At 43.3% G+C, this 57671-nt stretch carries 51 protein-coding genes (2 of these 51 only partly in view); 47 read left to right on the top strand and 4 right to left on the bottom strand.

Annotation, left to right across the window (positions count from 1 at the left end; all coding sequences use genetic code 11):
- The 19 genes from J7623_RS24250 to J7623_RS24160 all read left to right on the top strand — a co-directional run.
- Window positions 1-982 carry the 3' portion of a glycosyltransferase family 1 protein gene (locus tag J7623_RS24250; protein WP_291925273.1) on the top strand. The gene continues 134 nt to the left of window position 1, outside the view, so the window shows 982 of its 1116 coding nt (coding positions 135-1116); its start codon lies beyond the left edge, outside the window; its stop codon occupies window positions 980-982.
- Between the two features lie 61 nt (window positions 983-1043).
- A complete protein-coding gene (gene gldC / locus J7623_RS24245; RefSeq protein ID WP_291925272.1) occupies window positions 1044-1391 on the top strand; it encodes a gliding motility protein GldC in 348 nt (115 codons plus the stop codon).
- Between the two features lie 18 nt (window positions 1392-1409).
- A complete protein-coding gene (locus J7623_RS24240) occupies window positions 1410-1862 on the top strand; it encodes a GatB/YqeY domain-containing protein (RefSeq protein ID WP_291925271.1) in 453 nt (150 codons plus the stop codon).
- A 74-nt stretch (window positions 1863-1936) separates the two neighbouring features.
- Window positions 1937-2479: a CvpA family protein gene (locus J7623_RS24235; RefSeq protein WP_291925270.1), complete on the top strand. Its 543-nt coding sequence runs from the start codon at window positions 1937-1939 to the stop codon at window positions 2477-2479.
- Window positions 2480-2550: 71 nt separating this feature from the next.
- A complete protein-coding gene (locus J7623_RS24230) occupies window positions 2551-3327 on the top strand; it encodes an alpha/beta hydrolase (protein ID WP_291925268.1) in 777 nt (258 codons plus the stop codon).
- Between the two features lie 118 nt (window positions 3328-3445).
- Complete coding sequence (locus J7623_RS24225; protein WP_291925265.1) at window positions 3446-4105, top strand: CBS domain-containing protein; 660 nt, start codon at window positions 3446-3448, stop codon at window positions 4103-4105.
- A gap of 196 nt (window positions 4106-4301) precedes the next feature.
- Window positions 4302-5714, top strand: a complete 1413-nt coding sequence (locus J7623_RS24220) for a POTRA domain-containing protein (RefSeq protein ID WP_291925263.1) — start codon at window positions 4302-4304, stop codon at window positions 5712-5714.
- A 27-nt stretch (window positions 5715-5741) separates the two neighbouring features.
- On the top strand, window positions 5742-6632 hold the full coding sequence (locus tag J7623_RS24215) for an NAD kinase (protein ID WP_291925260.1): 891 nt from the start codon (window positions 5742-5744) through the stop codon (window positions 6630-6632).
- A 155-nt stretch (window positions 6633-6787) separates the two neighbouring features.
- On the top strand, window positions 6788-7651 hold the full coding sequence (locus J7623_RS24210) for a DUF6089 family protein (protein ID WP_291925259.1): 864 nt from the start codon (window positions 6788-6790) through the stop codon (window positions 7649-7651).
- A gap of 212 nt (window positions 7652-7863) precedes the next feature.
- A complete protein-coding gene (locus J7623_RS24205; RefSeq protein WP_291925258.1) occupies window positions 7864-8625 on the top strand; it encodes an isoprenyl transferase in 762 nt (253 codons plus the stop codon).
- Window positions 8606-11362, top strand: coding sequence for a POTRA domain-containing protein (locus J7623_RS24200; RefSeq protein WP_291925256.1), 2757 nt, complete (start codon window positions 8606-8608; stop codon window positions 11360-11362). Before J7623_RS24205 ends, J7623_RS24200 begins: the two co-directional genes overlap by 20 nt.
- 66 nt (window positions 11363-11428) lie before the next feature.
- On the top strand, window positions 11429-11944 hold the full coding sequence (locus J7623_RS24195; RefSeq protein ID WP_291925254.1) for an OmpH family outer membrane protein: 516 nt from the start codon (window positions 11429-11431) through the stop codon (window positions 11942-11944).
- A gap of 57 nt (window positions 11945-12001) precedes the next feature.
- Entirely contained in the window at window positions 12002-12511 is a 510-nt protein-coding gene (locus J7623_RS24190) for an OmpH family outer membrane protein (RefSeq protein WP_291925251.1), read from the top strand.
- Window positions 12512-12692: 181 nt separating this feature from the next.
- Complete coding sequence (gene rpmH / locus J7623_RS24185; protein WP_012788729.1) at window positions 12693-12848, top strand: 50S ribosomal protein L34; 156 nt, start codon at window positions 12693-12695, stop codon at window positions 12846-12848.
- A 13-nt stretch (window positions 12849-12861) separates the two neighbouring features.
- Window positions 12862-13257, top strand: coding sequence for a ribonuclease P protein component (locus J7623_RS24180; protein WP_366839765.1), 396 nt, complete (start codon window positions 12862-12864; stop codon window positions 13255-13257).
- 109 nt (window positions 13258-13366) lie between these two features.
- Window positions 13367-13597: a membrane protein insertion efficiency factor YidD gene (yidD, locus tag J7623_RS24175; protein ID WP_291925249.1), complete on the top strand. Its 231-nt coding sequence runs from the start codon at window positions 13367-13369 to the stop codon at window positions 13595-13597.
- A gap of 49 nt (window positions 13598-13646) precedes the next feature.
- Window positions 13647-15323: a S41 family peptidase gene (locus J7623_RS24170; RefSeq protein ID WP_291925247.1), complete on the top strand. Its 1677-nt coding sequence runs from the start codon at window positions 13647-13649 to the stop codon at window positions 15321-15323.
- Between the two features lie 251 nt (window positions 15324-15574).
- Window positions 15575-15976: a hypothetical protein gene (locus tag J7623_RS24165; RefSeq protein ID WP_291925245.1), complete on the top strand. Its 402-nt coding sequence runs from the start codon at window positions 15575-15577 to the stop codon at window positions 15974-15976.
- Between the two features lie 179 nt (window positions 15977-16155).
- Window positions 16156-17547: a Gfo/Idh/MocA family oxidoreductase gene (locus tag J7623_RS24160; protein ID WP_291925244.1), complete on the top strand. Its 1392-nt coding sequence runs from the start codon at window positions 16156-16158 to the stop codon at window positions 17545-17547.
- Between the two features lie 114 nt (window positions 17548-17661).
- Here the strand turns inward: J7623_RS24160 and J7623_RS24155 are convergent, their stop codons facing one another.
- Window positions 17662-18270: a superoxide dismutase gene (locus J7623_RS24155; RefSeq protein WP_291925241.1), complete on the bottom strand. Its 609-nt coding sequence runs from the start codon at window positions 18268-18270 to the stop codon at window positions 17662-17664.
- A 302-nt stretch (window positions 18271-18572) separates the two neighbouring features.
- On the opposite strand from J7623_RS24155, the gene J7623_RS24150 reads away from it, so the two are divergent.
- The 3 genes from J7623_RS24150 to J7623_RS24140 all read left to right on the top strand — a co-directional run bounded on the left by J7623_RS24150 (window position 18573) and on the right by J7623_RS24140 (window position 20882).
- A complete protein-coding gene (locus J7623_RS24150; protein WP_291925239.1) occupies window positions 18573-19277 on the top strand; it encodes a LuxR C-terminal-related transcriptional regulator in 705 nt (234 codons plus the stop codon).
- A 309-nt stretch (window positions 19278-19586) separates the two neighbouring features.
- Entirely contained in the window at window positions 19587-19802 is a 216-nt protein-coding gene (locus J7623_RS24145; protein ID WP_291925237.1) for a hypothetical protein, read from the top strand.
- Window positions 19803-19952: 150 nt separating this feature from the next.
- A complete protein-coding gene (locus J7623_RS24140) occupies window positions 19953-20882 on the top strand; it encodes an SPFH domain-containing protein (protein WP_291925236.1) in 930 nt (309 codons plus the stop codon).
- Here J7623_RS24140 and J7623_RS24135 read toward each other — a convergent pair whose 3' ends face one another.
- Window positions 20883-21320, bottom strand: a complete 438-nt coding sequence (locus J7623_RS24135; protein ID WP_291925234.1) for a nucleoside deaminase — start codon at window positions 21318-21320, stop codon at window positions 20883-20885. It lies immediately after the preceding gene.
- Between the two features lie 77 nt (window positions 21321-21397).
- Window positions 21398-23512: an NAD-dependent DNA ligase LigA gene (gene ligA, locus J7623_RS24130; protein ID WP_291925232.1), complete on the bottom strand. Its 2115-nt coding sequence runs from the start codon at window positions 23510-23512 to the stop codon at window positions 21398-21400.
- Window positions 23513-23677: 165 nt separating this feature from the next.
- Between ligA and J7623_RS24125 the strand changes: the two genes are divergently transcribed.
- From J7623_RS24125 to J7623_RS24065, 13 genes are all read left to right on the top strand, one after another.
- Window positions 23678-24397, top strand: coding sequence for an NUDIX domain-containing protein (locus J7623_RS24125; RefSeq protein ID WP_291925230.1), 720 nt, complete (start codon window positions 23678-23680; stop codon window positions 24395-24397).
- 696 nt (window positions 24398-25093) lie between these two features.
- Window positions 25094-28492, top strand: coding sequence for a methylmalonyl-CoA mutase family protein (locus J7623_RS24120; RefSeq protein ID WP_291925228.1), 3399 nt, complete (start codon window positions 25094-25096; stop codon window positions 28490-28492).
- 218 nt (window positions 28493-28710) lie between these two features.
- The gene (locus J7623_RS24115; RefSeq protein WP_291925226.1) at window positions 28711-31140 is read left to right on the top strand and encodes a bifunctional YncE family protein/alkaline phosphatase family protein; all 2430 of its coding nucleotides are present in this window, start codon (window positions 28711-28713) and stop codon (window positions 31138-31140) included.
- A 208-nt stretch (window positions 31141-31348) separates the two neighbouring features.
- A complete protein-coding gene (locus J7623_RS24110) occupies window positions 31349-32779 on the top strand; it encodes a glycoside hydrolase family 125 protein (protein ID WP_291925224.1) in 1431 nt (476 codons plus the stop codon).
- Between the two features lie 103 nt (window positions 32780-32882).
- Window positions 32883-34661, top strand: coding sequence for a hypothetical protein (locus tag J7623_RS24105; protein ID WP_291925222.1), 1779 nt, complete (start codon window positions 32883-32885; stop codon window positions 34659-34661).
- Between the two features lie 67 nt (window positions 34662-34728).
- Entirely contained in the window at window positions 34729-35811 is a 1083-nt protein-coding gene (locus J7623_RS24100; protein WP_291925220.1) for a PA0069 family radical SAM protein, read from the top strand.
- Window positions 35812-36391: 580 nt separating this feature from the next.
- Window positions 36392-36958 carry a DinB family protein gene (locus tag J7623_RS24095; protein ID WP_291925218.1) on the top strand — a complete coding sequence of 189 codons (567 nt, stop codon included), beginning with the start codon at window positions 36392-36394 and terminating at the stop codon, window positions 36956-36958.
- 158 nt (window positions 36959-37116) lie between these two features.
- A complete protein-coding gene (locus J7623_RS24090) occupies window positions 37117-37329 on the top strand; it encodes a hypothetical protein (RefSeq protein ID WP_291925216.1) in 213 nt (70 codons plus the stop codon).
- Window positions 37330-38257: 928 nt separating this feature from the next.
- Window positions 38258-39322 (top strand): AAA family ATPase, encoded by a 1065-nt coding sequence (locus J7623_RS24085; protein WP_291925214.1) that lies wholly within the window; start codon window positions 38258-38260, stop codon window positions 39320-39322.
- A gap of 86 nt (window positions 39323-39408) precedes the next feature.
- Window positions 39409-40197, top strand: coding sequence for a hypothetical protein (locus J7623_RS24080; protein WP_291925212.1), 789 nt, complete (start codon window positions 39409-39411; stop codon window positions 40195-40197).
- An 88-nt stretch (window positions 40198-40285) separates the two neighbouring features.
- Window positions 40286-41029: a hypothetical protein gene (locus J7623_RS24075; RefSeq protein WP_291925210.1), complete on the top strand. Its 744-nt coding sequence runs from the start codon at window positions 40286-40288 to the stop codon at window positions 41027-41029.
- 5 nt (window positions 41030-41034) lie between these two features.
- Window positions 41035-42447 carry an RtcB family protein gene (locus J7623_RS24070; RefSeq protein WP_291925208.1) on the top strand — a complete coding sequence of 471 codons (1413 nt, stop codon included), beginning with the start codon at window positions 41035-41037 and terminating at the stop codon, window positions 42445-42447.
- 233 nt (window positions 42448-42680) lie between these two features.
- Window positions 42681-43898, top strand: a complete 1218-nt coding sequence (locus J7623_RS24065) for a sterol desaturase family protein (RefSeq protein WP_291925206.1) — start codon at window positions 42681-42683, stop codon at window positions 43896-43898.
- 71 nt (window positions 43899-43969) lie between these two features.
- Here the strand turns inward: J7623_RS24065 and J7623_RS24060 are convergent, their stop codons facing one another.
- Entirely contained in the window at window positions 43970-44470 is a 501-nt protein-coding gene (locus J7623_RS24060) for an RNA polymerase sigma factor (protein ID WP_291925204.1), read from the bottom strand.
- A gap of 535 nt (window positions 44471-45005) precedes the next feature.
- Here J7623_RS24060 and J7623_RS24055 point away from each other — a divergent pair.
- The 12 genes from J7623_RS24055 to J7623_RS24000 form a co-directional block, all read left to right on the top strand.
- The gene (locus J7623_RS24055) at window positions 45006-47465 is read left to right on the top strand and encodes an SLBB domain-containing protein (RefSeq protein ID WP_291925202.1); all 2460 of its coding nucleotides are present in this window, start codon (window positions 45006-45008) and stop codon (window positions 47463-47465) included.
- Window positions 47466-47497: 32 nt separating this feature from the next.
- Window positions 47498-48583 carry a Wzz/FepE/Etk N-terminal domain-containing protein gene (locus J7623_RS24050; RefSeq protein ID WP_291925200.1) on the top strand — a complete coding sequence of 362 codons (1086 nt, stop codon included), beginning with the start codon at window positions 47498-47500 and terminating at the stop codon, window positions 48581-48583.
- A gap of 40 nt (window positions 48584-48623) precedes the next feature.
- Complete coding sequence (locus tag J7623_RS24045; protein ID WP_291925198.1) at window positions 48624-49622, top strand: NAD-dependent 4,6-dehydratase LegB; 999 nt, start codon at window positions 48624-48626, stop codon at window positions 49620-49622.
- Entirely contained in the window at window positions 49619-50776 is a 1158-nt protein-coding gene (locus tag J7623_RS24040; protein WP_291925196.1) for a LegC family aminotransferase, read from the top strand. Before J7623_RS24045 ends, J7623_RS24040 begins: the two co-directional genes overlap by 4 nt.
- A 55-nt stretch (window positions 50777-50831) precedes the next feature.
- Entirely contained in the window at window positions 50832-51494 is a 663-nt protein-coding gene (locus J7623_RS24035) for a class I SAM-dependent methyltransferase (RefSeq protein WP_291925194.1), read from the top strand.
- A 573-nt stretch (window positions 51495-52067) separates the two neighbouring features.
- Window positions 52068-53021, top strand: a complete 954-nt coding sequence (locus J7623_RS24030) for an ATP-grasp domain-containing protein (protein WP_291925192.1) — start codon at window positions 52068-52070, stop codon at window positions 53019-53021.
- A complete protein-coding gene (locus J7623_RS24025) occupies window positions 53005-53322 on the top strand; it encodes a hypothetical protein (RefSeq protein WP_291925190.1) in 318 nt (105 codons plus the stop codon). Before J7623_RS24030 ends, J7623_RS24025 begins: the two co-directional genes overlap by 17 nt.
- A gap of 19 nt (window positions 53323-53341) precedes the next feature.
- Window positions 53342-54346 carry an N-acetylneuraminate synthase gene (neuB, locus tag J7623_RS24020; protein ID WP_291925188.1) on the top strand — a complete coding sequence of 335 codons (1005 nt, stop codon included), beginning with the start codon at window positions 53342-53344 and terminating at the stop codon, window positions 54344-54346.
- Entirely contained in the window at window positions 54343-55500 is a 1158-nt protein-coding gene (neuC, locus tag J7623_RS24015; protein ID WP_291925186.1) for a UDP-N-acetylglucosamine 2-epimerase, read from the top strand. The genes neuB and neuC overlap by 4 nt, the downstream gene beginning before the upstream one ends.
- Complete coding sequence (locus J7623_RS24010; protein WP_291925183.1) at window positions 55501-56550, top strand: nucleotidyltransferase family protein; 1050 nt, start codon at window positions 55501-55503, stop codon at window positions 56548-56550.
- 2 nt (window positions 56551-56552) lie between these two features.
- Entirely contained in the window at window positions 56553-57242 is a 690-nt protein-coding gene (locus J7623_RS24005; protein WP_291925181.1) for an acylneuraminate cytidylyltransferase family protein, read from the top strand.
- Between the two features lie 297 nt (window positions 57243-57539).
- Window positions 57540-57671: the start of a hypothetical protein gene (locus tag J7623_RS24000; protein ID WP_291925179.1), read on the top strand. The gene runs 984 nt beyond the window's last position; the window shows 132 of its 1116 coding nt (coding positions 1-132); the start codon lies at window positions 57540-57542; its stop codon lies off the right edge, out of view.

The following is a 57671-nucleotide window of genomic DNA, read 5'->3' as shown; positions in this document are numbered from 1 at the left end:
GATACCCCCCGGATTGTGCTTCCCCGCTAATGTGACCAAGGTGGTGTTGCCGCTGAAAGGCAATAAGCCTTGGCATTTGTATTGGTGGCTGGAATGGCAGCTGGTGCGGGCCATGAAACCTTTTCGTCCGGATCTGTTCCTGGGGCTGGATGGTGCGTTGCCATTGCGCAGTAAAATTCCTGCAGGTTTGCTGGTAAGGGATCTGTCGTTTTTAAAAGATGCAGGATTACAGTCCGGTGCACAGCAACGGGCGCTGAAAAAGAATACCGCTAAATATTTCGCTGCCGCCAGGAGAATAGCCGTATTATCTGATACCACTAAGGAAGAAGTATTACGCTATGCGCCTGCTGTGAAAGAGAAGCTGACCACGTTGGAAACAGGGATAAGCCCGTTGTATAAAGCGTTGGAGTGGGAGCAGCGGGAAGCAGTAAAGAAAGCATTTACCAGTGGTGCGGAATATTTCCTGGTAACGGGCAGTTTGCATCCGCGCAACAATATTGTTCCGGTGCTGAAAGCTTTTTCAGCATTGAAGAAACGGCAGCGCAGCAATATCAAGCTGGTGCTGGCCGGTAGTATTACGGCGGCAGGCGCTGATATTGCGACGGCCTTACAAAGCTATAAGTTCCGGCAGGACGTGATAATGGTAGAAGCCCCGGATGAGGATACGCTGGCCCGGTTGACAGGCGCCGCTTATGCGCTCGTATATCCGTCGAGGTTTGAGGGGGTACCGCTCCCCATTTATGCCGCACATCGCTGTGAAGTGCCGGTGATAGCGCTGGACAGCATGGCTGCGCGTGAGGCTGGAGGCGATACCGTGTTGTATGTGGATCCTGCCAGCCTGGATGATCTGTCTGAGAAAATGAGTCTTTTATATAAAGATGAGCAACTACGGGCCAGGCTGTTGACAAAAGCTCCTCCCAGTGAACCATTTACCAGCTGGGAGCGTGCTGCGGAGCAGTTGTGGCAGCATTTGACTGCATAATTCCGGCCCGGCGTCTGAAAATCAGTAAATGATGGCTAAATTTGCGCTTTAATCGATAAACATGAGTACAACATCTACTATAAAGATCCAGGTTGGACTGGACGACCAGAAGGTGCCCGAATCAATAGAATGGAGCGCTACCGATAATAAAGATGGAAAAATGATCAAAGCCAAGGGGATGATCGTATCTTTCTGGGATCCGGCTGAAAGGGCGGCTCTCCGCATTGACTTGTGGACAAAGGATATGATGGTAGATGAAATGGCGGATTTCTTCTTTCAGACCATGATGACCATGGCAGATACCTATTCCAGGGCTACTCCTTATAAAGATCAGGCAGACGATATGCGGGCTTTTGCCAAAGACTTCTTCAAGAAGTTCCAGGATAAGCAGGCTGCTGAAGGACAATAATCCATTAAACCTTACCATATGTCATTAGAATTAAATATCAACGCAGAGATTAAAGCTGCGATGCTGGGTAAAAAAGAAGCTGATCTGCGTGCGCTGCGTGCTATCAAGGCTGCTATTTTAGTAGCTAAAACAGCGGAAGGAGCTAGTGGAGAACTGACTGCTGCTGACGAAGCAAAGCTTTTGCAGAAGCTGGCCAAGCAAAGAAAGGATTCCCTCGAAATTTTCCGTACCCAGAACCGTGAAGACCTTGCTGTAAAAGAAGAAGAGGAGTTGGTGGTAATTGAGCGCTTCCTGCCCAAACAAATGAGCGAAGGCGAATTACGTACAGCCATTACAGATATTATTGCTTCTACTGGCGCCAGTTCTGCCGCCGATATGGGGAAAGTAATGGGCGTTGCCACCAAACAACTGGCTGGTAAAGCCGATGGAAAGGCTATTTCCGCGCTCGTAAAAGAACTGCTTAGTAAGTAATCTGACAGGAGCCAGGCTATTTTTTGAGGGAGAAAGACTTTTCCTCAAAAAATACCGGCTCCTATAGCTCTATCATGCCTATAGACATTATTTTCGCTATCATCATGGTGTTTGCCCTTTACAGGGGGTATACCCGTGGATTGATAGTAGCCTTGTTTTCGTTGGTAGCGGCGATACTGGGATTGGCAGCTGCCCTGAAATTATCAGCAGTTACCGCCCTATATGTACAGCAGCATTGGGATATGCATTCCCGTTGGGTACCGGTGCTTTGCTTTATTTGCCTGTTCCTTGGAGTAATCCTGTTGGTAAGGCTGGGAGCAGGGATGTTACAGAAGCTGGTAGAAGCCGTGATGTTGGGCTGGCTGAATAAATTGGGTGGAATACTGTTGTATAGCGTTATATTTATAATAATTTATAGTGTAATGTTGTGGATGGCCAACCAGGTATACTGGCTGAGTCCTGAAACCAAGGCCCAATCTATTGTGTATCCGTATATAGAGAATATTGGCCCGTGGGTATTGGATCATATGGGAACAGTGATCCCGGTTTTTAAGAATATGTTTGCCCAACTGGAATCTTTTTTCGAGACAACGGCCCGGCATATTCAACCTGGATAACTCGTTTCAAAGATTATTTAGATTAATAAAAAGAATTATTTTAGCGTAAAATTGACTTTCAAGATTTGGCAATGGATTACGAAATCAAAACACAGGGTAAGTTTAATTTCATAGAAGAAGGAGAAGGAGAACCACTGGTATTATTGCATGGACTGTTTGGTGCTTTGAGCAATTTCTCGCACATGATCGAATTTTTCAAGCAGTATAACAAAGTGGTAATCCCGATGTTACCCCTGTACGATTTAAACATCCTGGAAACATCGGTAGGGGGATTAGCCAAATACGTGCATAAGTTTATTGAAGCCAGGGGATACAAAGATGTAAACCTGCTGGGCAATTCACTCGGAGGTCATGTGGCATTGGTATACCTGCTGAAACACCCTGAAGCGCCTATCAAATCGCTGACCCTGACCGGCAGTTCCGGCTTGTTCGAAAATGGAATGGGCGAAACCTATCCTAAACGCGGTGACTACGAGTACATCCGCAAAAAAGCAGAACTTACTTTTTACGATCCGAAAATCGCTACCAAAGAACTGGTAGACGAGATGTTTGAAATAGTGAACAATCGCCTGAAAGTGATTAAAATTATCACACTGGCTAAATCTGCTATCCGCCACAACCTGGGCGATGAGCTAAAAGATATCAAACAACCAACTTTGCTGATCTGGGGTATGAATGATACCGTAACACCACCCATGGTCGGAGAAGAATTTAAAAAGCTGATACCTAATTCTGAGCTGCAGTTTATTGACAAATGCGGCCACGCTCCTATGATGGAAGTACCCGACGAGTTCAACAAAATTCTGCATACTTTCCTGGAGAAGCTGAAGCATCAACCTGCCAGTTAAAACAGCCTTTACCCGGTTGTCGGATGACTGTACCAAAAGGTGCAGTGATTTTGCGTACATGTAATTTCTTTTTCTGTTGGCATATTCTTTCGTATTCTTGTGTAAGAATACGCGACACATGATTGCCAGAGAACTCATATCATCAGTACCTGTCCTGCATCCTTCGGATACAGGAGCAAAGGCGCTGCGTTTGATGAATGAATATCATCTGACGCAACTACCAATGGTAGTGGATAGCAAATACCTGGCCCTGGTGGAGGAAGACGAGATCATGGATCTCGAAGACCCTGATGTACCGCTGGAATCCACAGCGTACGGAAACTCCCGCCCGGCTGTCATGGAATATGCCCACCTGTTTGAAGCGCTGAAGCTTTTTTACGATTTTAAATTATCTGCCCTGCCGGTAGTCACTAAAGAAAATGAATACCTCGGTATCATTACGAAAGACAATCTCCTGGCAGCATTGGCACGATACAACGGCGTAAAGGAACCCGGCGGTATTATCTCATTTGAAGTAGATCCGCGCGACTATGCCCTCAGCGAAATTGCCCGCATTGCAGAATCAAATGATGTAACCCTGCTGAGCGTCCATACCATCACCAACCCCGCTACCGGAAAACTGGAAGTGGTACTGAAAACAAACAGACAGGAACTACATGGCCTGGTAGCCACCTTTGAAAGGTTTAACTACGTGATTAAATACATTTTCGCAGAAGAACCGGAAGAAGAATTACTTAAAAAGAACTACGACCTGCTCATGAATTATATCAGTATGTAGTTCTCCCACACCGATTTTATTTTGTTAGATTTATAATGATTAGCGAAGATAGATGCAGGTATAGCTGCATCTATCTTCGCTATTTTTTATTTTATGGTTAACAGGAAAACAGGAATTCCGGTAGGCACTGTTCCGCATACTGCTTTTTATTATATTTGGATATTGTCAACACTTTTTTAAATTTTACAAAACCTACATGCTGAGACGCTGTTACCTCCTGCTGGCGATGTGCTGCCTGTTGGGAATTGTGTTACCGGAAAATGCGGAAGGTCAAGCTGCGCCTGCAACAAATGGGGGCTATCTCGTTGTACGTAATATCATCGTTACCGGTAATAAACAAACCCGTACCTCCGTCATCCTGCGGGAAATCAGTACGGTGCCCGGTGATACCATTTATCTCCGCGATCTCTCCGCTACCCTGGAGGAAAGAAGAAAACAACTGCTCAATACCTCTCTTTTTCTGAATGTTACCGCCAATATCAAAAACTGGGATGGCGACAATGCTGACCTCGTATTTGAAGTATGGGAACGCTGGTACACCTTTGCCTTTCCCATCTTTAAACTGGCGGACCGAAACTTTAATCAATGGTGGGTGGAGAAAAAACACAGCCTCGACCGCGTTAATATAGGCGTTAGCGGTACCCAGGAGAACCTCACCGGTCGTAATGATGCACTCAGTGCCTCGTTACAGTTCGGTTATACCCAAAGATTTGCGTTGCAATACAACCTGCCTTATATCGACAAACATTTTCGTCATGGTATAGGTATCCTAGCTTCCTATAAGCGTAACCGTGAGGTGAATGATAGTACTAACTTCAATAAGCAACATTTTTTCCGAAAGGATGAGTTCCTGCGTCAGGTGTATGTGGTGGGACTTAACTATAGTTATCGCAAAGCCATCAATACCAGGCACCAGGTATTTGTAAATTACAACTATGAGAAAGTAGCAGATTCTGTGGCTATCCTGAATCCAAACTATCTGGGGAAAGGACGTACCCACATCAGTTTTCTGGATATTACCTATCGTTTAACCTATATCAAAGCCGATAGCTGGGTATATCCCCTCAAAGGATTTAACCTGGTGGCAGAAGTGGGTAAGAAAGGGCTGGGCCCCTGGAACGACGTTAATGATGTACATATCCGGCTGAATATGGCCAAATATTGGGAGCTACGGCCCAAAACGTTTGCAGCGCTTGGTGTGCGCAGCCAGGCACGGTTCTCCAATGATCAACCTTATATTAACCAGCAGGCGCTGGGCTACGGTGATGACTACCTCAGAGGCCTTGAATACTATGTGATAGATGGTACCAGCTTTGCGGTGCTGAAATCCACACTCCGCCAGGAATTGGTGTCTTTCAAGGTTAAATTGCCCATTGTGCCGAAAAAGTTCAATACCGTTCCGGTACGCATCTTCGCCAAAGCCTTTGGTGACGCGGGTTATGCCTATAGTAAATTTCCCGGGAATGGTACGCTTAACAACCGGATGCTATACACCAGTGGCATAGGAATAGATATCGTTTCTTTCTATGATACCTGTCTACGGATTGAGTACAGCTTTAACCAGTTAGGGCAAAAAGGCCTATTTTTACACACGAGCGTAGATATGTGAGGAAGAACCATTTAAAAGAAACACTGAATGCATGTAGCACTATATAGCCGGGGATTTATTACAGAAGATATTGCAAACATCCGCTTATTGCTGGAGGAATTGCAGCGGGCAGAAATTGAAGCCATTATTTACGAGCCTTTTTATCGCACGCTTCAGCAGCACATTCCTTTTGACAGTGTGCCGCCTTTATTCAGTTCTGCAGAAGATTTGCCGGGGAAAATTGACTTCCTGATGAGTTTAGGGGGAGATGGAACCTTGCTGGATACGGTTTGCTATGTACGTGATACCAACATACCAGTGATCGGGATTAATTTCGGACGGCTTGGTTTCCTGGCCAGTATAGGTAAGGAAGAAATTTATGCTTTAGTGCAGGCCCTGCTGAACCGCACTTATGTGGTAGATCAGCGGTCGCTGTTGCACCTGGATGCCAATATTCCTTTGTTCGGCGATGTACCTTATGCCCTGAATGAGTTTACAATCCATAAGAAAGATACTTCCGCCATGGTAAAGATTCATACTTACCTGAACGGCGAATTTCTGAATACCTATTGGGCAGATGGGTTGATTGTGGCTACCCCTACCGGTTCTACCGGATATTCTTTAAGTTGCGGGGGCCCTATTGTATTCCCGGATGCCGGCAATTTTGTGATTACCCCGGTGGCGCCGCATAACCTCAATGTTCGGCCTATCATTGTTCCCAATAACAATATCATTTCTTTTGAAGTAGAGGGCCGTAGTGATCAGTTCCTGTGTACGCTGGATAGTCGTATGGAAACCATCGATAATACCGTGCAGCTGGCTGTTAAAAAGGAAGAATTTAAACTAAGCTTATTGCGCCTGGACGACAGCAACTTCCTGCATACCCTGCGTAACAAATTGTTATGGGGGATAGATGCACGGAACACGATTAAAATATAGAAATGTAAAATATATTGTTACATTTACAAATATATTGCCTGCTGATTGTAACATCAATTATGCCTGTGGATGGAAAGAGGACTACGCAGTAAGCATAATCATCGGCTATACATTAAATAAATCCGGCATTTTAGCGTTTAAGTAGGACTGATTTTATGCTGAAACCTTTTCTATATCTAAAATACATCACTCTATTATTGCTGGCAACAGGTGGTCTGTTTGCTCAACGGGTAATGGCGCAGAATGAATTGTCGTATGTAGGGGAATTGGGTTTATCTGTTGGCGGGGCGCAATATTTTGGGGATCTGAACACCCGGGGGGCGTTGAATACGCTGAAGCCTGCTGTGGGGATATACTATAGAAAGTACCTGAATGATTATGTGGGAGCACGGGTACATGCCCGGTATATGCAGCTGGGTTATTCTGACGTGTACAATAAAAATGAGTTTCAGCGCCTTCGTAACCTCAGTTTCAATACAAATTTGTTTGAATTGGCATTGCAGGGCGATTTTAACTTCTTCCGGTTTGAACCGGGGAGTTTGCATGAGCGATTTTCACCATATTTGACCGGTGGCGCCAGTATTTTTTATTTTAATCCCTACACTTACCTGAACGGGCAAAAATATTTTTTACAGCCCATACGTACGGAAGGGCAGGGAACAGCGCTGTATCCGGCCCGTAAGCCTTATAGCCTGGTATCTTATGCCTGGTTAATAGGAGGGGGCTTTAAGTATAATATCTCCAAAAAAGTGAATGTGGGGCTGGAAGCGCTGTATCGCTTCACCCAAACAGATTATCTGGACGACGTAAGTAGTACTTATGCAGGTCCGGCGGCTTTTCCGGTGCTGGCCAATGGTCAGCCGTCTGTAGCCATGCAATTGCAGGACCGGTCGGGAGTATATGGCACGCCTATAGGTGTAACGGGCCGTCAGCGCGGCAATAGCCGGGATAAGGACCAATACGTAACTATCGAGCTCACGATCAGCATTCTTTTTACTTCTTACAACTGTAAATTTTGATTTAAGAAGAAAATACTTTCTGCCGGCAGGCTTTCCATGCCTGCGAACCGCCCGGAAAACTCTCCGAAATTGCTAAGATCCCCACTGGTATTGACTCCGCTGTTAAAACTACGTTAAAACAACTTCTTAGGCTTTGCCAAAAAAGTCATTACTCTATTTTTGTATCTTTGCACCCTTTTAGGAAATAATCTGTTATAATACGCCTGACACAAATGAGCTTGAAGGATAAATTGGACTTACAACGGTTACCGCGCCATATAGCCATTATCATGGACGGGAACGGCCGTTGGGCAAAAGAGCGGGGTCAAGACAGGCTGTATGGGCACCACGAGGGGGTAGAAAGCGTGCGAAATATAGTGGAGACCTGTGCAGAACTTGGAATAGGTTATCTGACCTTATACGCCTTTTCTACTGAAAACTGGGACCGCCCCGTATATGAAGTAAATGGCATCATGGAATTACTCGTAAACACTATCCGGATGGAAGTGAATACGTTATCAAAAAATAACATCCGTTTGAGTGTGATTGGCGACATGGATATGTTGCCGCCGCAGGCTCAGCGGGAAATGGAGGAGGCTATTGCGCTTACCAGCCCAAATACCGGTCTTAACCTCATTATGGCACTTAGCTATAGTGCCAGGTGGGAAATCGTGAATGCCGCCAGGAAAATAGCCCTGGACGCAAAAAATGGAGCCCTGGACCCTGCCGCGGTAACGCCTGAAGTATGGGACAAATATCTCTGTACTGCCGGCTTGCCAGACCCTGAGTTAATGATTCGTACCAGTGGAGAATGCAGGATCAGTAATTTTCTACTATATCAGCTGGCCTACGCAGAACTGTATTTTACAGATACCCGTTGGCCGGATTTCCGCAATGAACATCTTTACCAAGCCATCTTAAATTACCAAACCAGAGAACGGCGCTTTGGCAAAACAAGCGATCAAATTCAGCAGAATGAAGAAATTATTTCCTAAGGGCCTTCTGGCTATAGCATTATGTTGCAGTGCAGGCATTCGTGTATCCGCTCAGCAAAAAGATACCGTGCCCCCCACGCAGCCTCCTGCTAACCCGCCGGCCGTTTCTCCTATTAGCATGGGTAATCCGCAACAGTACGAAATTGCAGATATTACCGTTGCTGGGACCCAATACCTGGATAAATCATTGCTGCTGTCCCTCTCCGGCCTCAGCGTAGGGGATAAGGTAACTTACCCCGGGGGAGACCAGTTCACCAAAGCCATTCAAAGCCTTTGGTCACAAAGATTGTTTGCGGATGTTACCATCTATGTAACAAAAATTGAAGACAATAAAATCTGGCTGGAAATCGGATTAACCGAAATGCCCCGTATGTCGTCTTTCTCCTTCAAAGGCATCAAGAAAACAGAAGGCGACGATATTGCTACCAAAGCCACCCTGCGTAAAGGAAGTGTAATTACCCAGGCCATGAAACAAAACGTGATTGGCGTAGTACATAAATTCTATGCAGATAAAGGGTTTGGTAATGCTACCGTGAGAATAGAAGAAAGAGCAGATAGCGGCCAGGTAAACTCCCGGCACGTCATCTTCTATGTTACCAAAGGAAATAAAGTACGTATTGAGAATATCAATATCGTAGGTAACTACAATGTGCCAGATGCCAAAATCAAGAAGAGAATGAAGGGCACCAAAGAGCGTTCCCGCTTTACCCTGCATCCTGATAATGAACACGTATATGTAGACTCCCTGGCAGCACCAGATGATTTCTGGCAAACCTATGGTTTCCTGCAGCCTACACGCGCTCTTGATAAGCTGGATCCTTATTTCCGCTTTAAACTCTTCAGCTCTGCCAAGTTTAATGAAAACAAGTACCTGGAAGATAAAGCTAAAGTGGTAGGCCTCTATAACTCCAAAGGTTACAGGGATGCTGTTATTGTACGCGACACTACCTATAAATCCCGTGAGAAGAATCTGAATATTGATATGCAGATCTCCGAAGGGAAAAAATATTATTTCGGTGATATCACCTGGAAAGGAAATACCCGTTATAGCGACTCTGTATTGACCCGTATTCTCGGCATCAAAAAAGGTGATGTCTATAACCTGGAACTGCTGGAAAAAAGAATCGGTAAACAAATGTCTCAGGAAGGTGGCGATATCAGTGGCTACTACATGGACTATGGTTACCTGTTCTTCCAGATTGACCCGGTAGAAATCGGTATCCGTGGCGATACTATCGACTACGAAATCCGTTTGCGTGAAGGCCCGCAGGCTACCATCAAGGAAGTACGCATTGCCGGTAACGAAAAAACCAACGAACACGTGATCCGTCGTGAGCTGCGCACCATCCCTGGTGAAAAATTCAGCCGCCAGGATCTGATCCGTTCTAACCGTGAGATTGCCAACCTCGGCTTCTTCAACCCGGAAAAAATCGGGATGAACCCGGTGCCTAACGTTCAGGATGGTACCGTGGATATTGACTATACCGTAGAAGAAAAAGCCAATGACCAGCTGGAACTGTCGGCCGGTTGGGGTGGTTATATCGGTTTAACCGGTACCCTCGGTGTAACCTTCAATAACTTCTCTTTACGTAATATCTTCAGAAAGGAAACCTGGGATCCGTTACCAAGTGGCGATGGACAGAAACTCTCTGTTCGTGTGTCTTCCAATGGTAAAGCTTACCGTTCCTATAACTTCTCTTTCACTGAGCCATGGCTGGGTGGTAAAAAGAGGAACCAGTTTTCTGTAAGCTTCTATAGCAGCTACCAGAATCCATACGCTTACAATGATTATTACAAACTGCCTGGTGATACCAGCAGATCTACGGATGGTCACTTTAAAGTATTGGGTGCGTCTGTATCATTGGGTAAACAGTTGAAATGGCCGGATGACTATTTCACCCTGATTTACTCTTTGAACTATCAACAGTATAAACTGAAGAACTATAACTACTTTGGTATTCCTGGTTTTGAAAGTGGTACTTCCAATAACGTGAACGTAAAACTCACGCTGGCAAGGTCTTCTGTGGATCAGCAGATTTTCCCGCGTAGTGGTTCCAACTTCATGTTATCTGCGCAGTATACGCCACCCTACTCTTTATTCAATCCTGATAAGGACTACTCCAAAGAGTCTCCTTCCAAGCAGTTTAATTTTATCGAGTACCAGAAGTATCGCTTTAACGCAGAATGGTATGTGCCTTTAAGCAAACCAATGGGTAGCGATAACAAAACCTTTGTGTTGAAAGTAGCGGCTAAATTTGGTTATATTGGTCGTTATAACAGCCGCACTACTTTGTCGCCTTTTGGCCGGTTTGAAATGGGCGGTGATGGTTTGAGTAACTTTGCGATTTATGACCGTGATATCATTTCCCAGAGAGGTTATCCGGTGTATTATACTTCCGATCCAAGTATCAATCCTGAAAATGGCCAACCAGCCAACTATTCCGGATTCACGGTATTTAATAAGTTTGTGATGGAACTGCGGTATCCGTTCAGTCTGAATCCAAGTTCCACCATCTTTGGTTTGGCTTTCCTGGAAGCAGCGAATGGTTATAAGGATCTGAATGAGTACAATCCGTTCCGTTTACGTCGTTCTGCCGGTATAGGTATGCGTTTCTACCTGCCTATGTTCGGATTGCTTGGATTTGACTACGGTGTTGGGTTTGATCGTCTTACACCGGGTGGTGGTCTGAAGGATGCGGCTAAGTTTACCTTTATGCTCGGCTTTGAACCAGAATAATGTGAAAATAAATTATATATTGCAAGTTTAACCGTTGTCTTGGTTTTGCAAAAAATCTATTGTAGCATGAAAAAAATATTTATTACAGCTGCTATTGTATTGGCTATGGGCGGTGCAGCAAGTGCACAGCGCTATTGTGTGATAGATACAAAATATATACTGGAAAGTATTCCGGAGTACAAGGAATCGCAGAAGAAACTGGATGCTGTTGCTGAACAGTGGCAGAAGGAGATTGATGCGAAATTCCAGGAAGTGGATAAGATGTACAAGTCTTATCAGGCCGAACAGGTGATGTTAACAGAAGAGCTAAAGCGTAAAAGAGAGGATGAGATTGTAGCCAGAGAAAAAGAGGCAAAGGATTTGCAGAAGAAGCGTTTTGGTTATGAAGGCGATCTTTTCAAAAAAAGGGAAGAGCTGGTAAAACCAATCCAGGACAGGATCTACAATGCCGTGCAGAAACTGTCTGCCAGCAGGATGTTTGATTTTGTGCTGGACAAGGCCGCAGGTGCCACCGTTATTTTCTCTGATCCCAAGCTGGATAAGAGTGAAGAGATTCTGAAATCCCTTGGGGTAAAGAAGTAATCGTGTACCTATTTTTTAACTATAAGTATTTAAATTTTTTTAAACACAGACAACATCATGAAGAAGTACGTAATTATTGCTTTTGTGGCGGTTACCGGTTTGTTCAGCGTGAATGCAATGGCACAATCCAAAGTCGCTCATATCAATGCGCAGGCACTGGTAGCCAGCATGCCGGAAGCTAAAAAGGCAGAAACTGATCTGCAGACTTTTGCTCAAAGCCTGGAAGGTGAGGGTAAAACTATGGTGGATGAGTACACAAAGAAAATGAAGGAGTTCGACGACAAGGCTGCTACTATGACCGATAATATGAAAGAAATTAAAGGTCGTGAAATCCAGGACGCACAGAAACGTATCCAGGACTACCGCGAAGCTGCTGAACAAAAAGTACAGGCTAAACAACAGGAACTGCTGAAACCTATCTACGATAAAGCCCGCAAAGCCATCGAAGATGTAGCAAAAGAAAAAGGTTACGGTTATGTAATCGACAGCTCTGCTGGTATGCTGCTGGTTTCCCCTGCTGCTGACGATATCCTCGCTGCTGTTAAGACTAAACTGGGCGTTAAATAATTAACTTTTTTAATGTAAAGGTGGAATGCGGCTGGTACTGCATTCCACCTTTACATTTAAGAATTTGAGATTTTAATTTTACTTTCTAAATATTTTCTGCTACCTTTGCCTTCCGTTTTAAAAAACAGTATACTTTAATTCGGGAGTTCTAGTATAGTACAGGTAAAAACAAAAAAAAGAAATGAAACGTACTTTTCAACCGCATAACAGACGCAGAAAGAGCGTTCACGGCTTCAGAAAGAGAATGGAAACTGCTAATGGCCGTAAGGTATTGGCTTCCCGTAGAGCAAAAGGTCGTAAGAAGCTGACTGTTTCTGACGAGCGTAAGCTGAAATAATTATAGTAGCTAAATACTATTTGCCATAAAAACTTATTCTTTTAAAAAGGAAGAAAGGTTAAAAAGCAGAAAACTTATTGAAACGCTTTTTCGTGAAGGAAAAGCGTTTTCTGTTTTTCCGTACCGCGTGGTATACATGCCCCTCCCAGGGCCATGCAAATATCCCGTGCAGGTAGGATTTAGCGCTACTACCCGCCGCTTTCCCCATGCGGTAGACCGTAACCGCATCAAACGCCTGGGCCGTGAAGCCTGGCGCCTCCAAAAACAGGAATTATACGACCATCTCCGGTCGGAATCCCGGCAGCTCGCCGTTTTCCTCATCTACACCGACAAAAAAATAGCCCCCTTTTCTGTGGTGCAAGATAAAATTTCGGTAATTTTAAGGAAACTGCAGAAGGCAGAAAGCTGAAAGCACAAAGCTATTGTAGCAAGTGCCCCTCGCGAATATTAATACGCTATGTTCATTCGCTACAATAGCTTTGTGCTTTCTGCTTTTGGCTAATTTAAATATTCGATCTATGTCCCGTGTTGTGCGCTGGTTGGCTTATCCATTTATCTTTCTGATAAAAATCTATCAATGGTTTATATCTCCCTTATTGGGCAGTAAATGTCGTTATACCCCCACCTGCTCGCAATATGGCCTCGAAGCATTTAAAAAATATGGTCCACTCAAAGGTGGCTATCTCACCATAAAGCGTATATTGTCCTGTCATCCCTGGGGAGGACATGGATACGATCCGGTTCCCTGAACAGTGCTACCGGTTGCCAACTACTATCATTCATCTTATACATTCTTGCATGCGTGCGTTTTTTAATAAAAGAAAGAAACTGACAGCAGCACTGTTGTTACTCATTACAGCAGCAGGCATCTTTGCTTTCAATGAAAACGACAGATATTTCCAGATTGCCAAAAACCTGGACATATTCGCCGCTTTCTACCGGGAACTGAACACTTACTACGTAGATGACCTACCGCCCGAAAAAGTGATGCGCAAAGGCATTGAAGCCATGCTTGAAGAAACAGATCCATTTACCGACTTCGTTTCCGAAGAAAACCTGGACGACCTCAAATTTATGGCCACCGGTAAATACGGTGGTGTAGGCGCTTCCATCAACACCAACGGCGAATGGACAGCTATCACCGACGTTTATGAAGGCAGCCCCATGGATAAAGCCGGCGTAAAACCGGGTGATATTATTGTGAGTATGGATGGCAAATCCACTAAAAATGTACCACAGGAAGAAGTAAGCAGGCAACTGAAAGGCGCCGCAGGTACCCCGCTAAATATGGTATTCAGAAATCCCCTCACCGGAGTGGAAACGCCAAAGAAAATTATCCGCGAAGAAATTAATGTAAAAGCTGTTAGCTATTCCGGTATTGTGAAGAATGATATCGGGTACATAAAAATGACCCAGTTTACCGAAAACAGCGGTGCCATGGTACGTCGTGCTGTAGAGCAACTGCGGCAATCCAACCCGGCACTGAAAGGGATGATCCTTGACCTGCGCGGCAACCCCGGCGGCCTGCTGGATGAGGCTGTTGTAGTAGCCAATATTTTTGTAGACAAGAACAGGTTGATCGTCAGCACCCGCGGAAAGGTGAAAAACTGGGACCGTAGCTATGAAACGTCTGAGCAACCGGTAGATGTCCGCCTCCCTTTGGCGGTACTAACCAACCACTCTTCTGCATCAGCTTCAGAAATTGTGGCAGGCAGCATCCAGGACCTGGATCGCGGCCTCGTAATAGGTCAGCGCTCCTATGGAAAGGGACTGGTGCAAACTACCCGCCAGTTGCCTTATAATACCAAGTTGAAAGTAACCACCGCAAAATATTATACGCCAAGTGGCCGCTGTATACAAGCGATCGATTACTCGCACCGAAATGAAGATGGCGGTGTGGACTATGTGCCGGATTCTCTCCGGAAATCATTTACCACTATTGGTGGCAGATCCGTAAAAGATGGCGGCGGGATAGAACCAGATGCTAAAGTAGATCCTACCTATATCAGCCAGGTAGCCATTACCCTTATCCGCAAGCAATTTATCTTCGACTATGCAACCAACTATTATTACAGTCACCCGAAAATAGCGGCTGCTGGTAGCTTCCGGCTTACTGATGCTGAGTTTGAAGATTTTGAACGCTACCTCGATAACAAAGACTACAGCTATAAAACCCGTAGTGAAGATGCGTTAGACGCTTTCAAAACCACCGCAAAAAAAGAAAAATATTACGATGCTATTGCGCAGGAACTGGAAACGCTGGAAACCAAAATGAAGCATGATAAGAAACAGGACCTGCTGAAGAATAAAGAAGAGATCAAACGCTTGCTGGAAGAAGAGATCGTGAATCGCTATTATTTGCAGAAAGGCCGTATTATCAAGTCACTGGACTGGGACAATGAGGTGAATACCGCCATAGATCTCCTGCGTAACCCGGCGAAGTATAAGCAGCTGTTATCCGTTGCAAAACAATAACGGATCACTTTTTTATCAAAAGTTTTAGTACACCTGGTATGATAAATTATACCTGCTGGCCGTACCACAAACCCACACAGATCCCGATCTTAAGCTATTACCTGACAACGAAGAATATTGATATCAACAAGGAAGTCCTCTCATGTGGGACTTCCTTTTATCCTCACAAGTGCCCCTGCTATCCGACCCGGTGAATATTGTTTGTAGGGAGATGACAACTCAGATTCATTTTAAACCCAAAAACAGATACAATGAAAACAATGATTTTATTATTTGGCAGCCTCTTATGCTTTACCGGTATCTATGCACAGGAAAAGCAGGTAGCCCCGTTGGCCGAAGAAGTACAGGCCCGTACCATTCCTGCACAGGTAAATGTGAGTATTATTCCTGCTCCAGCCGTATCACAGGGCTTTTTAATACTGGATGCCGCAGAGCCCTATTATAATTTTTATGCAGACAATGTGCCCGGATGTACCTACCAGTGGGTATTTCAGCCGGTGAACTCCAGCCCGGCCATGTTTATCTCTGATCTCACCAGCCCTGCGATGTGGATTGAAGATTACACCTCGGGCACATCTTACGTTGCCAGCCTGGTATTGAGTGATGGTGTTACCAGCCAAACTGTTTGGCGCCAGAAAGTAAAAGTACAGTAAGCGAAATTTTGCATTCACTGATCAGCCACGTCAGCATTGTTAAAAGCATCGGCGCTTTAATGATGTTGGTGTGGCTGTGTTTTATACATAAATTATGAATTCCGGTTTATTGTTTTTATTTTGAGAATCTCAGTGAATAAGAAACAGTTATCATTTACAACCTAAAAAAAGGTTAAATCATGCCAGTAAATTCCAATGAAGACTCTCGCCGGGCCTTTCTCAGCAAGTTTGCCAAAGGTGTAGTAGGCGCATCGCTGCTACCGAGCATTCTGACTGCTGCTGACAGACAAAGAAATATTCAGTCGCTTTCCCGGTTGAGGGAAAAGTACAGTGCAAACGACCAGATTCAGATTGCGCTGATAGGTGCAGGTAACATGGGTACCGCAGATGCCAATACTGCGATCACTGTGCCTGGTGTAAAACTGATTGCCGCCTGTGATTTGTATGATGGCCGGTTAGCAGACGCAAAGAAGAAATGGGGTAACGACATATATACTACCCGTAGTTACCAGGATATCCTGGATCGTAAAGATATTGATGCTGTTATCATTGCCGTACCGGACTTCTGGCATAAGGAAATTTCGGTAGCCGCTATGAACAAAGGAAAATCGGTGTATTGCGAAAAGCCGATGGTACATGATATCAGTGAAGGGCCTGCAGTAGTGGAAGCGCAGGCGCGCAACGGGAAAGTAGTTTACCAGGTAGGCAGCCAGGGGATGAGTTCTCTGGGAAATGAAAAAGCCAGGCAACTCCTGAAAGATGGGGCTATTGGTAAGCTGAACTATGCAGAAGGATTCTGGGCGCGTATGTCGCCCACCGGTGCATGGCAATATCCTATTCCTGCCGATGCGTCCACTAAAACAGTGGATTGGGATACTTACCTCAAAAACGCACCGAAGCGCGCTTTTGACCCATTACGTTTCTTCCGCTGGCGTAATTACAAAGATTATGGCACCGGTGTTTCCGGCGATTTATTCGTTCACCTGTTTTCCAGTTTGCACCTGGTAACGGGCTCCCTTGGTCCCAATAAGATCATGGCTACTGGTGGCTTACGTTACTGGAAAGATGGCAGGGAAGTACCTGATGTAATGCTGGGTATGTTTGATTATCCTGAAACTGCGATACACCCTGCATTTAACTTGTCGCTTCGTGTGAACTTCGTAGATGGTACGGGTGGTACCAACTACCTCCGTATGGTGGGTAGCGAAGGCTCCATGACTGTAGAGTGGGATAGAGTAACGGTATATCGCAATAGCGAACATGTGGATGAGAATGATCCATTAGCAGCAGCCAATGCAGCTGCAAATAATGCTGGTGGTAAAACGTATGTATATAATCGTGCAGAGATTCTGCCACAGGAGAAAATGGTGTACGAAGCAGAGAAAGGCTACAAAGGTGCTCACTTTGATCACTTCTATAACCTGTTTAACGCGATGCGTACCGGTGGTAAAGTAGCAGAGAACCCAACCTTTGGTTTCCGGGCTGCGGCGCCAGCATTGCTGTGTAATGAAAGTTATTTTGAAAATAAGATCATTCACTGGGATCCGGAAACACTGAAAGTGAAAGCCTAGATGAGCTGAAAGCATAAAACGAAAAGCAAAAAGCCATTGTGTAGTAGAGTAAAGCGTTTATCCGCTTATATCTGTTACACAATGGCTTTTTGCTTTTCGCTTTATGCTTTCAGCTTATTTAGCTGCTGCTTCGTAGCGTTTGCTAATGGCGTTCCAGTCAACAACGTTCCAGAATGCTTTCAGGTATTCCGGGCGACGGTTCTGGTATTTCAGGTAGTAAGCATGTTCCCATACATCTACGCCGAGGATTGGAGTACCTTTTACTTCAGCAACATCCATCAGGGGATTATCCTGGTTAGGAGTGGAAGAAACTTCCAGTTTGCCGTCTTTAATCAGCAACCATGCCCAGCCAGAACCGAAGCGGGTAGCGCCGGCAGTGCTGAATTTTTCCTGGAAGGCTTCAAAAGAACCGAATGCGCTGTTGATAGCATCTGCCAGTTTACCGGTTGGAGCGCCGCCTGCATTAGGAGCAAGGCTGGTCCAGAAGAAACTGTGATTCCAGTGGCCACCGCCATTGTTTCTTACTGCAGGGCTGATTTTGCCGGCATTAGCTACCAGCTCTTCCAGTGATTTGTTCTCGTTTTCAGTACCTGCAATTGCTTTGTTCAGATTATCTACATAAGCCTGGTGGTGCTTACCGTGGTGAATTTCCATTGTCAATTTATCGAAATTCGGCTCTAACGCGTCAGTGGCGTATGGTAAGCTCGGAAGTGTAAATGCCATAACTCAATTTTTTACGGGTTTTAAAATATGATTTCTTGACAGTCGCCAAATTTACTGCCAATCCGTTAAAATTTAGCCATTTAATTATTTAGTTATTTAGATATTTAGTTCGCTTAAGGCATTTAAACCCGCAAAACCCAATAAGCAAAGAGCAAAATCATGAAATCGGCCATTACCAGGACTTGATCATATGGAAAATTATTTTATATTTACGGGTACTCGGTTTAACAGGACGTAACATATAGGCATATTTCGTGTGTGCTTGATCGTTGTTTACCTATTGTTTGTTTAAAACGTATAGTATGCAGACAGGCTCGGACTCAGGGCAAAATTTTTCCCTCAATGCCTTACAAAAGGAAAATGAGTTGCTAAGAAATCGTATTCATTGGCTGGAAAGCGTTCTCCATCATGTTCCCGCAATGATTTACAGCTATGATAATAACAATAAATCTGTTACCTGGTGTAATGATCGCCTGGCAGCAACCGTAGGTTTTTCTTCGGAAGAAATGGCGGGAATGGGCATGGAGTTTTTCCGGCACATTATGCACCCGGAAGATTTTAAACTGGCGGCCATAGCCCAGCAATCGTTTATTAATAACAAGGCGCAGTTTGGCGGCCTGGCGCGGATACGTAAGAAAGGTGAAATAGATTACAGTTGGCTGATTGGCCTGGAAGTGCCTTTTACGCACGATAATAATGGGAGAGTGGTAGAAATACTCTGTGCTTTTCTCGACCTCACAGATGCTATTGATACCAATGTACAATTGTCGGAAGCCCTCAGTGCTATTCTGCGCCGGCAGAATGAAAACCTGTTTAATAAGCTCACTCCCCGGGAAAAAGATGTACTGGCTATGGCAGTAAAAGGGCTTAACAACAAAGAGATCGCACATTCGTTGAACCTTAGCCGTTATACCGTAGAAACACACCGTAAAAATATCCGCCTGAAACTGAAAGTACGCAACACCTCGGAGTTGGTTACCATTGCACGCAAGATAGGATTTGAATAAGTAGAAAGGAGAAGATAGTATTAGTTATTGACCTTGTCTCGACCTGGAAATATGCCACTTGTTTTCGTTTAACTGCGATCATTAGCAGTCGTAATTACAAATAATGCTTTCCTGTTAAACCTACGACTAGCTTAAAGATTTGTTAAAAAGATTTTTGCTAAAATTTGCTAAATTTTTCAAAAATACCCAAGCTTGGGTATTTGCCCGTCTTTCAAAGTCCACTAATTTTGTGAATTAAATATTGCGAAATAAATATTACGAGTGTTTTTGACAACATTCCGGTATGAAATAACTAGCCGAAATCCCCCTATGACTATGATAACCGAGGAAAGAGCATTTAATATTTTGCAACTGGCGGAAACTGCCTCTGCTGAAGAAATTGTAGCTCGTTATGAAATCCTGAAAGACCAGTACAGGAAAATAAAAGATGAAACAGAAGACCTTAGAACAAGGCTCGCCTATCAGTTAAAGCAAATAGAACTGGATGATGTTTTTATCTACTTCAGAAGAAAACAAAGAATATAAAGGATCACTGACTAAGCTTTTTTAATATTCATTCGTTGTGTTTTTAAGCTCAGCTTTCATCCATTGTTCTTTTCTGCAGCTTCCCCAACCTTAGCTCCATTTTATTTTCAGTATATTTACTAGCTCAAATCCTATCTAAACAGATATACTATGAATGTGTACTTGCTTATTGTTTTGATACTGCTGTTTGCAGTTGTCATGTCGTGCTTTGTGACCGTACAACAGGGAAACATTGCTGTAACCACCATCTTCGGAAAATACAACCGGGTCTTATATCCTGGTCTTAACTTTAAAATACCTGTGATTGAAAAGGTATTTAAAAGAGTATCTGTTCAGAACAGGTCCGTAGAGCTGGAGTTTCAGGCCATTACAATTGATCAGGCCAACGTGTATTTCAAAGCAATGTTGTTATACGCGGTGTGGAATCAACAGGAAGAAACACTTAAAAATGTGGCCTTTAAATTTATGGATGAAAGAAGCTTCATGCAGGCGTTGGTACGCACTATTGAAGGATCTATCCGCGGATTTGTAGCCACAAAAAGACAGGCAGAAGTACTGGGCCTGCGTAAAGATATTACCGAACACGTAAAAGAGCAGATCGATAAAACCCTGGAGGAATGGGGTTTCCACCTGCTGGATCTGCAAATGAATGATATCACTTTTGATGAAGTTATCATGAAGTCTATGGCGCAGGTGGTAGCATCCAATAACCTGAAGGCTGCTGCTGAAAACGAAGGACAGGCCTTGCTGATCACCAAAACCAAAGCAGCAGAAGCAGATGGTAATGCCATCAAAATTGCCGCGGAAGCAGAGCGCCAGGCCGCTCAGTTGCGTGGTATGGGTGTGGCTTTATTCCGGGAAGAAGTAGCCAAAGGTATGAGCATGGCTGCTAAAGAAATGCAGCAAGCCAATCTTGATACCTCTGTGATTCTCTTTTCCATGTGGACAGAGGCGATCAAGCACTTCGCTGAAAACTCAAAAGGAAATGTCATCTTCCTGGATGGCTCTTCAGAAGGAATGGATCATACCATGAAACAAATGATGGGTATGAACAAAATCATGGACGCCAACAAGAAATAACTATCTTCTTTGTTCAAAGAAAGTTTTCATTAACTGTAAACTTTCTTCGCTGCATGGACCGGCTTCCAGTTTCGTTTTAGGATGAAACGGAGACCGGTCACCGGTAGCTCTGCGATAGCTGTTCTTATCATCTGCCGCCGCATATACAATCCTTCCAATCTTGCTCCAGTAAAGGGCGCCCGCACACATCAAACAAGGTTCTACAGTTACATACAATGTTGCCTCCATCAAATATTTACTACCCAGTGTATTGAATGCCGCGGTAAGGGCAATCATCTCTGCATGGGCGGTACAGTCGTTTAATCTTTCTACATGATTATATCCACGGCCAATGATGCGGTTGTTCAATACCACTACTGCACCAATAGGTACTTCTCCGTCTTCAAAGGCTTTGCGTGCTTCCTGCAACGCCTGCCGCATAAAATGTTCATCGGTCATATATAGCTGTTAGCTTTTAGCCATTAGCTTTTAGCTGATCGGAACAGCTAAAAGCTAACGGGAATGGTAGTACTGAGTTAGATGTTAATATTCAGCAGTTGAATAAATTCTTCTTCTGTGAGTATTTTAATGGTGTTGATCTTTTTGGCTTTTTCGAGTTTGCTGCCAGCTTCTTCTCCTACTACCAGGTAGTTGAGTTTGCTGCTTACGCCGCTGACTATTTTGCCTCCTTCTTTTTCTACCAGCTCCTCTGCATCACTACGTTTTAGCTTGTGCAAGGTGCCGGTAAACAGGAAGGTTTGTCCGCTGAGATTCCCCGATTCGTTAGATGATTTTTTGGTGTTCTCCATGTTGATACCCAATGCCGCCAGCTTGTTCAGCATCGCGATATTATCGGCATTGGCAAAAAACGACCGGATAGAACCAGCTACTTTAGGACCTATATCTTCCAAAGCCAGGATTTGTTCTTCTGTCCAGTTTTGCAAATCCATGATATGTGTCACTGCATTGGCCAGTGTTTTAGCGGTGGTTTCACCTACGTAGCGAATGCCTAACCCGAAAATCAAACGGTGCAGTGGTTGCGTTTTAGACTGTGCGATGGCGGTTTCCAGGTTAGTCAGTGATTTCTTTCCAAATCCTTCCAGTTGCCCTATTTTTTCAAAGTCCAGTTCATAGATACCTGGAATTTCTTTTAGCAGTCCTAATGAAAAGAATTTCCGCACATTGCTTTCACCAAAGCTTTTGATGTCCATGGCATCTTTGCTCACAAAGTGAATCATTCTTTCCACTACCTGTGCTTCACAGTTAATGTTGGTACAACGCCAAACACTTTCTTCTGCCGGTTTTACGAGCTTGTCGTGGCATACCGGGCAGTGCGTGGGGAACACGATATCCTGTTCAGTACCATCTCTTAAATCGGCAACAGACTTAACGATATAAGGAATTACATCTCCTGCTCTTTCAACCAGCACCATATCTCCCAGTTTCAGGTCTTTTTCCTTAATCACTTCTTCATTAAAGAGGGAAATGGAACCTACGGTAACACCACCAATAGGTACGGGATCAATTTTGGCAACCGGTGTAATAGAGCCGGTGCGGCCTACCTGGAACTCAACGGCGCGTAGCTTACTGGTAGCCTGCCTGGCTTTGAACTTATAAGCAATGGCCCAGCGTGGGTGGTGCGTGGTCATACCCAGTTTATCCTGCAGCTGGTAGTCATTCACTTTTACTACCATGCCATCTATTTCATACGGAAGGTTGTCGCGTTCATTTTCAAACCAAAGACAGTGATCGATGACAGCCTGTATTCCTTTTACTACTTTCTTTTCTTTGGCAGGGCTTCTGAAGCCGAGTGTGGACAATAGTTCCAGGGTACCGCTATGCGTGGTCAGTGCAGCGGGTTCTGTTTGTCCGGGATTCATGGTGTGGAAGCTCATGTGATATAAAAAAGCTTCGAGTCCGCGTTTTGCCACTTCATTTGGATCTACCATCCGGAGGGAGCCGGATGCGGCATTGCGTGGATTCGCCAGTGGTGGAAGGTTATCGGCAATACGTTTTTCGTTGAAGGCAGCAAAGGTATTTTTATTGATCAGCACTTCTCCGCGGATTTCTATCTGGTGAATGCCGTATTTGGAGAACCTGGCAGACAGGGGGATAGAGCGGATTTGCTTAATGTTAACAGTAATATCTTCTCCTGCTACGCCATCGCCACGGGTGGCGCCACGTGTGAGTTGGTCGTTTTCGTAGATAAGAGAAATACTGGCGCCGTCAAACTTGGGCTCAATGCAGTATTCTATCTCCGCCAGGCCGGAAGCTTCACGGGCTTTGCGGTCCCAGTCCAGCAGGTCATCGGCATTGTAGGAGTTTTCGAGGCTGAGCATCGGTACCAGGTGAGGTACGGTCACAAATTCCTTGGTGAGGCCTTTAGCAACGCGTTGGGTGGGAGAGTCGGCGGTGATCAGCTCCGGGTGTTCCTGTTCCAGCTTTTTAAGCCAGGCAAATAGCTGGTCATATTCATAATCGCTGATTACAGGTTCGCTTTGTACGTAGTAACGCCAGTCGTTGTAACTGATTACCCGGCGAAGTGCGTCCAGGGTTTCATCAATGGATTGCAACAGCTGTTGCTGTTGTAAGCGGCTGAGCAGATCTTTGGCCAGCTGCGCCAGGGTTATTTCTATCTCCTTTGTGTACATAATATGTGAAACTGAACCGTAAATTTAAACTTATCTTTCAGGTTAGGAATGTGTCTCTAAAAAATTCAGGGTTTTTTGTTTTAAATGTGATATTTTTTTCTTTCATTTGATGATAATTCTACGTGAACAACATTAACCGCGTTTTACTGTAATTCCACGTTCCTTATGATGTCTATGTACACCAAGAACATCAATACGCATCTTGTAGAGATACAGGATTACTTCAAAGTAGCCATATCTGTAGACTGCGTGATCTTTGGCTTTAACAACGATGAGCTGAAAGTATTATTGATTGAGTCGGATCTCAAAGAGTTCAAAGGTAAGTGGTCGCTGCTGGGCGATATTGTACGGCCGGACGAAGAGCTGGACGAAGCCGCTTACCGGGTATTGAAAGCCCGTACCGGCCTTGACGACGTGTATATGGAACAGGTGCAAACCTTTGGTGCTATTCAGCGGCATCCTGCGGGACGCGTGATCACTGTGGCTTACTACTCGCTCGTTAATATAGAGCATGTGGAGCTGAAGCTGCATAACAATGAACTGCATTGGCATAGCGTAAAAGATCTGCAGGAGATGGCTTTTGACCATAAGCAGATACTGGATACCTGCCATGAACGCCTGAAGCAGCAGGTGCTGGTACAGCCAATCGGCTTTAACCTGTTACCCCGCAAGTTTTCCCTGCGCGAATTGCAAAATCTCTATGAAGCTATATTGGATATGGAACTGGATCGGCGCAACTTCCGTAAGAAGTTTTTATCCATGGATTTACTGATGGATTTGAATGAAGAAGAGGAAGATGTACCGCATCGTCCTGCCAAGCTCTACAAATTTAATTTCGATAAATACGAACAACGTAAGAAGCGTTACCTGGGTATCGGCTTCTGATAGCACCCGGGTGGTACTTTTTTAGCCTACACATTCTCACATTACTTTATTTCTGATCATTTACGTGAGAAGGAAATCCTTTTCCAATAAGGGTTTGCCTATCTGTGCCCTGCTATAAAATTGCAAGGTTAATTTTCTACCGAAAGGAAAAAAAAGTTTGTTTTTAACAAAATTTTAATTAAGATTGTGTAAGATATACACATCCTAGAAAACAACTTATTTTCAGGATAGAAAACCAAAATAAAGACGAGTCGCACGAAGATTTTTTTCACAGTATTTTATTGTATATAGAAATTCCACTAAATGAGATTTATTGACTACAAAATCATTCATCAATAGTTGATTTTATAGTTCCACGTTATGAATCATAAGACTGCTAAGCATTACTGCCTTGTGTCTTACTTTACGCTTTCCCTTGTACAGGCATTGTACAGGGGAAAGTTGTTTTAGGGAAATACTAAGCGATTTCGGAATCGGTTAAAAAATTTGCAACAAAAAAAGGAACTCGTTTAATCAATTCTATTTCTGGGGAAACCCGCGCTATGCCGGCAGTTCAGCTGGTTTTTCCGTAACTTGCGTTTTCACGCAAAGGAGCAAAGGAGTTAAGCGCACAAAGCGCGCTGCCTGATCATACAAGAAGTTTTCTTTACGTCTTTGCCTCTTTGCTCCGTTGCGTGAATAAAACCGGTTATTTATATGTCTTATACACCACAACATAAGGTTCGTATTGTAACGGCAGCTGCTTTATTTGATGGTCATGATGCGGCCATCAATATTATGCGCCGCATTATGCAGGCCAAGGGCGCCGAGGTGATTCACCTGGGGCATAACCGCTCCGCTGCTGAAATTGTAGACTGTGCTATACAGGAAGATGCACAAGGCATCGCGGTCACTTCCTACCAGGGAGGACACGTAGAGTTCTTCAAGTATATGTATGATTTGCTGCAGCAGAAAGGTTGTGGTCATATTAAAATCTTTGGAGGAGGTGGCGGCACCATCCTGCCGGTAGAAATTGAAGAACTGCATGCATACGGCATTGCCCGGCTCTATTCCCCGGACGATGGCCGCCAAATGGGCCTGGAAGGCATGATCGAAGACCTGATCCGCCAATGTGATATTGCGGTAACACCACTCACTGCCGGCGGCAATGTGGAAGACATCCCGCAACTGCAAAAAGAGAAAAACCCTAAAATCATTGCACGATCTATCAGCCTCGCTGAAAATGATCTGCCGGTAGCACTGCTCAAAGGACAGAAGGCCAGAACGGCCGTTACCGTGAATGAGGGCGAAGCACATATCACCCACACAGCAGATAACCCGGAGAAATCACCCGTACTGGGTATTACCGGCACCGGCGGCGCTGGTAAAAGTAGCGTTACCGATGAACTGGTACGCCGCTACCTGAATCACAGCACGGATAAAACGGTGGCGGTGATTTCGGTAGATCCTTCTAAAAAGAAGACAGGCGGCGCTTTGCTCGGTGATCGTATCCGCATGAACTCCATTCATCACCCACGCGCCTACATGCGCTCCCTGGCTACCCGCGAAAGCGATAAAGCCATCAGCGAACATATACAGGAAGCTATCGACATCTGCAAACTGGCAGCTTTCGACTTTATTATCCTGGAAACATCCGGTATTGGTCAAAGCGATACCGCTATCACCGACTATTGCGATGTATCCCTCTATGTGATGACGCCGGAGTATGGCGCTGCATCCCAGTTGGAGAAAATCAACATGTTGGACTACGCTGATGTGATTGCCATCAATAAATTCGACAAAGCCGGCGCCCTCGATGCCCTGCACGATGTACGTAAACAATATAAACGTAACCACGGTCTCTGGGATGCCAAAGAAGAATCCCTGCCGGTAGTAGGTTCCATTGCTTCACAATTCAATGACCCAGGTATCAACCTGCTGTTTGAAAGAGTGATGGAAAAAGTAGAAGAGAAGACAGGCGCCAGTTTTGGCCCGATGGCACATGAAAGCGTGAAGTCTACTTCTACCAAATCACAGATCATTCCGCCGGCACGGGTACGCTACCTCGCTGAAATAGCAGAAGCCATTGGCGACTACAGCAAGTTCACCGACGAGCAATGTAAAATTGCCAGTCAACTGTACCAGATCGCGGGTGTAATCGCTTTACAGCCTCAACTGGCAGACTCGCTCGCAGATGTGAAAGCACACCTGGAGAAATCCCTGCATCCGGAATGCAAAAAGCTGCTGGACGAATGGCCTGCCCTGCAACAAAAATATACCGCTGATTTTTACGAATTCCAGGTAAGGGATAAGGTGATTAAATTACCACTCTTCTCTGAAAGCCTCAGCCATAGCAGAATTCCAAAGGTGAGTTTACCGAAGTATAAAGATTGGGGTGATATCCTGCGTTGGCAGCTCACCGAAAATCTGCCTGGCGAATTCCCTTATGCTGCCGGTGTATTCCCGCTGAAAAGAGAAGGAGAAGATCCTACCCGCATGTTCGCAGGAGAGGGTGGTCCGGAAAGAACCAATAAACGTTTCCACTACGTATCCCTGGATCAGCCGGCAAAGCGGTTGTCTACTGCATTCGACAGCGTAACACTCTACGGCGAAGATCCTGCAGTAAGACCAGACATCTACGGTAAAGTAGGTAATTCCGGTGTGAGCATCGCTACCGTAGATGATGCTAAAAAATTATACAGCGGCTTTGATCTCTGCGATCCCAAGACCTCCGTGTCGATGACGATCAATGGCCCGGCGCCCATCTTGCTGGCATTTTTTATGAATGCCGCTATTGATCAGCAGTGCGAAAAATACATCAAAGAAAATGGCCTCACGGAAAAAGTACAGGCCCTGATAAAAACAAAGTTCAAAGATCATCCGTTGCCACATTACAATGGCGACCTGCCAGCAGGCAATGATGGTCTGGGACTCAACCTGCTTGGCATCTCCGGAGAAGAAGTACTGGAGCGTGATGTTTACGAAAAAATAAAAGCCCATGCGCTGAGTACCGTGCGCGGTACGGTACAAGCCGATATCCTGAAAGAAGACCAGGCACAAAATACCTGCATCTTCTCTACCGAGTTCGCCCTGAAATTAATGGGTGATGTGCAGGAATATTTCATCAGGGAGAAGGTGCGTAACTTCTACTCAGTAAGTATCTCCGGTTACCACATTGCGGAAGCAGGAGCTAATCCCATTACACAGTTGGCCTTTACACTGGCCAATGGATTTACTTATGTAGAGTACTACCTGAGCCGTGGCATGAATATCGATGATTTCGCACCTAACCTGTCGTTCTTCTTCAGCAATGGTATGGATCCTGAATATGCGGTAATAGGCCGTGTAGCCCGTCGCATCTGGGCCAAAGCCATCAAGTATAAGTACAAAGGAAACGACCGCTCACAGAAGCTGAAATATCATATCCAGACATCCGGCCGCAGTTTGCACGCGCAGGAAATTGATTTCAACGATATCCGCACCACGCTGCAAGCCTTGTATGCCATCTACGATAACTGTAACTCCCTGCATACCAATGCCTACGATGAAGCGATTACCACGCCTACAGAAGAAAGTGTAAGACGTGCAATGGCCATCCAGTTAATCATCAACCGCGAATTAGGGACTGCTAAGAACGAAAACCCAATACAGGGCGCCTTCTTCATTGAAGAGCTGACAGACCTGGTGGAAGAAGCCGTACTCAGTGAGTTTAACCGCATCACCGAACGTGGTGGCGTGTTAGGCGCTATGGAAAGAATGTATCAGCGGAATAAAATACAGGAAGAAAGCCTGTATTATGAATCCCTCAAACATACCGGCGAATTCCCGATTGTAGGCGTAAATACCTTCCTGAATAAAAATGGTTCTCCAACCATTATTCCGGCAGAAGTAATCCGCTCTACCACTGAGGAAAAAGAATTCCAGATACATACCCTGGAAGCCTTCCAGCACAGGCATCAGCAGAAGAGTGCTGCGGCACTAAAGCAGTTGCAACAGGTAGCTGTTACCAATGGTAACCTGTTTGCAGAACTGATGGAAACCGTGAAACACTGTTCTCTCGGACAAATCACACATGCACTCTATGAAGTAGGCGGACAATACCGCAGAAATATGTAATTAAGAGCATAAAGCTGAAGGCAGAAAGGATAAAGCTATTGTAGCGAATGACCAAAGCGGAAATTTAATTCTACGCTTCTATCATTCGCTACAATAGCTTTATGCTTTATGCTTTTAGCTTTCAGCTCTTTAAGTTATATTAGTATTACCTTTTAGCGTCTCTCTATCTTACACGCTATGAGCATCCTATTTTTACAGCTTCACTTATCGTAATCGCTATGAAAAGAATTCTTTTTGCTTTGATGGTGTTGGCGGGCTGGCAGGTAACAGCACAAGTAAAAGACACGGTAGCCAAACGCATTACATTGCCTAATGGATGGGCGTTGACGCCGGTAGGGCGATCTTTGCCACTGGGTGATTTGCCGTTGAATATGATACTATCGCCTTCAGGTAAATACCTGGCGGTGACGAACAACGGGCAAAGTCGTCAAACTATTCAGTTGATAGATGTAGCCAAAGAACGGTTACTGGATGAAGTAACCATTCCGAAATCCTGGTTGGGATTGGCTTTTAGCAAAGATGAAAAGAAACTCTATGCTTCGGGCGGAAATGATAATGTGATATGGCAATACGGCATCAACAATAATAAATTAGCCGTAACAGATTCCATACGCTTAGGAGCTGGTTGGCCGAAAGAAAAAATTTGTCCTACCGGTATCGCGATAGATCCATCACGTAACCGGCTATACGTAGCTACCAAGGAAAACAACAGCTTATATGTAATTGATCTGCAGCAAAACAAAGTCATCTCGCATATTCCCTTAGCGGCGGAAGCTTATACAGTACTGCTGTCTAAAGAAAAAGACCGCCTGTATATTTCACTCTGGGGCGGTGATGCAGTAGCCGTATTTGATATTGCTGCAGGGAAAATAAGCAGCACTATTCCGGTGGGTAGTCACCCGAACGAGATGATATTATCCGCGAACGGAAAGTACCTGTACGTGGCTAATGCCAATGATAATTCAGTAGCGGTTATCAATACGGGCAACCAGCAGGTAATGGAGTTACTGCAAACGGCATTGTATCCGGATGCACTGACCGGCTCTACTACCAATGGGTTGGCGCTGTCTGCCAACAATAAGCAATTGTATATTGCCAATGCGGATAACAACTGCCTGGCAGTGTTTGATGTTAGTACACCGGGTAAAAGTAAATCCAAAGGATTTATTCCGGTAGGTTGGTATCCTACCTGTGTAAGAGTTGCCGGTAAAAAGATATTGGTAGCTAATGGTAAAGGATTTACTTCGTTGGCAAATCCTGATGGCCCTAATCCAATCAATAAAAAAGAAGAGAGTGGATCGCATCAGGCCAATACGCGGAAAGACAGGCCTGTACAGTATATTGGCGGTTTGTTTAAAGGCACGTTATCGATATTCAATGAACCGGGGGAGGCGATGCTGAATCGTTGGTCGGGATTGGTATATGAAAACACACCGTATACAAAAGCCAAAGAGAATATGGCAGCTGGTGAAGCGGGCAATCCCATTCCACGGGGCGCCGGACAAACCTCTCCGATTAAATATATTTTCTACATTATCAAAGAGAACCGCACCTACGACCAGGTATTGGGAGATATGCCCGGCGGTAATGGTGATAGCAGCTTATGTATTTTTCCGGAACGCATTACCCCTAATCTACATCGTATAGCCCGTGATTTTGTGCTGTTGGATAATTTTTATGTAGATGCAGAAGTCAGCGCTGATGGTCATAACTGGAGTACTGCGGCCTATGCCACTGACTATGTAGAGAAGACCTGGCCTACCAGTTATGGTGGCCGTGGTGGCACTTATGACTATGAAGGAAGCCGTAAAATAGCTTATCCCAAGAAAGGCTTTATCTGGGATTATTGCCAGCGCGCTGGGGTGACCTATCGTACCTATGGCGAATTTGCCGGTACGCTCAAAGCCGCGTTGCCATCTCTCGAAAATAATTACTGCAGGGTATATCCTTATTTTGATCTAAGTATCCAGGACGTGTTCCGGCAGCAACTGTGGCAGCATGATTTCGATTCGTTGCTGGCCATAGATGCTGTGCCCCGTTTCAATAGTATCCGCCTGGGTAATGACCATACCAGCGGTATGAGGAAAGGCGCTTATTCACCTTATGCAGCCGTGGCAGATAACGATCTGGCGGTGGGCCGTTTGGTGGATTACATCTCCCATAGTAAGATATGGAAGGAAAGCGCCATTTTTATCCTGGAAGATGATGCCCAGAATGGCCCTGACCACGTGGATGCACACCGTTCCCCGGCGTATGTAATAAGTCCCTACATCAAAAGAAACAGTGTTAATCATACCATGTACTCCACTTCAGGAATGCTGCGTACCATAGAGCTGATATTGGGCCTGCCGCCCATGAGTCAGTATGACGCGGCGGCTACGCCGATGTGGGAACTATTCGGAGCTACACCTGATGTAACACCTTATACCGTATTGCCTGCACAAGTGGATATCAACGAAAGAAATGTAGCCTGGAATGAAAGTGCGCGTAGGTCTGCTAATTTTGATCTGGCGCATGAAGACCGGGTTCCTGACCTGGAATTGAATGAAGTAGTGTGGAAGGCTATTCATGGTGAACATGCGGTAATGCCCGCCCCTCGCAGAAGTGCTTTTGTAAAGCTGCAGGCAACAGCTGATGAAGATGATTGATAGTGAAGCAGAAAGCAAAAAGCGGAAAGCATAAAGCATAAAGCTATTGTTGGGGATGACCAACACCTGATATTTGATCTCACAGTTTTATCATCCGCTACAATAGCTTTCTGCTTTCCGCTTTCTGCTTTCTGCTCTTTTTGATAAATCGATTAAGCAAATACCAGAAACTTTTCTATTTTAGGGGTTCCTAAATTCAAAAAACGTTATGGTTGCAAGGAGAGATTTTCTAAAAAGCGGTGCCCTGGTAGCAGGCGCTGTTGGGCTGGGACTGCCCAAAACAGTATTTGGCTGGAACGGATATACCTCCCAGCGCCCACCACTGGCCAAGCGGAAATTTACCAGCGAAGCCGTGGAAAAGACCATCGTCAAAGTGAAAGCGCAGATTGCAGATACCAAATTGGGCTGGCTGTTTGAAAACTGTTTCCCTAATACACTTGATACAACCGTTAGTTTCAAAACTGAAAACGGTAAACCGGATACTTTCGTTATCACCGGCGATATCAACGCTATGTGGCTGCGTGATTCTTCTGCCCAGGTATGGCCTTATCTGCCACTGGTAAAAGAGGATGCCAAACTGAAAGACATGGTAGTGGGCGTTATTAACCGCCAAACAAAATGTATCCTCATCGACCCATATGCCAACGCCTTTAACGAAGGTCCCACTGGCAGCGAATGGGAGAAAGACCTTACGCAAATGAAACCGGAACTGCACGAGCGCAAATGGGAAATAGACTCCCTGTGCTATCCAGTGCGGTTGTCTTATCACTACTGGAAAATCAGCGGCGACAACACGCCTTTTGATGCGAAATATAAACAGGCCGCACAACTGATCGTGAAAACGTTCAAAGAACAACAACGTAAAGATGGTCCCGGCCCTTACAAATTCCAGCGTGTGTCTGCTGTACAGTCAGATACTGTAGCCAATGGCGGTTGGGGTAACCCCATATCACCGGTAGGCCTGATTGTGTCTATTTTCCGTCCTTCCGACGATGCTACTGTATTCCCATTCCTGATTCCTTCCAATATGTTTGCCGTAGTATCCCTGCGTCAACTGGCGGAAATCAGCGAAACCATTTATAAAGACACTGCTTTTGCCAAAGAATGTACGGCACTGGCAGATGAAGTAGACCGAGCAATTAAAGCCTACGCTATTGTTGATCATCCCAAACTGGGCATGATGTATGGCTTTGAAGTAGATGGCTTCGGTAATCGTTTATTCCTGGACGATACCAACGTACCGAGCCTGCTGTCTATTCCTTACCTGGGCTATACCGGCATCGATGATCCGCTGTACCAGGCTTCCCGTCACTTTGTGTGGAGCAACTTCCAGCCATGGTTCTACAGAGGTAAATATGGCGATGGAGTAGGTAGTCCACACACCGGCACCGACTACATCTGGCCAATGAGTATTATCATGAGAGCATTAACCAGTCATGATAAGGAAGAAATTGCCGGCTGCATTAAAACCCTGCGCAACACCGACGGTAATACCGGATTTATCCATGAATCTTATCATAAAGATGATCCTACCAAATATACCCGTGCCTGGTTCGCCTGGGTGAATACCTTGTTTGGTGAGCTGATTCTGAAAGTAAGTGAGGAATATCCTGATCTGCTGAAAAGACAATACGCATAATTTATCCGGATAACTTTAATCAGGGATTTTGTGAGGTATGTTCAATAAATTGTGAACATAAATCATGAAATCCCTGATTTTTTTTCAATAAACCTAAGTAGCAATGATTGCAGCAAGTATTTACCAGCAAAGGATAGCACAGTTTGATGAAGCGATGAAGAAGGAAAAAAATTTAACCTCCCTGTTATCCTGGGCGCGGTTAATCAGCTTTTTAGTGATAGCCACCAGTATGGTACAGCTGTTCCGTAACGGGTGGACAGCCACCTGGATCGTGCTGGGAATTGCTGGCATCATCGCCTTTGCGCGGTTATTGATCCTTTACACAAAAGCGTTGCAAAAACTACAATTGTTTGAAACCCTGCTGGCATTGAACAGGAAAGAGTTACAGCTGGTCACTACCTGGCAGTCGGACTTCGAAGACGGGAATGAATTTGCAGACGACAAACATGATTTTACCAGCGACCTGGATGTATTTGGACCGGCTTCTATCTTTCAGCATCTCAACAGAACAGGTACCTTATCCGGCAAACGAATGCTAGCGGCGGCGTTGCGTAATCCATTGAAAGATATTGCTACTATACTGGATACACAGGAAGCTTTGAAAGTATTGGCGCCTGAACTGGAGTTCCGGCAACAGTTGACTGCTAATGCGATATTGGCTAAAGAAGAAGAAAGTGATCGTAAAGAGATTGTAGCATGGCTGGATATGCCTTTCCGCTTTATCAATAATAAGCTGGTGAAAGTGGCGATATGGGCAAGCCCGGCGCTGGTAGTGGCTGCGCTGGTATATGGTATTTACAGTGGGAAGTATTACCTGCTCACCACCATGATCATACTTAACTGGATCCTGTTGGGCGTAAATCAGAAGGAGATCATGGCGCAGTATGTACTTATTTCTCACAAAGAACGCATACTGGATAAGTTCTCCATTTTGTTGCATCTCATCAAGGGCGGTGATTTTAGGCAATCCCGGTTGTTACGGGAGCAACAGGAAATTGCGAAAGAGGCGGATATGGCATTGAAAGGGCTGGCTAAAGTAAGCGGCGCCTTTGACCAGCGTTTGAACCTGCTGGTAGGAATCGTGCTTAACTCCCTGATGTTGTACGATTTCCATTGTATACTTCGCCTGGAACGCTGGAAGCAACAGCACACGGGGCATATCACCAACTGGTTTGATGTGATTACCCGGTTTGAAATGTGGAATAGCCTGGCTACCTATGCGTATAATCATCCGCAGTTTACCTGGCCGGAGCCGCAGGAAGCACGGGTGCTGGAAGCTACTGCGCTGGGGCATCCGCTGATACCTGCCGATGAATGCGTGAAGAATGATGGCGGTACCGGTAGAAAAGACAGCTTCCTGATCATTACCGGATCCAATATGTCCGGAAAAAGTACCTTCCTGCGTAGCGTGGGTGCTAACCTGTTGCTGGCCATGTGTGGTGCGCCGGTATGCGCAGACCGCCTGCAGTTTAGCCCTATGCATATCATGACTTCCATGCGTATCAAGGATTCTATTGCCAGTCATACTTCATATTTCCAGGCGGAGCTGTTGCGCCTGCAGCATATTATCCGTCAACTGAAAACAGGGGAGCGGGTATTTATTTTGTTAGATGAAATACTCAAAGGCACCAACTCGGAAGATAAGTTGTCCGGCTCCCGTAGCCTGATTGAGCATTTCCTGCAATATAACTGCCTGGGCATGATTGCTACGCATGACCTGGAGCTGGGACAACTGGAGGCCGCTTACCCCAACCAGATCCGCAATTATTGCTTTGAAAGCACCATACAGGAGCATCACCTCTACTTTGATTATCGCATCCGGGAAGGGGTAGCGCGCAATAAAAACGCCACCTTCCTGATGAAACAGATGGAGATCATCTAGTTGCGTGAACAAAACAAATTTTACGTCATAACTAAATATTTTAGTAGTTTTACTAAAATATTTAGTTATGACGTTGCCGTTCCAGGAAGGAGAGCCAGCGCCTCAATATTATAAAGGCCGCGGGGCACAGATCAATCCAAAGAATAAATATCTGACGGACGAATATGCGCAGGAACATGCAGAGGGTATTGACGAATGGTGGCAGGCGGATGTTCCGACCCAGATATTTGAGGAACATGCCAAAACCCTTGTCAACAAAGTGGATAGTCCGGATGTGGGGATGTGGTTTTCCATGAACCCCTACCAGGGCTGCGAGCATGGCTGTATTTACTGTTATGCCCGTAACTCCCACCAGTTCTGGGGGTTGAGCGCCGGTCTTGATTTTGAGCGCAAAATCATTGTGAAGCATAATGCGCCCGCCCTGCTTCGCAAGTTCCTGGACAACAAGAACTGGGTACCCAAGCCTATTTCCCTGTCAGGCAATACTGACTGTTATCAGCCCATAGAACGTAAGATGTGGCTGACCCGTCAACTGCTGGAAGTGGCGGTGGAGTATAAGCAGCCGGTAGGTATCATCACTAAAAACTCATTGGTATTGCGGGATCGTTACCTGTTGCAGCAGCTGGCCCAGGAAAACCTGGTATGCGTATACGTTTCCATTACCACGCTGCAGGAAGACCTGCGGCAAAAAATGGAGCCCCGTACAGCTACTGCTGCTCAACGGCTCAAAGTAGTGAAAGAGCTGAGTGATCTTGGTATACCCGTTGGCGTTATGACAGCTCCTATTATCCCCGGACTGAACGACCAGGAAATTCCCCGCTTGCTGGAAGCCGCAGCGGCCAATGGTGCTAAATATGCCGGCTATACCGTGGTACGCCTCAACGATGCGGTGAAGATCATCTTTAATGACTGGCTGTATAAAAACTTCCCGGACCGGGCAGATAAGGTATGGCACATGATTCAGGGACTGCACGGCGGACAGGTGAACGACAGCGAGTTTGGACGGAGAATGAGGGGAGATGGAAATGTGGCAGATATCATCAGGCAGCAATTTAAATTACATACAAAGAAGAACGGCATGAACCAGGAACGCTTCGAATTCAATACAGACGCGTTTCGCAGGCCAAATGCACAATTAACTTTGTTCTGATTTTCCCGGCAAATTAGTTACACTTTAAACTAATTGTTAAGTCTGGGAAAAAAGTAGGGTGTTTTATTGTGTAATAAAAAAAATAAAAATTACCTTTGTTCCAAGAACAAAAAAGAACTGTGCAACTTATATCAACATACGAGATTTCAGCGATGGCCTGCAAGCAAAAGCAGGTCAAGGCCAGATTGCGGGCGTGTTGCACCGATTGTTAACGATAGAAAAAGTTATCAAACGATATAAACAAAAGTCCCGCACTAGAACAAGTGTGGGACTTTTTGCTTTTGAAGCAGTACTGAAATGACGACATTGACAGAATTTCAAAAGATAACTGTAATACAAAAAAATGCACCTCACGGTGCAAACGGGATGGCTTTGCCTTTAATAAAGCCATACGGACATGGTATGCGGTAGTGTGAGCTAAACCTCTACATTATTTAGTCCCGGTCCGTAAATACGGCCGGGTTTTTTTGTGGCGAAAATCTGGCATAAAGATGGCAAACAATGTATTTTTTAAATGAAGTTATGCGCTAACCCATTTTACAAGTAAACAGCAAGTGCATAATCCCAAAAACGTTAGATGATGAGAAACGTTATTCAAGTTGTAAGAGAGGCCTTACTCACCAATTTCAGGGAGTTGGATCAATGGTTTGAAAAAGACCAGGCATTACTGCACTTCAAACCAGACCGCGATCAGTGGAACATCAGAGAAGTATTGGAGCATATTACGCTCACCAACTACTTCCTGCTCCTGATCATTAACAAAAGTACCCGCCGCGCGTTGGAACGTAAAAAGTCCGGCCATACCGTTATCATTCCGGCGGATTACCAGGATAAGTTTGACCAGATAGACGTAATCGGCAGCAAATCCTTTGGCTGGGTAAGACCCGAACATATGGAACCTACCGGTTTTAAAAATATACAAGAGGTAAAAGCCCTCCTGAAACAGCAATATGCGCAATGCATGTACAACCTGTCTCTCCTGAAAAACGGAGAAGGAGTACTCGTATTCACCAATATGTCTGTTAACCAGTTGGGAAAACTCGATATATACCAATACATCTACTTCCTCACCAAACACATCGAACGGCATATCCGTCAGATGCAACGACTGGAAAGGGAATACGAAGAGAATGCGGTATTGATTTAATTTTAAGGTCGACCACCATCATCTGTATTTGTTAGTCCCGATTGGTATTTAAGCCGGAAGCAGGTACGCTTCCGGCTTTTTGCTGCGGCGTATAAGGCACAAAAGGATTATTTTACAGAGGAAATTAAAAAGGGCAATTTGATATAACTCCCAAAGAAGTGATTTCTTTTGGTGTTGATAAAATGGGATTACAGCATAATGATCCAGACTTTGTTTACCATACCAATTTCATACTGGATGGCCCGCTGAAACATGCAGGTAACAACAATATCCTGGAAACGGGCAAGTTAATAGGTGGCCAACTTGAAATCAAGCTGGAGCAACGTGATCGCAAGGTAGATATCTACATGCCTTATGCGCGCAGTTTTTAAAATATCATTGAAGTAACTATCTCTAAAGGCTATACGCTGAAAGGAGTAGATAAGTTAAATCGCAGTATAGATAACGCCTGTGGTTCATTTACTGTAAAAGCTACAGTGGAAGCAGATAAACTGAAGCTACCTATCAGGAAAGTCTACAAGAATAGTTTCGAATTGGTAGCAAATTGAGGAAACCTGCTACAGGTAATAGATGCAGCGGCAGATTTTACAACGCAAAAAGTATTGCTTAAGAGAGCATAGAAAAAATATTTGAAAATATTTTGTTAAAAATTTGCAATATCGAAATATATGCTGTTATCTTTGCATCGTTAAAATTGATAATAAAACAAAAAGTAAACTGATAAAAATGAAACGCTTGAATTTATATATGGACAACGCACTTCCTTGCGGCACGCAAGGCGATAGCGGGTTCCGGGCGTTTTATGTTTACAGGTAGCTAATAGATATTTGTAAAAATAACAGAAGCCCGGGTCCATGGATCCGGGCTTTTTTGTTGTCGTTTTATAGTGATAATGAATTCGCCGGCAATTACAAAACGGGTTCAGATCCGCCACAGTAAATGGTTCCAGGATAGCATTCCAGCATTGGATGCTACATGGCCGAGGTATGCCTTAACGTGATAGATACGTTAACGTTAGTAGCCCGGTCCGTGTAAAACAGGCCGGGTTTTTTTATTGGCAATAAAGAGATTATTTGAGGAGGTACATATAAAAACAGGCAGGCGGAGTAATCCTGCTCCGCTTTCATCTCCTTTTAAAAATATTTTTTTTCGTCTCTGTTTGCAATTAATCCCCAACAATCAGGTTATCAAAAGGATAACTTGTAATTTACCCCCATGATAACAAAGATTTACCCGGGGCCGCAGCGCCCTGGTAAATCTTTATCAATCGGGAGCATTTATAAAAAGAGAAAACGTAACATGAAATATACTGTTAACAATAATATCGATATCACGGATGGAGAGCAGTTTGATCCGAGAGGTGTGTACACCATGTATTTCAACGCCATCCCGGATATTAATAATATCTATGAAGTAGATACCGAAAAAGCAGCGGCAGCTTTCGCTAAAAAGTACGAAAGCATGATAACGCACACACACCGGTACACGGATTATGATAACAAGAAGAAAAAGTACAAGCATAATCAAACACTGATGGTGTTGAATAATAACTGCATCGTAGTGTTTTGGCTTTCCTGGTGTGAAATATTGCATAATGGATCCATACCTGCATTTGTAACGGAGATAACGGAAATGGTTACACGTTATAAAGAAAAGCAGCGCAGGGAGCCACATGAAATAAACCTGATCACCAGTGGCCGCAAAGGACTGGAACTGAAAAGCCTGGAAATAAAACGTACCCGCCTGGACATAGGTATGTTTTATGAAGATGATTTTAAGGAGATAGATAAGGTAATACAGCAGCGGTTAAAGAAGGATAAAGATAAGGGTATTGTATTGCTGCATGGCTTACCGGGAACAGGAAAAACCACTTATCTGCGTTACCTGATTGGCCGGATCAAAAAGCGGGTATTATTCGTTTCGCCGGATCTGGCTACGAATATCATGAATCCTGAATTCATGGAATTGCTGATTGATAATCCTAATTGCGTAGTGGTGATAGAAGATGCAGAGAACGTGATTATGGATCGTAAATTCTCAGGTAATTCATCTGTATCCAATTTGCTCAACCTGTCTGATGGACTGCTGGCGGATTGTTTGAATATACAATTGGTATGTTCTTTCAACAGTGATTTATCGGCGATAGACAGCGCATTGTTGCGTAAGGGTCGCTTAATTGCCAAGTATGAATTTAAGCGGTTGCCGGTGGAGAAAGCGCAGGCGTTATCTAAGCACATGGGATTTGATACTGTTATTAATAAACCCATGACCGTAGCAGAGATAGCCAATCAACATGAGCCTTCGTTTGAAAGAAAGCAACACGTGATTGGATTTAGAAGAGATGTTTTAGAAGAAACCGCATAAATAAAAATATGACTGACAAAAGAAACTGGTTATTCATCTACATCAGCATGTTAAGGGAGTTCCGATCGGATACCTAAACATGTATTATGAAGAAAGAAAATTCAGCAGTATCTGACATACTGTTAATGTCACGCATCAGAACTGGGAGGCAAAGAAAGCGTGCTGCCATAAAGGCACAGGATAAGGCATTGCTACGCCTGAAACGGGAACAAGACGCTTTATCTAAAGCTTATCGGAATCGTGGTTGTGTGCCACTGGAGCCGCCCGTTATGAAAGGCTATAATCGCTTCTTTGTATTACGAGACGATGTAGCCAGAAGTAGAGATGCCACTTTTTTTCAGGGAATCCTGGATAAAATTAATACCACGAACTGGTGTGCAGAGAAGGGTTTTAGGGTAAGTAAGCGCTACAAAAGGAGGCACAGGTATGCTGACTTCCTGCAGCAACTATATGAGCCAACAGAAGCGGAGTTTAAGAAAATGGATTTTAGCCCGCGTGCGCTTCAATATTTTGAGGAGTGGATAAAAATTGATAAGCGAAGTGGAAAGCCTGTAAGGAAGTATGTTTTTACAGACCCTTGGCGCTTTATATTAAGAGTAAGACCCAATTGGATTACACAGCAGTGGATCCATGCCCCTGAGTTGGAATCCAGGATGGATGAAATAGATGATTTCCTGGATAGAAATAACCTCAGACCACGCTTTGGTAAATTGGTGTATGGAAAATATATCAGCCGTCGCAAGGAATGGAGGTATGATCCCGAGGGTCGTTTTCTGGTAGATAGACATGTGCTGCCTTACAGGTTCATGAAACAGGATCTGGAAGAAGGCATTGGCGGAAAAATATTTGTTAACCTTAAAAGATATTCATCATGAAAAAAAATCAAACGTCCATATACAACAGCTTGAGTAATCGCTTCCACCACCTGGTGAAAGTTATTAAGTGGGAAATGAATCATTGGTTATGGACAATCCGGTACAAACGGAAATTGAAAACTATATTGCAGCATCACGAATAAGAACTACCAGGAGAAGAATACGTGATGCACGTACACAGTTTGAAAAGCAACTGTTAAGTTTACATAGAAAAGAAAAAGCGTTATGGGATACCTGGAGCAAGCGTGGATATGTTCCGCTGGAACCTCCGGTAATGAAAGGTTACAAGCGCTTCTTTGTATTAAGGGATGATGTAGCAAAGGGCAGAAATGCTACTTTCTATGAGGAGTTATTGAAGAAAATAAACACTTATGAATATAGTCATCGGAAAGATTTCAAAGTAAAGAAGCGGTCTCATGGCCGGAAGAAGTTAGTTGTAAGAGAACAGCAACTGCTGCAGCCAGATGTAGACCACTTTGCAAAGTTGAAGTTAACAGAGAAGGAGGCCGCCTGTTTTGAGGAGCGTTATTTTTTTTACAAGAACGGCCTTGTGCCGCAAAAGAGGATGGTATTTAGGGAATCATGGCGTTTTGTATTACGTGTAAGACCGAATATGATCACGAAAACGAGGGCGATGATGCCGGAGTTACTCTCTCAGATTGATCAGTTACGCAACTATCTGCAGGCACATTTCCTGGAGAAGAAGATAAGGAAGCTAACTGACGGAAAAGTGTACCGATGGTACGGCTGGCTGACCGCCGAAAAAGGGAAGTATATTAAAAAAAGAACCCTGCAACAAATGTTGCAGGAAGAATGGTACGATAAAATTTAATCCATATGTCAAATTTCAAAGTAGGTGGTAAAACCTTACTGGAAATAGGTTACCCAAAAAGTCCTGTATTTCGTTTAGCCATGAAGGTGATGGACGAACATTTCAGTCACCTGACCCGTGATGAAGCCATAGATCTCCTGAAGGAAGTATTGGCGGATCCTGACGCATATGTAAATGATGCGTTGCTGGGACCGGTAGCAGAACAGTTGTTGATGCCAGTGGCGCCAAAAGAAATTCCGTTGCGTGAAACGCCGGTGCCTTATGCTGTTTTTGGTGCGGACAATATTGCAGATGGTGTGATACAGCAACTGAATAATGCCGTTCGTTTGCCCGTTGCCGTTGCAGGTTCGTTGATGCCGGATGCTCACCAGGGATACGGGTTGCCTATTGGCGGGGTATTAGCCGCAGATAATGCGGTGATCCCTTATGGTGTGGGTGTGGATATTGGATGTCGTATGTGTTTGAGTATACTGGATTTGCCGGAGCAGTCGCTATTGACGAATGATGCTGCTTACAAGAAGCAGCTGGTAAACTGGACGAAGTTTGGTGCCGGTGTGGAATGGAAGCAGAGAGAGCCGGACCCGGTATTGGAAAGAAGTGAATTTAAGGAAATCCGTTTTGTAAAGAATCTGTTGGACAAGGCTGCTGGTCAGCTGGGTACTTCTGGTTCCGGTAATCACTTTGTAGAATGGGGGATTGCTACTATTTCGGATGTAAATAATGAATGGGGGTTAGTGCCTGGTAACTATGTGGCTTTGCTATCGCATTCGGGGTCAAGAGGACTTGGGGCGCAGATAGCGGGCCATTATACCCAGGTGGCGAAAGATGTATGTCCGTTGCCGCAGCATGCAGGACACCTGGCGTACCTGGATCTGAATACGGAAGCGGGTCAGGAATACTGGTTGGCAATGAACCTGGCGGGCGACTATGCATCTGCCTGTCACCATTTGATTCATAAACGGCTGATAACTGCCATGGGGGCTACTTTGCTGGCAAGAGTAGAGAACCATCATAATTTTGCGTGGAAGGAGATGTATGAGGGTAAAGAAGTTATTGTGCATCGTAAAGGGGCTACACCGGCAGGAAAAGGTGTGCTGGGCGTGATTCCCGGTTCTATGACGGCGCCAGGATTTATTGTGCGTGGAAAGGGTGAGGTCACCAGCTTGCAATCTGCTTCGCATGGAGCAGGGCGGATGATGTCGCGCACGCAGGCACAAAAAAACATTACTGATCAGCAAATGAAAGACGTATTGAAAGAACACGGTGTAACCCTGATAGGCGGTGGACTGGACGAAGCGCCGGGTGCTTATAAAGATATTAATACAGTGATGGCAGCTCAATCAGCGTTGGTGGAGGTGATAGGTACTTTTGTACCAAAAGTGGTAAGAATGGCGGATGGAGGGCCTGCGGAAGACTAGTAAAGAATAGATGCAATGACGCGAGGGCGGGAGATGACGAAAGTTGTTTCCCGCTTTTCGTTTCCTCTTTTTATTTTAGTCTACTAAAATAGTAGGATAATTGATTTTTATTACTTATTATTGTGCCAGTTTACCACCACCAGAACCTGAATTATGAAACCTATACGCGGGCTGGCGCCGTGTATACGCCTATGTTTAACAATCGAGGATTTCCGAATTTAAAATTTAATCAAGTGCATTTAAACTACCTGGCATTGGCTGTCCCGTTTTTCCTGACGTTCATTGGGTTAGAGTACCTCGTATCACGTAAAAAGGGGAAAAACTATTTTAAGTTTAATGATTCGATTACTAACCTGAGTGTGGGTATTGCTGAACGTTTGCTGGATACGTTCACGGTGGGGTTGTTTTATTTTTTATATGATTACCTGTATCGTCACTATGCCATATTTGATATCAAAGCCAGTGTGTTGTTATGGGTGGCGTTATTGATTTGTACAGACTTTATCTGGTATTGGTATCATCGGTTAGCGCATGAGGTGACGGTGTTTTGGTGTGCGCATGTGGTACATCATCAGAGTGAGGAGTTTAATTATACGGTATCTGCGCGAATTACGGTATTCCAGGCATTTATCAGAACAGGTTTCTGGGCCATATTGCCGGTGATTGGTTTCCCTCCGGCGATGATCACCAGTATGTTGTTGGTGCATGGGCTGTATCCGTTTTTTATTCATACCCGTACTATTGGAAAGCTGGGTATCCTGGAGTATATCCTGGTAACGCCTTCCCATCACCGGGTGCATCATGCCAGTAACCCGCAGTACCTGGATAAGAATTATGGAGATGTATTTATTATCTGGGATAAATTATTCGGCACATTTGTCAAGGAGGAAGAGGAGCCTGTATATGGTTTAACTAAGCCGTTGGAGAGCAATAGTTTTCTATGGCAGCATTTCCATTTTATACTGGAAATGCTGTATTCCGCTCGTCGTGCCAAGGGGTGGCGCAACAAATGGCGGATTATTTTTGGCAAGCCGGACAATGTGGATCCGGGTGCACGGCAGATATTGGAAGACAGATACCTGGCGCGTAACCGGCAGGTAACGGAAACGCCTAAGTTATTTAATTATGTGGTGTGGCAAATTGTTGTTACGCTTGTATTGTTGTTTGCTTTCCTGTTATTGGAGCATTATGTGCCGGTATTCATCCAGGTATGTGTAGCCTTGTTGATAGTGCTTACGCTGATCAACTGTGGGGCTATTATGGAGCAAAGGAAGTGGGTTTTTTACCTCGAATATGCCCGGTACCTGGTATTGAGCCTGGCGGGTTATTATATATGGCCGCATCCGGCGGTTCTTTGCGCCGCTGCTGTGATAATGGTAACTGCACTGTATTTCCAGTCTCACCTGAAAGAGCATTATTTACGGCTGGTATACGGTTACTACCGTTCATAGCGGTGATGGTCCGGCCTGAAAGCTTGCTTTCGGGCTGGATGGTATTTACATGTTAGTTTTCATGATATGGGTTATTGTCTTGGAACCTGGGATTTAAGTATTTTCCGGGCAAAATGTATCCGGCTTTTAATGGTGCCCAGTGGTTCCTGTAGAATGTTAGCAATCTCGAAATATTTATAGCCTTCATAATAGAGCATAAACGGCTTTTTGAAGATATTGGGCAGATGATACACGGCCACGTGGATATCTTTCATCTGTAGATTAGAAGCCGCTTTGTTGGTAACGGTACTTTGGTGGTAATTAATAAAGAAGTCGCTCGCGCTTGGTTCGGCTACCATGCGATGTTTCAATTTTTTACGGTAGTGGTTGATAAAGATGTTTCGCATAATGGTGAATAGCCAGGCGCGGATGTTGGTGCCTTCCAGGTATTTTTCCTGGTTAGATAGGGCTCTGAAAAGGGTTTCCTGATAAAGGTCTTTTGCCTGTTCAGCATCTTTGGTGAGGGTAAAAGCAAAGGGTTTCAGGAAATCAGCGTTTCCGATAAGCAAGGTGTTAAATTCAACAGACGACATAATGTTTAATTTTTGCCTTAACTAATTTGAACAAAGAAAGGGGTGAAAGGTGTATTCGAATAGGTGCCAAGGGGCGGTTAAAACATGACTTTTTTTAGTTGTTTCAATTGATTCTCAAGCGATTGATCCAAGGCCAGTATTTAGATCGATGAAAACGGTGGTAGTTTAAGTAACGATAGTAATTTATCAAAACAGGTAATTCACAGACGACTCTCTAATAGATAAACGTATAAGAACGGGAAAAGGATTTTAATAATAGGGATTTATCACATTTATAATATTTATATATTATAATAATCTTAAAATTAGAGCTGCTTCAATATTTGGACGCATATTTGCAGAGCGGGAACCATATCTTTCGAAAGCATGCTTAATCTATCAGCCGACAGTTCATAGTGATTTCATCCCAAAAGTGGTAGAATTCTGATGAATCTAACATTTATATGTTATTTTTTATAGATTTGCAGCTTATTTGGCGGCAGCCAGGTAAGATTGATTCCAAAAAAGATTCGAGAAAGTTTAGATCCTATTATACATGTTAAGAAAATTACTGTTGGTCCAACTGTTCCTGTTTATAGGTTTGTGTGTAATGGCACAGGTACCGTCCCCAGCGCAGGTGAATATCGACAATTTATCAGATGCTCAGATACGTAGAATTGTTGCCGAAATGAAGCAGAACAATATGAGTATGTCTGATATTGATTCTTATGCGGAACAGAAAGGAGTGCCACCAGCGGAGGCTGAGAAGCTGAAAACGAGGATCACGATGATGGGGCTTGATAAAAGCCTGGATAAAAAGAAGAATTCAGAAACCTTTCAACAGGACAATCAGTATTCAGGGCGATCGTTTAATGATTCAGATACCAGTAATGTTGATTTATTCAGACAAAGACTTAATCCCGACGACATAAAAAGGAAAAAGATTTTCGGAGCGGAACTCTTCAGTAATAAGAACCTCACTTTTGAACCGAACTTAAGAATCCCCACTCCTTCTAATTACAGGCTTGCAGCGAACGACCAATTGATGATTGATATATATGGTTATTCCGAAGTACAATATAATTTAACCGTAACAGCAGAAGGCTACATCCGTATTCCCAACCTGGGTCCTGTATACGTAAATGGTTTAACCATTGAGGAAGCTAAAACAAGGATTACTAAACAATTATCTACTATATATTCTACCATAGGTACAGGAAAAACCTTTGTGCAAATGTCATTGGGAAATATCCGGAGTATCCGCGTATTGATAATTGGTGAAATTGATCGGCCAGGTTCTTATACCCTGCCTTCCCTGGCTTCTGTGGCTAATGCGTTATATGTGTCCGGTGGACCTAACGATAATGGCTCTTTTCGTAATATACAGGTTATCCGTAACGGTCAGGTGATTAATACATTTGATTTGTATGATTTTCTTACCAGGGGAGATTTATCGAACAACATTATTTTGCAGGATCAGGATATTGTGAAAGTAAATCCATATAAAACAAGAGTGGAGTTGATAGGAGAAGTGAAGCACCCTGCTATATTTGAAGCGAAAGATAATGAAACGCTTCAAACTATGCTTGACTATGCCGGAGGATATACGGATGGTTCTTTTAAAGAAAATATAACAGGATACCGTATCAACAATAAGGAAAGAGAAGTGATCAATGTTAAAGCAGATGAAATCGCTTCTTTTAAGCTGAAATCAGGAGACCAGTTTTTTATTGATTCCATATTGAACCGCTTTAGCAATCGCGTTACCATTGCCGGTGCAGTATTTCATCCCGGAAATTATGGGCTGGAACCGGGAATGACCATTGCCGATCTGATTAAGAAGGCCGATGGTGTACGGGAAGAGGCTTCTTTGAATCGCGGTATTATCCGCCGTTTACAGCATGATTTCACACCTGCTATTATCAGCTTTAATGTACAGGATGTAGTTGGTGGTAAAACAGTGATTCCGGTAGAGAAAGAAGATAGTATAGTCATTTTTTCGAAATTTGATCTCCGCCAAGGCTTTTCCGTATTTATTGGGGGAGAGGTAAACAGACCGGGACTATTTCCTTATGCAGATAGCATGAGACTTGAGGATTTGGTTTTACTTGCAGGAGGACTCCGTGACGCGGCTTCCTTGAAGCATGTGGAAATATCAAGAAGGATCAGGAAAGGTGATTATAATAGCAAAGACACGGCAAAAGCCATTATTAAACAGTTTGATATCACTGCCGATTTATCTGGTATTGCAGGGCAACAAGTGATATTAGAACCCTTTGATGAGATAATTATCCGTAAATCCCCAGCTTATAGCGAACAGGCAAATGTTCTGCTGGAAGGAGAAGTAGTCTATCCGGGACAGTATACTATTATTAACAAGAGAGAGCATATCTCTGATGTTATTAAAAGGTCTGGTGGACTCAGAGAGGAAGCGTTTCCTGAAGGAGCAGTACTGTTGCGCAGAACATATATCAATAGTTCGGATAGTGCGTTGTTAAGTAACAAACTTGCGTTGTTTTATAGCAAGCTGGAAGACAGTACCAGTATTTCGAGTGTAAAGAGTATGATGGAACGTAAATATCAATTGCTCGGAATTAAGCTGCCGGAAATTTTGAAGAATCCGTCATCTAAATATGATATTTTACTGGAGGAAGGTGATGTGTTGAAAATTCCCAAGAAACTTCAAACAATTCAGATGTTTGGAGAGGTTTATTTCCCCAAGAAAATTCGCTTCGATAAAGGATATGCTTTCCGTGATTATATACGGGGAGCTGGTGGTTTTACTTCCTCTGCATTGAAAAGAAGAAGTTATGTGGTATATTCTAATGGAGAAATAAAAAGTACAAGAAAGATATTCTTTTTTAACAAATATCCAAAATTAAAGCCCGGTGCAGAAGTGTATATTCCAAGTAAGAGAGAGAGAAGAGGCCTATCTCCGCAGGAACTAATCGGGTTTAGCAGTGGTCTTGCTTCTATTGCATTGATTGTAGTGACTATTCTGACCAGGGTAAAATAATCTAACAGGGTTTTAGTATAAAAGAAATATAAATGGAATCATCCCAACGATCGCGAGGAATTGATGTAGGCGAACAGGAGTTAACGCTGAAATCCATTATTTTAACAATGCAGGAATGGTTACGTTTTCTATGGAGTAAAAAGTTCCTCATTATTCTCGTAGCTATTATTGGCGCTGCGCTGGGGCTTACTTATGCATTTATTAAGAAGCCTTTGTACAAAGGGGAACTCACCTTTGTTATGGAGGAAAACAGTGCAGGTCCTTTGGGAGCTTACATGGGAATGGCTAGTCAGTTTGGGATAGATTTGTCAGGTAGTGGAAGCAGTGGCATTTTTCAGGGAGATAATATTATGGTGTTTTTGAAGTCAAGGTTGATGATTGAGAAAACTTTACTTTCTCCTATTGTGGAAGATGGGAAGAAAATGACACTGGCAGAACACTATATTGAATTCAATAAGCTCAGACAAACCTGGAAGAAACCGGAATTACAACAGATACATTTTCCGCTTGGACAGGAAAGAACCAAATTTTCGTTACTTCAGGACAGTATTCTTCAGGTTATTTACAACACCATTGTAAAAAGTAACCTGGATGTAGACAAAACCGCAAAGCAGTATAATTTCATCTCAGTTACCTGTACTTCTCTAAGCGAGAATTTCTCTAAGGTATTTACGGAATCGTTGGTTGATGAGGCTGCCGGCTTTTATATTGAAACGAAAACTAAGAAAACGAAATCAAATGTTGACAGATTACAGTCGCAGGCTGATTCACTGGAGATATTGTTGAATCGTAAAACTTACTCAGCAGCTGCTGTGCAGGATCTTAATATGAATCCGGCTAAACAGGTGGCAAGTGTCAATGTTGAGTTTGCGATGAGAGACAAAATGGTATTACAAACAATGTACGGAGAAGTGGTGAAGAATCTGGAATTTACCAAAATTTCAATGGCACAGGAAACACCAGTCATTCAAATTGTGGATACTCCTATTTTGCCTTTGGAGAAGGTGAAATTAGGCAAATTAAAGGGGCTGATATTTGGTGGTTTTATGGGGGGTGTTTTGATCGTTTTCTATTTACTGATTAAAAAAATATTAAGGGATATTTTGGATGGAAAATAAACAGTCCACCTATCTCAATGTCAGAATTTCGTTTTAGCATATGGAAATAAAAAATAAAAAGGTTTTAGTAACAGGTGCGGATGGTTTTATTGGTAGTCACCTTGTGCAACAATTAATGGCTGAAGGAGCGCAGGTAAAAGCATTTGTATATTATAACTCTTTCAATAGCTGGGGATGGCTGGATACATTGTCAAAAGAAGAATTATCAAATATAGAGATCTTCGCAGGCGACATACGTGATCCAAACGGAGTAAGGACTGCCATGAAAGGCGTAGATGTTGTTTTTCATCTTGCTGCCCTCATTGCTATCCCTTTTAGCTACCATTCTCCTGATTCCTACATAGATACCAATGTAAAAGGAACTTTGAATATTGTTCAGGCGGCGAAAGATCTGGGAATTGAGCGGGTACTGGTTACTTCTACCTCTGAAGTATATGGTACTGCATGCTACGTGCCGATAGATGAAAAACATGACAGACAACCACAATCACCTTATTCCGCTTCTAAAATAGGGGCAGATTGTATCGCTGAATCTTTTTACCGGAGTTTCGACTTACCTCTTACGATTGTAAGGCCATTCAATACTTATGGACCACGTCAGTCTGCCAGAGCTGTTATACCTACCATCATTACTCAATTGCTGGCTGGTAAAACAGAAATAAAGCTGGGAGATATTACCCCTACAAGAGATTTACTGTTTGTTAAAGACACGGTAAAAGGTTTTGTCGCTATTGCTAAGGCAGATAGCCTCATTGGCACAGATTGTAATATTGCCACTCAATCTGAAATAACGGTAGGTGACCTGGCGCAGAAGATTGTGAATCTCATCAATCCCAATGCTACCATTTTGCATGATTCTGACCGGTTAAGGCCCGCTAAGAGCGAAGTATTCAGGTTGTTTGGTTCTTGCGAAAAATTGAAGCAACACACATCCTGGACTGCATCTTATACATTGGATCAGGGATTGGAGGAAACAATTGCCTGGTTCAGGAATGATCAGCATTTAAAACAATACAAAGCGGATATCTACAACATATGATACAGGAGGAAATAGTAGCTTACATAAGATCAGTATTTAACAAACCGGAGGGATTTATACCATTACATGCTCCTTACTTTGGGGGGAATGAGCGTAAATATGTAATGGATACATTAGATTCTACTTTCGTTTCTTCTGTGGGGGAGTATGTTAACAGATTTGAGCGGATGATGGCTGAAATTACAGGAGCAAAGTATGCTATTGCAATAGTAAACGGCACTGCTGCTTTGCACCTCGCACTGGTACTTGCAGACGTCAGACATGGCGATGAAGTGATTACACAGCCACTTACATTTGTTGCCACAGCCAATGCGATTAGCCAGGCGGGTGGGGTACCCGTTTTTGTAGATGTAGACAAAGATACCATGGGATTGTCACCAACTGCTTTGCGGACTTTCCTGGAAAATAATACTTACATCAATGAGGAAGGCGTTTGTATAAATAAAACAAGTGGAAGACGAATTGTTGCCTGCCTGCCAATGCATACGTTTGGTTTCCCTTTAAGGATAGATGAAGTTGCAGAGGTGTGTAATGCTTTTCATATTAAGTTGATTGAAGATGCTGCTGAATCTCTGGGTAGTTATTATAAGGGAGCGCATACAGGAACTTTCGGCCTGATGGGTACATTTAGTTTTAACGGTAATAAAACGGTTACCTGCGGTGCAGGAGGTGCAATTATTACCAATGATGAAAGTGTAGCCCACAGAGCTAAGCATATTTCTACCACGGCCAAAATACCTCATGCATGGGAATTCGTGCATGATGAAATTGCCTACAATTACCGGTTACCAAATATTACTGCAGCACTGGCATGCGCCCAGCTGGAACAGCTTAACAGCTTTGTGGAGAATAAACGGGAATTGGCAAGCCTTTACAAAAATTATTTTAGTGAGAAAGGTATTCCTTTTGTACAGGAAATACCAGGTGGTAAAGCTAATTTTTGGTTGAATGCAATTTTGTTGAACAACCGTGAGGAAAGAGATAATTTCCTTGCATTTGCCAATCAACAGCAGGTAATGTGCAGACCCATATGGACCCTGATGACCAGGCTGCCTATGTATGAGCACTGCCAAAAGGGAGATTTAATGAATGCAGAATGGTTAGAAGACCGTGTGGTGAATATACCGAGCAGTGTCCGTTTTTTACCGGTGTAGTAAGATGTTTGTGGTTGCTTAGTTTTAATTTTTTTAATTTTAATACTATCGCACTATGGAAAGTTGGGATCCCATTTGGGATAATGTTTTTGCTAACCAGGAATGGGGCAAATATCCATCAGAAAGTCTCATACAATTCATTGCCCGCAACTACTACAAAGCTAACCGGCCCCGGGTTAAAATATTGGAAGTTGGCTGCGGAACAGGTGCCAATATCTGGTTTATTTCAAGGGAGGGGTTTGATACTTATGGTATCGATGCCAGTAAAGTAGCCATTGACATTGCTGTCAGCAGGTTACAAAGGGAAGGCTTGTCAGCCAGCCTAAGCATAGGAGATATTTCCATCCTGCCTTATGAAGATAACTTTTTCGACGCGGTAATAGACAATCAATGTTTATATACCAATAATCAGGAGAATACCCGGAGAATATTACAGGAAATTAGACGGGTGCTGAAGCCACAAGGCAAGCTGTATAGCCGTACTTTTTCAGATAAAATGTATTTGGGAAAAACCTATGATGAGATAGGGCTGTTAGAATTTAACAATGTTTCTGATGGACCTCTTTCAGGTAAAGGGTTTATCCGTCTTAGTAATAAAGCATCTATACACGATATTTACGGATCAGTATTTACAATTGAATCAATTGATTCATTGGACTACACTTCTCACAACGAACAAATTCATATCAGCGACTATGTTATTTTAGCAGTTAAATAAAGGTTACCTTCCCTGAAAAGCGTTTATTGGAAGATGCTGTGTCTTAGTAAAAGTGTAAGCCGCATACCTTAGCCAGCAAGTAATTTATGTTTCTCAGCCTCATTCCCCTTCGTTTTTCTGTTTTATGTCTACAAACTCCCCATGATGGAGGTATTTCTATACATTCTATTAAAATTATATTAACTTAGCTGCCATAATAACACTAAAATGTGGTTATAATGATTTGTGTTAATATGAATCATGGTTGAGTATTACATTATTTGGAAGCCTCGAACGTAGTAACTGTAATGAATAGTTACTCAAAACAGGTGTTGATTTACTCTAAAAGTAATTCTCCAAAACATATCTGGAAAGCCACGAAATATTCAAATTGATTTATTGAAAAACATATAATCTGTGATGTGTTCACTGATAATGGATAAGTCATGAAATATGGTTGGAATGTAAAACAGGTATGACCACATTAAAAAAGACTCAACTTGTTAATCTAAGTTTTTGAACTAAGGTAATTGTCACACGGAGAACTAATTTGTAATATTAACCGTAACGTCTATTAGGAAAAAAAAAGCAGCCATGCATGAGAAAACCTTGAATATATTATTCCTTGGAGGAGCAAAAAGAACTTCTATAGCAGAGCATTTTATCAAGGCGGGAAAAGAGAGAAATATTAATGTTAAAATATTTTCATATGAATTGGATAAATTTGTCCCTATTGCCGAAGTGGCCGAAGTAATTGTTGGACTGCGATGGAAAGATGAAAATATATTGGCACATTTAGCTCAATGTATTCAGGATAACCACATTAATATTGTGCTACCTTTTGTAGATCCTGCTATCCTCATATCCCGGCATCTGGGCCGTTTGTTGCCTGATATTTTTATTCCTGTCAGCGACGAGAATATTTGTCACATTATGTTTGATAAGGTATCTGCAAATGATTGGTTTATTCAGAATGCTTTCCCTGTGCCGGATAATAATACCGGGAATTGGCCAATGATAGCCAAACCCCGCTATGGGTCCGCTTCCAAAGGATTAATTATATTAAAAGACGATCAGTCTTTTGCAAGATTTAAAGAAGAAAAAGAGACGTCTGACTATCTGCTGCAACATTTTGTTGTTGCTGATGAGTATACTGTTGACTGCTACGTTGGAAAAAATGCTAATATTGTCTCCATTGTGCCCAGAAAACGTTTAGAAGTGGCTGGCGGAGAAGCTATCAAATCGATTACCATAAAAGATGATAGCATCATAGATCTCTCTAAACAAATTTTAATGGCGGGAAAATTTATTGGCCCCATTACTATCCAGTTTTTGAAAGAGAAATCAAGTGGGAAAGTATTTGTGATGGAAATTAATCCCAGACTAGGAGGAGGGGTACTAACGTCTATCGCTGCTGGTGCAGATGTGGTACAATATTTATTAAATGATTATCAAAATATAATTAATGCTCCTTTTGATCAATGGCGGGAGAATTTGTTAATGGTAAGAGCCTTTAGAGAATTTTATTTTTATGCAGATAATAATTGATTTGGATGGTACAATTTGTACGGAAGAACGTCAGTTTAGCAGAAGTATGGCGAAACCTTTGCCGAATGCAATAGAGAATATAACTGAACTGTATAATGAAGGACACATTATCATCCTTTATTCCGCCCGTACCTGGATGGAATATGAAATGACTGTTGATTGGTTAAAGCGTCATCACGTGCCCTACCATCAGCTAATACTAGGAAAACCCATAGGCGATGTTTGGATTGATGACAGGGCAATCACCTGCGATAATTGGGTGAATGTCAAGGAGAAAATCAATATGCGGAAGAAAAAATAAATCTGTTTAATTTTATTGCATGGAAAAAGTATTTATTATTGCCGAAGCAGGAGTAAATCATAATGGAGATATACGCTTAGCCAAACAACTTATTGATATAGCCGTTGACGCAAAGGCTGATGCTGTTAAGTTTCAGACTTTTATTGCAGAAAAAGGCATCTCTAAATTTGCCCAGAAAGCAGCCTACCAGAAAGAAAGTACCGGTGCAAATGAGACGCAACTGGATATGGTCAAAAAACTGGAATTATCATTTGACCAGTTTATAGAGCTAAATGCCTATGCTGCTGACAAAGGCATTATGTTTTTGTCAACCCCTTTTGACTTCCCAAGTATAGACTTTTTAAAGGATCTTGGCATCTCCTATGGTAAAATACCTTCAGGAGAAATTGTCAATTTGCCCTACCTGATCAAAATGGCGAAAAGCTTTGAAAAACTTATCATGTCTACAGGTATGACTGATATGGAAGAGATCAAAACAGCGATAGACATCCTGATAAAATACGGTGCAAAGAAAGAAAATATTGTTGTGTTACATTGCAATACAGAGTATCCTACACCTTTCGAAGATGCCAATCTGAAGGCCATGCAAACTATTGGTAAGGAGTGCAACGTACAGATCGGATATTCTGATCATACTCCGGGAATTGAAGCACCTGTAGCTGCAGTAGCATTAGGTGCACGCCTGATTGAAAAGCATTATACCATAGATAAAGCGATGGAAGGTCCGGATCATGCAGCATCTTTGTCGCCCGATGAGTTAGCAGCGATGGTGAGGGCCATACGTAATGTGGAAAAAGCATTAGGTAGTGGCAACAAGGTCCCTTCTGCATCCGAAAGCAAAAATAAAAGTATTGCACGTAAGAGTATTGTAGCAGCCACAGATATTAAGAAAGGGGAATTATTTACAGAAGAAAACCTTACCGTGAAAAGACCGGGTGATGGATTAAGTCCGATGCTTTGGTTTGACGTTATTGGTAAAAAGGCAGAAAGAGACTTTCAAATGGATGAACTGATAGCCATATGAGGAAGAAAGTCTGTTTTGTTACCGGAACACGTGCTGAATACGGTTTGCTGCTGCCCTTAATGAAAGCAATTGAAGCTGAAAGCGATTTTGAATTGCAGCTGTTGGTAACCGGCATGCACCTCTCGCCGGAATTTGGACTTACCTATAAGCTGATCGAAGCGGATGGTTTGAAAATAGACGCAAAAGTAGATATGTTGCTTTCAAGTGACACCGCTGTAGGAATCTCTAAATCAGTGGGTATTGGCATCATAGGCTATACAGATGCGTTTGCTGCGCTGAATCCTGATTATGTAGTAATACTGGGAGATAGATTTGAAGCGTTTGCGGCAGCTTCAGCTGCCTATATCGCTCAATTCCCCATTATACACATAAGTGGTGGAGAAACAACAGAAGGAGCTACCGACGAAGCTTTTAGGCATGCTATTACCAAGATGGCCTATTGGCATTTTACTGCTACAGAAGTATATCGGAAAAGAGTCATTCAGTTAGGAGAAGACCCAGCAAGAGTATTCAATGTTGGCGCTATTGGTATAGATAATATTAAGAAAATGGAGCGCTTCTCCCAGCAGGAACTGGAGGCATCCTTATCTATTGATCTTTCCAGACCTACCGTATTAGTCACTTACCACCCGGTAACATTGGAAAAAAACACCTCCAGGAGCCAGTTTCAGGAAATAATAAACGCTTTGCTCCATTTTAAGGATTTGCAGGTGGTAATAACTTATCCAAATGCAGATGCCGATGGCAGAGTAGTAATTGAAATGATTCAGGATACCGTAAAACAATACCCCGATAAATTTTTTGCATTTCAATCTCTGGGACAGAAAAGATATCTTTCCCTGATCCCTTATGTGAAAGCAGTGATAGGAAATTCATCCAGTGGAATAGTGGAAATTCCTTCTTTTCATATTCCAACAGTTAATATAGGCGACAGACAGAAAGGGAGAATTGCAGCAGATAGCGTATTACATGTTAATCCCACTAGTGCAGATATCATAAAAGGTATGGAAATTGCTTTCTCTGGTGAGTTTATGCAAAAATGTAAGGAAATAGAAAATCCTTATGGTAATGGGAATACCACAGAACAGATGATGAAAGTGTTTGCAGGTTTTACACAGATAAAAAATATTCAAAAACAATTTTACGACTTATAAATGCAGAATTGGAAACTACACTTAATTAGTAACGCAGCTACTGTTAAGCAGGCAATGGCACAAATAGATCGTTTAGGAATTGTAAATGCGGTTTTATTTGTAGTGGATGACGAAGGACGTCTGTGTGGTTCTGTGAGCGATGGAGATATAAGGAGGGGGCTGTTAAAGGATGTTACACCTGCTGACTTAATAAATAACGTATGCAATGCTTCCTGCAGATATCTTGTTTCTCACCAACCTCCAATAGCAGAAGTGGAGGTATTGAGGAATAAAAATATACGCTTTGCCCCGGTTCTTGGCAACTTCAAGGAAGTGATTGGTGTTTTGGATTTGAACCAATATCGTGAGCTATTGCCGATTTGTGCGGTATTGATGGCTGGTGGACGGGGAGAACGGCTGGCACCTCTCACAGATCAGTGTCCGAAGCCGTTGTTGAAGGTGGGATCTAAACCAATTATTGAACATAATATCGATCGTTTTGCCAATTTCGGTATTCAACATATTACCATTTCTATCCGGTATCTTGGCGAACAAATTAAGTCGTATTTCGGAGATGGCACGTCAAAGAATATTAACATCGGATATGTTGAAGAAGATGAACCACTCGGAACATTTGGGGCATTGAGCCTCATCGATGGTTTTAATTCGGATGACATTCTGCTAATGAATTCTGATATACTTACCAACATTGACCTCCTGGATTTTTATAAGTCGTTCGTTGCATCCGAAGCAGATTTCATGATTGCCAGCATTCCTTATCAGGTGAAAATTCCATATGCTGTTTTACAGATATCAGGTGGTGATGTAATTTCATTTGATGAGAAACCAACTTACAGTTACTACTCTAACGGCGGAATTTATCTCCTGAAAAAATCACTGTTATCCTATTTAAATAAAGGACAGTTTTTTAATGCAACTGACTTTATGGAACTACTAATCGCAGAGAAGAAGAAAGTGATGCACTATCCCATTCTCGGATATTGGCTGGATATCGGTCGCCCGCAGGATTTCGTTCAGGCGCAGGAGGATATCAAACACCTTAACTTTTAAACATGAGGCCATTATTTCTAATTCCTGCAAGGGGGGGATCCAAAGGTGTTCCAGGTAAGAATATCAAACTACTTAATAATAAGCCGCTTATTAATTATAGCATAGAAGTAGCCCAGGACCTCGCCAGCAACGAGGATATATGCATATCAACTGATGATGCCAACATTATAAAAGTAGCGGAAAGTACCGGACTGAAAGTCCCTTTTGTAAGGCCGGAAGAACTGGCATCAGATACTGCCGGATCCAGGGAGGTTTGTTTACACGCCATCGATTTTTATAGCCAAAAGGGAGTGCTGTATGATGTAATTGTGCTGTTACAACCTACTTCTCCTCTTCGTAATTCCCAACAGGTAAAAGAAGCAATGGCTTTATATAATGAAGAGCTTGATATGGTGGTGAGCGTGAAAGAAACCTCCTCCAATCCATATTATGTATTATTTGAAGAAAATGAAGAAGGATTTCTTCGAAAGTCGAAAACAGGAAACTTTACCAGCAGGCATGATTGTCCCAAGGTATGGGAATATAATGGCGCTATCTATGTAATCAATGTCAAAGCATTGACAAATAAATCATTCCAGGAGTTTTCCAAGATCCGTAAATATGTTATGGATGATTATTCTTCAGTAGATATAGATAATCCATTGGATTGGGAGTGGACAGAGTTCCTTATTCATCGGAATGCAAACAGATAATTAGTATACGCTTAATAGTTTTAATGGATGAGTAATTGTGAGCATAAACTGGTTGACTGGCGAAGCTTCCATACTTTTGAAGAAGAAAACGGGCTATTCGGATTGAAGAATGGAGCTGGTTTATTTATATGGGATCTTGTACGTTTTGATGTTTTTTATTGTTTGTTACGTAACCAGGATAAAGTAGTAACAACCGCCATTGCTACCAAAAAAAATGCTATCAAGAGCTTATGTCAGAACATTATTTACCTGGCAAGACTGGCCTTTTTTTTCCTCTTCGGAAAGTATAAATATCTGATGATTACAAATGCCCGAAATAAATCTTCAGATAACAAGTTCTTTGATCAAAACTTGGATGATGTATTAAAACGGCTTCACAAGGAAGCCTTTATCCTCGAAACATTTGAAGCAAAAAAATCAGCCTATCAA

This window comes from Chitinophaga sp. (assembly GCF_017745275.1).
Classification (GTDB): domain Bacteria; phylum Bacteroidota; class Bacteroidia; order Chitinophagales; family Chitinophagaceae; genus Chitinophaga.
Note: the sequence above shows the minus strand (reverse complement) of the source record. Positions and strands in the feature narration are given on the sequence as shown.

Coding starts and splice junctions, on each gene's coding strand:
- gldC (WP_291925272.1), top strand. CDS start 1,044: ATGAGTACAACATCTACTATAAAGATCCAGGTTGGACTGGACGACCAG.
- J7623_RS24240 (WP_291925271.1), top strand. CDS start 1,410: ATGTCATTAGAATTAAATATCAACGCAGAGATTAAAGCTGCGATGCTG.
- J7623_RS24235 (WP_291925270.1), top strand. CDS start 1,937: ATGCCTATAGACATTATTTTCGCTATCATCATGGTGTTTGCCCTTTAC.
- J7623_RS24230 (WP_291925268.1), top strand. CDS start 2,551: ATGGATTACGAAATCAAAACACAGGGTAAGTTTAATTTCATAGAAGAA.
- J7623_RS24225 (WP_291925265.1), top strand. CDS start 3,446: ATGATTGCCAGAGAACTCATATCATCAGTACCTGTCCTGCATCCTTCG.
- J7623_RS24220 (WP_291925263.1), top strand. CDS start 4,302: ATGCTGAGACGCTGTTACCTCCTGCTGGCGATGTGCTGCCTGTTGGGA.
- J7623_RS24215 (WP_291925260.1), top strand. CDS start 5,742: ATGCATGTAGCACTATATAGCCGGGGATTTATTACAGAAGATATTGCA.
- J7623_RS24210 (WP_291925259.1), top strand. CDS start 6,788: ATGCTGAAACCTTTTCTATATCTAAAATACATCACTCTATTATTGCTG.
- J7623_RS24205 (WP_291925258.1), top strand. CDS start 7,864: ATGAGCTTGAAGGATAAATTGGACTTACAACGGTTACCGCGCCATATA.
- J7623_RS24200 (WP_291925256.1), top strand. CDS start 8,606: ATGAAGAAATTATTTCCTAAGGGCCTTCTGGCTATAGCATTATGTTGC.
- J7623_RS24195 (WP_291925254.1), top strand. CDS start 11,429: ATGAAAAAAATATTTATTACAGCTGCTATTGTATTGGCTATGGGCGGT.
- J7623_RS24190 (WP_291925251.1), top strand. CDS start 12,002: ATGAAGAAGTACGTAATTATTGCTTTTGTGGCGGTTACCGGTTTGTTC.
- rpmH (WP_012788729.1), top strand. CDS start 12,693: ATGAAACGTACTTTTCAACCGCATAACAGACGCAGAAAGAGCGTTCAC.
- yidD (WP_291925249.1), top strand. CDS start 13,367: ATGTCCCGTGTTGTGCGCTGGTTGGCTTATCCATTTATCTTTCTGATA.
- J7623_RS24170 (WP_291925247.1), top strand. CDS start 13,647: ATGCGTGCGTTTTTTAATAAAAGAAAGAAACTGACAGCAGCACTGTTG.
- J7623_RS24165 (WP_291925245.1), top strand. CDS start 15,575: ATGAAAACAATGATTTTATTATTTGGCAGCCTCTTATGCTTTACCGGT.
- J7623_RS24160 (WP_291925244.1), top strand. CDS start 16,156: ATGCCAGTAAATTCCAATGAAGACTCTCGCCGGGCCTTTCTCAGCAAG.
- J7623_RS24155 (WP_291925241.1), bottom strand. CDS start 18,270: ATGGCATTTACACTTCCGAGCTTACCATACGCCACTGACGCGTTAGAG.
- J7623_RS24150 (WP_291925239.1), top strand. CDS start 18,573: ATGCAGACAGGCTCGGACTCAGGGCAAAATTTTTCCCTCAATGCCTTA.
- J7623_RS24145 (WP_291925237.1), top strand. CDS start 19,587: ATGACTATGATAACCGAGGAAAGAGCATTTAATATTTTGCAACTGGCG.
- J7623_RS24140 (WP_291925236.1), top strand. CDS start 19,953: ATGAATGTGTACTTGCTTATTGTTTTGATACTGCTGTTTGCAGTTGTC.
- J7623_RS24135 (WP_291925234.1), bottom strand. CDS start 21,320: ATGACCGATGAACATTTTATGCGGCAGGCGTTGCAGGAAGCACGCAAA.
- ligA (WP_291925232.1), bottom strand. CDS start 23,512: ATGTACACAAAGGAGATAGAAATAACCCTGGCGCAGCTGGCCAAAGAT.
- J7623_RS24125 (WP_291925230.1), top strand. CDS start 23,678: ATGATGTCTATGTACACCAAGAACATCAATACGCATCTTGTAGAGATA.
- J7623_RS24120 (WP_291925228.1), top strand. CDS start 25,094: ATGTCTTATACACCACAACATAAGGTTCGTATTGTAACGGCAGCTGCT.
- J7623_RS24115 (WP_291925226.1), top strand. CDS start 28,711: ATGAAAAGAATTCTTTTTGCTTTGATGGTGTTGGCGGGCTGGCAGGTA.
- J7623_RS24110 (WP_291925224.1), top strand. CDS start 31,349: ATGGTTGCAAGGAGAGATTTTCTAAAAAGCGGTGCCCTGGTAGCAGGC.
- J7623_RS24105 (WP_291925222.1), top strand. CDS start 32,883: ATGATTGCAGCAAGTATTTACCAGCAAAGGATAGCACAGTTTGATGAA.
- J7623_RS24100 (WP_291925220.1), top strand. CDS start 34,729: ATGACGTTGCCGTTCCAGGAAGGAGAGCCAGCGCCTCAATATTATAAA.
- J7623_RS24095 (WP_291925218.1), top strand. CDS start 36,392: ATGAGAAACGTTATTCAAGTTGTAAGAGAGGCCTTACTCACCAATTTC.
- J7623_RS24085 (WP_291925214.1), top strand. CDS start 38,258: ATGAAATATACTGTTAACAATAATATCGATATCACGGATGGAGAGCAG.
- J7623_RS24080 (WP_291925212.1), top strand. CDS start 39,409: ATGAAGAAAGAAAATTCAGCAGTATCTGACATACTGTTAATGTCACGC.
- J7623_RS24075 (WP_291925210.1), top strand. CDS start 40,286: ATGGACAATCCGGTACAAACGGAAATTGAAAACTATATTGCAGCATCA.
- J7623_RS24070 (WP_291925208.1), top strand. CDS start 41,035: ATGTCAAATTTCAAAGTAGGTGGTAAAACCTTACTGGAAATAGGTTAC.
- J7623_RS24060 (WP_291925204.1), bottom strand. CDS start 44,470: ATGTCGTCTGTTGAATTTAACACCTTGCTTATCGGAAACGCTGATTTC.
- J7623_RS24055 (WP_291925202.1), top strand. CDS start 45,006: ATGTTAAGAAAATTACTGTTGGTCCAACTGTTCCTGTTTATAGGTTTG.
- J7623_RS24050 (WP_291925200.1), top strand. CDS start 47,498: ATGGAATCATCCCAACGATCGCGAGGAATTGATGTAGGCGAACAGGAG.
- J7623_RS24045 (WP_291925198.1), top strand. CDS start 48,624: ATGGAAATAAAAAATAAAAAGGTTTTAGTAACAGGTGCGGATGGTTTT.
- J7623_RS24040 (WP_291925196.1), top strand. CDS start 49,619: ATGATACAGGAGGAAATAGTAGCTTACATAAGATCAGTATTTAACAAA.
- J7623_RS24035 (WP_291925194.1), top strand. CDS start 50,832: ATGGAAAGTTGGGATCCCATTTGGGATAATGTTTTTGCTAACCAGGAA.
- J7623_RS24030 (WP_291925192.1), top strand. CDS start 52,068: ATGCATGAGAAAACCTTGAATATATTATTCCTTGGAGGAGCAAAAAGA.
- J7623_RS24025 (WP_291925190.1), top strand. CDS start 53,005: ATGCAGATAATAATTGATTTGGATGGTACAATTTGTACGGAAGAACGT.
- neuB (WP_291925188.1), top strand. CDS start 53,342: ATGGAAAAAGTATTTATTATTGCCGAAGCAGGAGTAAATCATAATGGA.
- neuC (WP_291925186.1), top strand. CDS start 54,343: ATGAGGAAGAAAGTCTGTTTTGTTACCGGAACACGTGCTGAATACGGT.
- J7623_RS24010 (WP_291925183.1), top strand. CDS start 55,501: ATGCAGAATTGGAAACTACACTTAATTAGTAACGCAGCTACTGTTAAG.
- J7623_RS24005 (WP_291925181.1), top strand. CDS start 56,553: ATGAGGCCATTATTTCTAATTCCTGCAAGGGGGGGATCCAAAGGTGTT.